Consider the following 57671-nt stretch of genomic DNA (forward strand, 5'->3'; position numbering starts at 1 on the left):
ATGCATGATGGTCTCCTTCGCCAATCCGATGACGGGGATTATCCGGTGGTGCTTGAGAGGGAGACCGCTGATGTATTCGTTGTGGAAGACAATGCGGGATTGAACTGGTTCTTCATTGGATTCGTCGGAGGCGTCCTTTCCTTATTCGTTATATTTGTAGCAGTAATCACGGTGAAAAACAGAAGAAGTAAAAAAAACGAACACTGATTTACAGTGTTCGTTGATTTTCATTCGATATTATATATCCATGAGGTCTGCTCTCATCTATATTCGCCATTCAGGAAAAATAGTGCAATCGTACCTGGTCCTGCATGAGCACCGACTACAGACCCCACCATGTCTACATGAATCGACTTCGGAGAGAATCTTTCTTTGATCAAAGAGGAGAGGTGTTCAGCGGTTTCGAGACTATCACCATGACTGATGGCGATACGCTGATTTTCGATATCCTTCCCCCGTTCTTCCATTAGTTCGACCATTCGCTTAAACACTTTTTTCTGCCCTCTGACCTTTTCCAGGGGAACGAGTTTGCCCTCTTCTACATGAAGAAGGGGTTTGATCTTGAGTAAGCTCCCTACAAAAGCCTGAGTTTTACTTACCCGGCCGCCACGGTGTAAATACTCGAGGTCATCGACGGTAAATAGATGTTCCATGTGGGTGGAGTGGTAGGAGGCGAGTTCCTTCAATTCCTCGAGAGTGGCTCCTTCCCGGCTTTTTTCCGCCGTTCTGAGTACAATCAGTCCATATCCGAGAGATGCTGCTTTGGTGTCGATGACATCGAACCGAGCATCGGGGTGCTCTTCTTTCAATTCCTGCTCCACGACTTTTGCAGCCTGGTATGTACCGGAGAGTTCGGAGGAGAAAGCGACATAGAGAAAAGGCTGTCCCGCTGCAATTTTTTCTTTGAAGAGATCGCGGAAAACCTGTCCTGTCACCTGAGAAGTTTTGGGTGCTTCTCCGTCACGCATGGCGTCATAGACTTCTTTCGGGGAAATATTTTTACCGTCTTCGTACTCTTTACCTTTTAAAAGTACCTTCAATGAAACGCACTCCACCCCATACTCTGTAAGTGTTGCTTCGGAGAGGTCGCTCGCTGAGTCACAAATGATTTGAACGGTCATGATTTCACCTTCATTCTATTAGTATTTGTTCTAGTTTTAAGTGTATGTCCAAGATGTTAGTTAGTCAAAGTATACCATATGGAAGTATATCCATTTCAGGAAAAAAGAATTATAATGAAAATACATAGGGGGGAACGTCATGTTTACTTTCGAAACGAAGCGGATCGTTGTTGTTATTATCGGTGCACTATTGAATGCTCTGAGTCTGAACTTGTTTCTCATCGAAGCGAACGTTTACGCCAGTGGTTTTACCGGGGTCGCTCAGCTTTTGACGAGCATCATACAGGATTTTCTTGATATTCATTTTATCACTACGGGTATTCTCCTGTTCGTGTTGAATATTCCGGTAGCTATATTGGGTTGGATTAAAGTCGGTAAGGGATTCACGATATACAGTGCTGTCTCCGTTGCTTTCATTACATTATTTCTTGAGATTATCCCACTCGTCCAATTGTCTGAGGATATCATTCTGAATGCTGTTTTTGGAGGAGTCCTGGGTGGTGTAGGTGTAGGTATAACTCTTAAATGGGGGGCCTCTACGGGTGGGCTTGATATCATAGCCATGATATTGTCCCGTATGAGGGACCGTCCGATTGGTACCTATTTCCTTATAATAAACAGTGCTATCATAGCGGTAGCCGGTCTTATTTATGCACCGGAGAACGCATTGTACACACTTTTGACCCTATATGTTACGACTCGTGTGATTGATGCGATCCATACACGTCATGAGAAATTGACGGCAATGATCATCACCTCGAAAGCCAAAGAAATGGAGGAAGCGATCCATTCTCAGGTGGTCCGGGGAATCACGACATTACCGGCGCGCGGAGCCTTCACAGGGGAAGATAAAAATATGCTGGTGATGGTCATTTCCCGGTATGAACTTTACGATCTGCAACACATCATCCATGACGTGGATGAACGTGCATTTACCAATATTGTCCAGACAACTGGTGTATTTGGCTTCTTCCGTAAAGAATGAATTTGTTGTACGCTAAAAGTGTATACTAATCCTAAAGGGGGATATTTATATGAGAAAATGGTTGAGTTTGATTTTAATGGTCGGCCTGGTTGTACTGACAGCCTGTGGAACAGATGAAGAGACAGAGACTCAGGCGAATGACAGTGAGCAGGAACAAACGACAGATGTTGCAAGTCTGGCTGATAATTTGACCGCTGAAAGTGAAGTGGAAACAGAGAACAAAAAAGCGAATATCAGTTTTTCCCTCACGAATGAAGGGGAGGAAGCAGTAGAGCTCGGCTTTGCTTCCGGACAGCAATTTGATATTCACATAACTGATGAAAACGGGGAGAATGTCTATACGTATTCGGCAGATCGTTCTTTTACCCAAGAGCAGACGACAAAGGAACTCGAAGCCGGAGGGATGATGGAAAATGCTGCTATGTGGGAAGAGAACGTAGAGCCTGGGGAATATGAAGCGATAGTTTCTTTTCCTGTAGACACCATCAATGGCGAAGATGTTAGTGATCGTGACTTCGAATCTACTACAAGTTTTACAATAGAAGCTTCAAAAGAGTCCGGAAATGAAACAAATGGGGAGAGCGACTCCGGGGAAGAGACCAATAACAACACAGAGAATGAGGACACCACTGGTAAAGAATCTTCAGATCAATCTGAGGAAACGACTTCGATCGAAGGAAATGACGCTTTCCGTAACCTTGAACTTTCCGGTGAAAACGGGGAATATACTGTTTCCGGAGAGGCGCGGGTATTTGAAGGGACATTCCTTTATCGTGTAGAAGATGGGCATAATGAACTGGTTCCGGAAACACCTGTTCAGGTGGACTCCGGTGCTCCGAGCTGGTCTTCATTTGAACTGGATATTTCAATTCCTGAATCTGACCTTCCTGACTTTGGAACATTGACCCTTATGCTGTATGAGAACAGTGCAAAAGACGGGGAACCGACAAATATCAATTATGTACCTCTCGAACAATTCGGAGGGGAATAAGAAAAGTTGCAATTGGATCAATATAAACGGAATCATCCATGCGGTGGAAGAACGAAAAAACCTTGAAGCAGTTAAACTGCCTCAAGGTTTTTTTAGTACCCGGCTTCTGAAATAGCAGCTTCCACTTTCGGTGTGAGCTGATCCCAGTCTGCTTCCGGTTTTTTATTGATAGTGATGAAATTCTGAAAACCGAATACGTTATCGACTCCTTCAAGTTCCATCAGTTCGTTCATGATCGGATATTCGCTTGTCTGTCCCGGCATGACAGATACGCTGCCATCCCCGGGGAAAATACGGGAATCCGTCGTGAATTTTCTTGCGTTCGGATTTGGTGTTTCTTCTACAACTATACCCATTTCAAAAACCTCCTCTTACCTTTCTACTCATTCATTTTAGCAGAAAATAAGCGGGAGAAAAACGAAAGAAACAAAACATTCTTTTCATAACAGAAGCTTATGGTACAATGAAACCACTTTTTGAGTGACAAGGGGGAAGAAGAATGCAGACACGTCTGAAAGAATCACTCGAAGATATCAAAGAAAATGATTATGAACTCCCTGAGCGAATAAATCAACAGGAGATCACTACGGTGATGCTTCAAAATATAGGAGCCATCGACCCATATCTGCGTGTCGATCTTATTCATGATATTTTATCGACGTTTATAAACCAAGGTAAATATTCAGAGCAGCAGCTAAGAAATATGCTTACATCATTGATGAACAAAAACTATCTTTTCTATAGAATAAATACATCGAAACAGGAAGAGGATGCTGTATTTCGACGCAGTTATTCTGTTTTACTGATGTCACCGATTCTGGCTAAACATTCACAATCTTCCTTTCTATCTGAAGAAAATATACACAGAGTCTGGGATAATTTGAAGAAATACATGAAACAGGAACAGGACCACAGAGGCCATGTCAAAGGGAAAGGCTGGGTCCATACGATGGCTCATGCGGGAGACGCGTTGAACAGCATTTCTTCATGTACCTGCATTACGGCTGAAGAAGTGAAAGGGATGCTGCCGATCATCCGGGAGCAGTTCCTCATAGACCGTCCTTACTTATTTGATGAAGAAGAACGCATGGTGACGGCTATCATGTCCATGTTCGATAAAATTGAAAAAGAAGAGAAAGTGGAATGGTTGTGGACTTTCCTTTATAAACGGAGAGGATGGAAAGACCCTGCCGAGGATTTGATCATTAATAACAGTAAACATTTACTCAGGGCTTTGTACTTCCGGATGCTCGAGAATGATGAAGGTGATATGTGTGAGGTTTTACTTCAAATATTAAGGGAACTTAGAAAACAGGAACTTTACTGAAAGAAGGGAGAGAAATGATGAAAAAGATCGGAATGTGGATCGGAACCATCGCAGGAGCGGCTCTTGGTGCATTTCTCTATGGAATCGAAAAGCTCACCGGTCTCTCTGTATACACCCTCCTTATAAACGTGGATTTCATTCCCGTAGTCCGTCATGCTATGGGGAACCCGTTCCTCGAATTGTTGTTACACTTTGTGGTGTCCTGGACAATCGGAGTTGTTTTTGTCTACCTTCTCGATAGATGGAACAAGCAAAAGTCGCCGTTCAGGTTCGCGCTGTCCGCTTTCCTTTCACTTGTGGCAGCCGCTACGTACGTACCCCTGACAATATTGGCTGTGCAGCCGACACCTGCTGTTACGGATATTCAAGCTGTATCCTACTGGCTGGCAGGTCATGCTATATATGGCCTTTTTCTGGTAGGAAGTTACGATTTTCTGAAAGGAACCGCATGGAGGAAAAGGGTAGAAGGGAAGAAAATGGCTTTGTCTTAATGGTAAGGCTCTGTTAAAGCCTGTTGTTGATTTTCGAACGAAGGGTGGAGACGCCCGCGAATGATAACAGAGCCAATAATAAAAAACCTGGTCGGCATAGCCGATCAGGTTCCGTGGTGATATTACTCCGGAACAAACTGAAAATCACCGGAGCGAAGGTTTGATGCGGAAGTATTCGTTCAAAAAGTCAGCGATTCCGTCTTCTTCGTTGGTGCCGGTCACTTCATTTGCGATAGACTGGATGCCGTTGATAGCATTTCCCATAGCGACACCTGTGCCGGCATAGTCTATCATCTCAAAATCATTGTCTTCATCTCCGAATGCAATGATTCTTTCGCGAGGTATATGATAGTAGTGGGCGATTTTGTGTACTCCTACTGCTTTGTTCAGACCGGACCTCACAATCTCAATGACATGCCACGGAGCTCCCCAACGACGATGATCGATTGCTTCGGCGTGCTTGTCGAGTTCGTAACGTATCTGTTTCACTTTCTCCATATCCCCTTCTTTCGGTTGAATGAGGAGGGAGGTAGGGTCTGTTTTCAAGTGGCTTGATAGCGGACCGATCGTGATAGGGTGTTCGTTCGTGTCGAATATCTTCATCATCTCTTCATCATGGTAATGGAGATGAACGTGGTCTTTCACTTCAGCCAATATATTTTTTACACCCATCTCTTTGGCCATATGGACAATTTCTTTCGCTTTTCTCAAAGGGAGAGGGGAGTGGATGGCATCCCATTTGTGGTTCAGCGGGTGATGGATGAGAGCACCGTTGAAATTCACCATAGGGGTGTTTAAACCCAGTTCGTGATAATAATTGATGCTTGCCCGGTGCGGACGACCGGTGGAAATGATTACAATATGCCCGTCCTGTATCGCTTGCTGAACAGCGGCTTTCGTTTTTGGACTGATCACTTTTTCATCCGTCAGAAGTGTTCCATCCAAATCCAGTGCTATTAAATGTTGTTCCATAGTGTCACCTCGACTGCTGGAAATATGAAAAACTTTCCAATGATTTTTTTGAGTGTTATCATTATATGAGAATATTCGTATTTTAACAGAATAAATTGAGGAAAGAAAGGATATCACTGATGATTACAGTACAGCGTGAATCGTGGAGAGGAATTCCGTTGCTGCATATTGTAGAAGCAGCAAACCAGGAAAAGCCTTTACCGGTATTTACATATTACCACGGCTTCACATCGGCCAAAGAGCATAATTTACCTCAAGCATATCTTCTTGCTGAAAAAGGGTACAGGGTTCTGCTTCCGGATAGTCTTTATCACGGAGAAAGGGAAGAAGATCTGCCTCACCAGCAGCTTAATCTGAAGTTTTGGGACATTGTTTACCAGAACCTGAAAGAACTGCAGGTGTTGTATGACGAATTGGAGATGCGAGATCTGATGAAAGATGGACGCTTCGGAATTGGAGGAACTTCCATGGGAGGGATTACCACTGCAGCAGCTTTGACGATGTATCCATGGATCAAAGTATCATGTGTTATGATGGGCTCTCCGAAACCGGTGGCATTCTCCAAGAAGCTGATCGAAGATGTGCGGGCGAGCGGTGCTGAGCTTCCTGTCAGTGACGAAGAGCTGGAAAGCCTCTATCATGCACTTTCGACTATCGATCTATCCCTGCACCCGGAAAAGCTGAAAGAAAGACCGTTGTTTTTCTGGCACGGAGATGCAGACCCGGTCGTTCCATTTACACACAGCTATGATTTTTATCATGACGTAGAAGGCCATTATAAAAATAAGCAGGCTATCCGTCATATAAAGGAACCTGGTCGCGATCATAAGGTGAGCCGGTATGCGATTCTTGAAATGACGAAATGGCTTGAAAAAATGCTGTAGCGAAAAATTTAACGTTTGATGTTTTTTTCGTTATAATACTTGTAAGAGGAAAAGAAGGAGGTTGAAGTATGACTACTGCAATTGAAGAAAATGCGATGGGTGCACTTGAAAATGTTATTGACCCGGAACTCGGTATTGATATCGTGAACCTTGGTCTCGTCTACGGGGTAGATGTAGATGAGGAAGGCAAAGCGGTTGTGACTATGACGCTTACAGCTATGGGCTGTCCCCTGGCAGGTCATATTGAGCAGGATGTAAAACGCGCAGTATCCGATCTTCCTGAAATTGAGGAAATTCAGGTGAATATCGTTTGGAACCCGCCGTGGAGTAAAGATCGTATGAGTCGTTACGCGAAAATCGCTCTGGGTATCCCGGATTGATTTTTCAATAAATGAGTAGATAGTAAAAGGCTTCCCCGTCGAGGGAAGCCTTTTTACTTGGAAAAGTTTTTTACCTAGGAAAGGAAGAGAAGGACGAGAATCCCTACAGTGAAGCAGTAATAAGCGAAATACTTCAGGTTCCCATTAGCCATGACGTTCATAAACCAGCGAAGAGAGTAGTAAGAAGCGAATATGGATCCTGCGAAAGCCAGGAAATAAGCCATCCACATTTGTCCGCTTTTGGCTCCGAGAATGTCCTCGAGTGATAAGAGCATAGAGCCGAGACTTACAGGAATGTAAAGAAGGAAAGAAAACCGAAGAGCGGTTTCCTGTTTCATTCCAAGCAACATAGCGGCTACAATCGTTGCTCCGGAACGACTGATTCCGGGAATCAGAGCTACACCCTGGGCTAGTCCGACTATAATCGCATCTTTCATAGAAAGGTTTCCATCGTTTTTTTCTCCGCGTATATTTCTTATGACCCATAAGGCGAAACCTGTGATGAGCAGCGTGCCACCGACAATCCATAGAGCATCCAGGTTATTGTCGATATAATCACCTAGAAGTACGCCGAGCACCCCTGCTGGTAACGTGGCGACGATCAGATAAATGATGAAATCGAAATCATTTTTATAAGTTGGTTCTTTTTTTGTTATATATCCGATTCCGTGTTGAATCAGGCGCAGGATATCTTCCCGGTAGATCATCAATACGGCGATAAGAGAACCGAAATTGACGAGAACAAGGAAATCGAGTCCTTCCTCTGTGAGGGATCCAAGTTCCTGAAGAATAACCAGGTGACCGCTTGATGATATCGGTATCGGTTCTGTGAACCCCTGGAATATACCGAGTATTAAATATTTAATCCATAACCATATCGCTTCCAATTCAAAGAAGCCTCCTTCGTATAAAAAACTCCTGCTTTATTATAGGTGTTTTATTTCTCTTTTACCATTAAAAAAAGAAGCGCGCTCTGCGCTCCTTAAGCTTCTTCCTCTTTAAGTCCTACATCCCCGAGAAGAACGACGAAGATAGTGAACACTGCAGTCATCAGGATAACCTGCAGAAAAGAGAAGTCGGCCTGATTCATATTACTTACAACATAGGCGGTCATGAAACTGAATACGAAGGACCATAGAATCGTGTAAAGAAAACGCATTATTACTCACCTCATTTATGTACATTCTTACTATCTATATTACCAAAAGCGGAAGAAGAAATAAATGAAAAAACAAACTTTGCACTTATTCGCGGGTATGTGTAAAATATAGATGATACGATACCGTGTATAGGAGTGTTCATGTGAGTAGAGCGTTGGCATTGATACTCGTTATTATAGTGATTAGTGGGTGCAGTTATAATGTTAGTGGGAACAAGACGGATAGAGTCGGGATGCTCGTGGAGACCTCTGTGGAGGATAATTCATGGGGACAGAAAGGTTACGAGGGCCTGAAGTCCATTGAACAGAAATATGATGTGGATATATATCACAAAGAGGGGATCGACACTTATCAGAAAACTTCCCTTGCTGTGCAGGAACTTGTGGAAAATGGAACGAAGGTCATTTTCGGTCATAGTAGTACGTATGGCGAATATTTCAAGGAACTTCACGACGATTATCCGGATGTGAATTTCATTTATTTCAATGGAGATTATGTAGCTGAAAATCTGACAAGCATCAATTTCGAATCTACAGCTATGGGTTTTTTCGGAGGAATGGTAGCCGCTGAAATGACGGAGACAGACCGGGTAGGTATGATTGCTTCCTTTAGCTGGCAACCGGAAGTAGAGGGTTTTTATGAAGGTGTGAAGCATGTAAAACCAGAAGCGAGTGTTCATGTGAATTTTACAAACAGCTGGGATAATACGAAACGTGCCTATGAAATTTACAGGGAAATGGAGTCGTTAAAGGTAGATGTTTTCTATCCGGCAGGAGATCAGTTCTCTGCGCAAATCATTCAACAGGCAGAAAAGGACGGCCACTATTCCATTGGATATGTGATGGACCAGTCAGAACTGGCTCCACGCTCGGTACTTACGAGTACTGTACAACATGTCGATCAGCTTTATGTTTCTACGATGGATCTCATCATGAAAGGGAAGCTGGAAGGGGAGAAGTATATGTATGATTTCGAGGATGGAGCTATTTCTCTCGGAGAATTCAGCTCGGATGTCCCCCCTTCCGTCCAAGAAAAGATTAAGAAAGAGATTTCCGAATATAAAGAAAGCGGAAAACTGCCGAACCGTCCCTGACCGATTTGGCAGTTTTTTTCTTGTGATTTATATAATAATTTCTAAAAGAGAAAGAAAAAAGCATCTTCCATCTGACCAGTCTGTGTGTGTCAGTATTTCTAAGCGGGGGCTTCCGCTTTTCATTGGTCCAGCTCCACCATTCAAAAGCCCATAATATAAATGGCCACTCCTGTTTCGGGAAAGTTCGCCCGAAGCCAGGCTTGTCCACTTATGTTAGAGCTTCTGAACGAATGGTTCCGCTTTTCATTCAAAGTGCTTGCAGATGGGTTGTTTTTACATTAGAATTAGCACCAAGTCATAAGATTAGATTAAACCTTAAGGGGATGAAAATATGAACGCTGGATTTCTAGGCATCGGTCACTATTCACCGGAAAAAGTGCTGACGAATAAGGACATGGAACAAATAGTGGACACGAATGATGAGTGGATTCGTACTCGGACAGGGATTGAAGAGCGAAGAATTGCTGCAGAGGGGGAAGATACTTCTCACCTGGCTTATAATGCAGCCGTATCCGCTCTGGATGATGCAGAGATGAAAGCTGAAGACCTGGATATGATTATTGTCGCAACTGTGACTCCTGATCAGCCATTTCCTTCTGTCGCAGCGATGCTTCAACATCAACTCGGAGCTGAAAATGTAGCTGCTATGGATGTAGGTGCAGCTTGTGCCGGTTTCATGTATGGGGTGATTACAGCTAAACAGTTCATCGATACCGGAGCTTATGAAAATATTCTCGTCGTCGGAGTGGAGAAACTCTCCAAGATTACCGATTGGGAAGACAGAAATACGTGTGTTCTATTCGGAGACGCAGCCGGAGCGGCTGTAATCGGTCCTGTTAATGAAGAGAGAGGGATTCTTTCCTTTGAACTCGGCTCAGATGGTTCCGGAGGTTCGCATTTGTATCAGGACCAGAAGGGTGCTCTTCAAATGAACGGCCGGGAAGTTTTCAAGTTTGCTGTACGTCAGATGCCTGAATCTTCCGTGAATGTAGTGAAGAAAATCGGTCTGAAAGAAGAAGACGTCGATTTTCTGGTTCCTCACCAGGCGAACATCAGAATTATGGAAGCTGCCCGGGAAAGGCTCGGAATACCTCCCGAGAAAATGGCGACTTCAATCAAACGGTACGGGAATACATCTTCCGCTTCGATTCCTGTCGCTTTGTCAGAAGAAGTGAAAGCAGGTAAAATCAAAGAAGGAGATCTGGTGGTTCTCGTCGGATTCGGTGGAGGATTGACGTGGGGAGCTGTAGCACTTCGTTGGGGTAAATAAAGTGAATTTCCCTGTTAACTAACGAATTTCAAGGAGGAAAAGAGGATGGATAATCAACGAGTCGTTATTACCGGGCTTGGAGCAGTGACTCCGCTTGGTAATAATGCAGAAGATACGTGGAACAATATTAAAAACGGTCAGTCCGGAGTCGGGCCAATGACAAAAATGGATCCGGAGCAGTACCCGGTCTCCGTAGCAGCTGAACTGAAAGATTTTGACCCTTCTCTATATGTAGACAGAAAAGAGGCGCGCCGTATGGATCCTTTCGTCCAATATGCGGTGGCAGCTTCTCATATGGCTGTTGAGGATGCCAATCTGGAAATAACGGAAGAAATCGCCCCCCGTACTGGAGTATGGATTGGTTCGGGTATCGGTGGAATGGGTACGTATGAATCTGAATTCGAAAAATTCCAGAAAAAAGGATATCGAAAAGTGAGTCCGTTTTTCATCCCTATGATGATTCCGGATATGGCGGCCGGTCAAGTGTCTATATCACTCGGAGCGAAAGGGATCAACTCCTGTACAGTGACTGCCTGTGCGTCAGGTGCTAATTCGATCGGCGATGCATTTAAAGTCATCCAACGCGGAGACGCTGACATCATGATTGCAGGTGGAACGGAAGCTCCGATGATTCAAATGGCGTTTGCAGGTTTCTCTTCAGCGAGAGCATTATCCTTGAATGAAGACCCTCAAAAAGCCAGTCGTCCGTTTGATAAAAACCGTGACGGATTCGTAATGGGAGAAGGGGCAGGCGTTCTGGTCCTTGAAACGCTCGAATCCGCTGAAAAACGGGACGCTAAAATTTACGGAGAGATAACCGGCTATGGTTCTACCGGAGATGCTCATCATGTCACTGCGCCAGCCCCGGAAGGTGAAGGCGCCGCTCGAGCCATGACTCAAGCGCTTGAAGACGCATCAATCGGTAAGGAAAAGGTCGATTACATCAATGCTCATGGGACGTCCACAGAGTTGAATGACAAATACGAAACGATAGCGACGAAAACGGTTTTCGGAGATCATGCATATAATTTGGCGATGTCTTCAACGAAATCGATGACCGGCCATCTATTAGGTGCAGCAGGAGCTATAGAGGCTATTATTTCGCTAAAAGCGATTAATGAAAGCATTCTTCCTCCTACCATCAATTATGAAGAAGCGGATCCGGAATGCGATCTGGATTATGTGCCGAATGAAGCCAGACAACAGGAAATAAATACTGTCATGAGTAATTCTTTAGGATTCGGCGGCCACAACGTAGCGCTGGTTTTCAAAAAGTTCGAAAAGTAATCATTCAGTAGATACTAAAAAACCTTTCCCTCAAAATCAGGGAAAGGTTTTTTTATAAATTATTATAGGGAGCTTACTTCAAAAACTCCTGAATGGTTTCCTTCGTTTTTTCTCCGTCATGGTTTAAAACGAGCCCGATCGGGTATTCTTTTCGCTCATTCCATACGTTTTCATCCGTCGGAATTCTTAATTTCTCGATGTTTTCTGGAGAATTAAGAAGAAAGTCTTTTGCGAGAGACAAGTTTTTGCCTGCGCCTATATTCGTGTCGATATATGGCTGAATAGTTCCGATCAGCCGTGGTGTCTTCAAGACGCCGTTCAGCGATATGAGTTCTTCTTTCAGCCTAGTGATCACCTGTTGTTGGCGGCGAACCCGACCATAGTCACCTTCTGAGTCTTTACGGAATCTCGCATAGCCGAGAACATCTTTTCCGGAGAGTTTCTGTTCCCCTTTCTCCAAATCGATGGTGCCTGTGTTGTCTTCGTAATACATATCCTTTTCTACATCGATCTTAAGCCCATTCGGTGCAATTGCGTCGACGATTTGAGTGAAACCGTCAAAATCCACCACAGCATAGTACTCTGTTTCGATACCGAAATTTTCCTTGATCGTCTTTCTCATAAGTTCCGGACCGCCAAGAGCAAACGCTGCATTGATCTTATTATAACCATGCCCCGGTATTTCCACATAAGTGTCTCTCATAAGCGACACGAGTTTCGCTGATTGTTTTCCTGGCTCATACTGAGCTATCATGATTGTATCTGTTCGAGCTTCTTCAGAGCCGCGTTGGTCGCTCCCTAAAAGAAGGACATTGGTTTTTCCGTCGCTTTTGTCCTTACCATCCCATTCTTTCGCATACTCGCTTCTATCTTCTTCAAGGGAAGAATTGGAGTCGGCAGAAGCTTTTCCTTCAGCATTTTGTTTTCCACTTAAATATTCAACTGATGAATACCCGACTACTGTCAGTGCAAACACCATAATAAGCGCGACGAGTAACTTCCGCTTGCGCTTCTGTTTTTTTCGCCTGCGCATCGCGCGACTTGGAGCCATAGTGATTCCCCTTTCTCATAACTCTCCATTTCAAATGTACCGTTAATTGATCGATAAGTAAAGTACAAGTTCGGCAGAAAATCATCAATACTATATAATACGTGGGACCGAGAGAAAAACTGTATGGTTTACTATAATTTTATCGTCTGATTTTTTTCAAATAAACAAGCCGGGGCGATATTGCACTCCCGGCTTGTCTTTTGGTGATGAATTATCTATTCCTATGGACACGACCAAGACCCATAGCTTTTTTTGCTTTCCTGAGTGTTTTTTGTGCAGAAAGGTTTGCCTTCTCAGCACCGTCATCAAGGATGTCATCCAGCTCATCGGATTCGAGAAGAGCGTAATATCTTTCCTGAATCGGCTCAAGAACCTGGACGACAGCTTCCCCTGCGTCCGTTTTGAAGTCACCATATCCTTTATTGTTATAAGCTTCGACTAACTGTTCCACAGAGCGACCGGAACAGACAGAATAAATGGTTAACAGGTTGGAAATACCCGGTTTGTTTTCAGGGTCGTACTCAACGATTCCTTCAGAGTCGGTAACAGCGCTTTTTATCTTTTTTCGTATCGTTTTCGGCTCGTCGAGCATCGAGATGAACGCTTTCTGATTGTCATCGGATTTACTCATTTTTTTCGTTGGCTGTTGCAATGACATGATACGTGATCCGGAAGTCGGTATGCTGACTTCTGGAACTGTAAAGATATCGTTGTACTTGTTGTTGAATCGTTCAGCCAGGTTTCGTGTAAGCTCCAGGTGCTGCTTTTGATCTTCACCTACCGGAACGATGTCCGTCTGGTATAAAAGGATATCCGAAGCCATGAGAGGGGGGTAAGTGAGAAGGCCGGACGATACTCCTTCTTTTCCCCCAAGAGACTTATCTTTGAACTGTGTCATACGCTCAAGCTCTCCGATGTAGCTGACGCACTGAAGCATCCATCCGAGCTGTGTATGTGCGGGGACTTCCGATTGGATGAAAAGAGTCGATTTTTTCGGATCGATCCCTACAGCCAAATATAAAGCGGCCAGGGACCGGATATTGTCCCTCAGTTTCAGCCTGTCCTGGGGCATCGTAATAGCATGTTCATCCACGATGCAAAAATAACAGTGGTTCTCCTCCTGTAAGTCTACAAAATGCTTGAGTGCTCCGAGGTAATTACCGAGAGTGAGTGTACCACTCGGTTGGATTCCGGAAAATATAACTGCCATGAATATCTCTCCCATTCTCTGAATAAATATCTGGAAACATAAAAAAACATCCATCTCTGCCAATGCAGGGACGAATGCTCGCGGTGCCACCCTAATTGCCGCACAAGTGCGTACGGCCTACTCGAAATCGTTAACGCCGATCTGCGAAAAAACTCCGAAAGCCCAGGTTCTGTGTAACGTCTCCGCTGTTCACACCGGCCACAGCGTCTCTGTTGTTTGAGAACGTTACGCATACTTAACTTTCTTCTTCGTTTTTTATGCTATATTTCGTAGTAAAAGTATAAGGAACTGGACTTCAATTTGCAACCGGGGAATAATAAATGACCAATAGGAGCAGCATGGCAAGAAGCATGATCACACCATGGAAGAAAAACATTCGAAGCCAAGTGTGGTTGACGATTTCCGAGGGAAGAGGTTTATTCTCCCATTCATCCAGATAATCGCGCTGTTTAGACATCTTATTATAAAATCTGCGGAAACTGTACGTGACTCCGTCGAAAAATCTGCCGCGGATCACCCACATGAGTAAAGCGATGAACAGATAGAAGAATACGATATAGAAAACAGCATTGATATAGTAAAATAGCGTATAGTCGGGGGCGTTTATGAGAAAAAGAAGACTTGCAAGCAAAAAGTTGAACAGGACTACAACCGATGGTTTCTTGATAGTATCCATGCCAAATAACACCTCTCAATAGTAAATCGCTATCATTATAGCATTGAATTGTTTCTGTTCATAGAAAATTCACTCCGTATATTCTGTAATCGTATTGTAATTTATAGTAGTACTTTAGACTTAAATGGAAAAGTGTATTCGCTTTCATGAAGGCATTTCTTTAAAAAAAGTTTAAAAAATTAATGCAAAATTTTAAGAAAACTTGTATAATTCATGTTGCGGGTTGTTCGAACCGCTGAATTTTCAGAATACATTTATTTTAAGGGGAGGTCTTTTCCACATGAAGAAGTCAAATTGGCTATTGCTAGTGCTTGCACTAGTACTAAGCATGTTCCTTGCTGCCTGTTCCGGCGGAGGCGACGAAGAAGGCGCTGACGAAGGTAGTGGCAACGAAGGATCAGAATCAGAACAGCAAGAAGGGGAACAAGGGGCAAGCGGTGAGCAGGTATTGAACCTTGCGGAATCTGCAGAAATCCCGACAATGGATTCATCCATGGCTACAGACACAATTGCATTCCAGTGGCTTGGATCTACAAAAGACGGGTTGTATCGTCTTGATGAAGAAGCTCAGGCCGAGCCTGGTATAGCAAAAGATCACGAAGTAAGTGAAGATGGTACGACATACACATTCAACCTTCGTGAAGACGCAACTTGGTCCAATGGTGACCCCGTAACAGCAAATGATTTCGTTTATGCATGGCAACGTGCTGTAGATCCTGACCAAGGTTCTGAGTACGGTCCTTATATGATGAGCGGTGTCATCCAGAACGCAGAAGCGATCGCTGCCGGTGAAATGGACGTCAGTGAACTGGGCGTCACTGCAGTAGATGACTACACGCTTGAAGTACAGCTTGAACAGGCTACTCCATATTTCGAATCTCTGACTGCCTTCGGGACTTTCCTTCCGTTGAACCAGGAATTCGTTGAAGAACAGGGAGATAGCTACGCTCAGGAAGCGGACACTCTTCTTTCCAACGGTCCATTCAAATTCGAATCTTGGGACCACGGTGAAGGCTGGACAGTAGTTAAGAACGAAGACTACTGGGATGCTGAAAACGTACAGCTTGAACAAATCAATGTTAACGTAGTAAAAGATATAGCAACAGGAGTTAACCTTTACAACTCCGGAGAAATCGATCGTACTGCTCTTTCTTCTGAATTCGTAGACGAGTATCGTTCTTCTGAGGAATTCCAGATCAAAGATGAGCCTACACTTTTCTATATCAAGATGAACCAGGAAGACGAAGTTCTATCTAACGTGAATGCACGTAAAGCGATTCAGCACGCAATTGATAAGCAGAGCATGACGGATGTAATCCTGAACAATGGTTCCAAACCATCTACTGGGCATATGCCAGAAGGTTTCGTAACGCATCCTGAAACAGGGGAAGGATTCCGTGAAATGAACGGAGACCTTATCACTTCTGACCTTGAAAAAGCAAAAGAACATTGGTCTACAGCTAAGGAAGAGCTCGGCATGGAAGAAGTGGAGCTTGAGTACCTTGGTGGAGACACAGAAACTGCTCAGAAAATTGACGCTTATATCAAGGACCAGCTCGAGCAGCTTGAAGGCCTGACAGTCAACGTGACATCTGTTCCTTTCGAAGTACGTCTGGAGCGAGACACGAACATGAACTATCAACTTCAGAACTCCGGTTGGGGACCTGACTATATCGACCCGAACACATTCTTGAACATGTGGCTTACTGACGGCGGGAACAACCATACCGGTTATTCCAGTGAAGAGTATGACAGCCTGATCAATGAAGCGAATACGGATCTTGCACAAGAGCCGGAAGCTCGTTGGGAAAACTTCCTCGAAGCAGAGAAGCTCCTAATGGACGACGCTGTTCTTGCACCACTCTACCAGCGTAGTGTAGCTCAGCTTCAGAAGCCTTATGTGAACGGTGTATACGTCAACCCTATGGGTGCAGACTACACGTACAAGTATGCTTATATTGAAAAAGAATAAGAAGGACATTCTTAACTTTATATAGGCTGTAATGAAGGAGAGAGTATATGTCGCAGGACGTATGCTCTCTTTTTCCCTGTGAGGGAATTTTTCCGATAATACGGAACATTCAGTCAATTACCGACAAGAGAAGATCTAACAACCAGGAGGTGTCGGCATATGGTGCGTTACATTTCAGAACGTCTCGTCTATATGTTAATAACGTTGCTTTTGATTGCTACTATGACCTTCTTCCTTATGAAGCTTCTTCCAGGTACGCCTTTGAGTGCCGCGGACAAGCTATCGGAAGAGCAACAGGCAATCGTTTTGGAAAAATACGGACTAAATGATCCGCTCCCGGTTCAGTATTTCAATTATATAGCTGGACTCTTTCAGGGAGATCTCGGTTTGTCTTTCCAGTTTGACAACCGTGAAGTAACAACGATTTTGCTCGAGAGAATGGGGCCATCCATGACACTTGGTGCTCAATCGCTTATTCTGGGAACGATTATCGGCATGCTGCTTGGCTTGATAGCGGCAATTTACCATAATGGAGTTGTAGACTATGGTTCGACATTGATCGCCGTAATAGGTAAGTCGATTCCATCATTCGTATTCGCCGGTATTCTTCAGTTCTATTTAGGGGTTCAATGGGGACTTTTTCCAGTTGCTCTTTGGGAAGGCTGGGAATACACCGTTTTACCAACCATTGCGTTGGCCATCTTCCCAATTGCAATTGCTGCGCGTTACATGCGTACAGAAATGCTTGAAGTCCTTGGATCGGACTTTATCACAACGGCGAGAGCAAAAGGTGTCAACCGTTTCGGAGTTGTGTTCAAACACGGACTTCGTAACGCTATGATCCCTCTTGTCACTATTATTGGTCCACTAGCAGTGAGTCTTATGACAGGTACGCTCGTAATCGAAAACATTTTCTCGGTGCCGGGAATCGGAGAGCAGTTCGTCAAGTCCATCAACACTAACGACTACCCGATTATTATGGGGACGACACTATTCTTCTCATTCCTGTTCATCCTTATCATCCTGATCATTGACCTCTTATATGGGCTCATTGATCCGAGAATCAGACTGACAGAAGGAGATTAATTGAGTATGGAAAATCACAAACCTTCAAAAGATCTATTTGTACCTGTCGATCGTGAAGCAGAAGAACAGCATGAGATAGGCAGACCGAGTCTTTCTTTCTGGAAAGATTCGATGCTACGTCTGCGTAAGAATAAAGCAGCCATGATCGGGCTTGTTCTATTGATCATCATTGCTTTTATGGCGATTTTCGGTCCGTACATGAACGAATATACGGCAAACGAACAGGACCTGTCCCAGGCGAAGGTTCCTGCGAAAGTGGAAGGGCTTGGCTGGTTAGGTCTTGACGGAACACTTTCCCAGATAGAAGAAGGGGAAACAGTGGAAGCCGCTCGAGAGGATGCTCTTGCCCGCTTCAGTAATGATGAAGAGAATACGGAAATAAACGTACTGAACGATGGTTCTGATGGATCTCAAGCCCGTGTAGAAGCTATCCATGACCCTTATGCCGCCAAAGACATTAATAACAACTTCTGGTTCGGAACGGACGGCCTTGGTCGTGATCAGTGGACAAGAGTGTGGGAAGGGACAAGAATCTCCCTCTACATCGCACTCCTGGCAGCAGCTATTGATATGGTTATAGGTGTAGCTTATGGCGGTATTTCCGCTTATTACGGCGGACGTGTCGACAACTATATGCAACGTTTTATCGAAATCATCACTGGTATTCCGAACCTGGTGGTCGTCGTACTGATGATTCTGATAATGGATCCGGGGATATTGTCGATAACCATTGCACTCGTCATAACCGGTTGGATACCGATGGCTCGTATTGTCCGGGGACAGGTATTGAAACTGAAAAACCAGGAATTCGTACTTGCTTCACAGACACTGGGTTCTTCGGATGGAAGAGTCATCCGTAAACACCTCGTACCGAACGTGACGGGTCTGATCATCATCAATACGATGTTCACGATTCCATCAGCGATTTTCTTTGAAGCTTTTCTTAGCTTTATCGGTCTCGGTCTGCCGACACCGACAGCGTCCCTCGGTACACTTATAGATGAAGGGTTCAAATCACTCCAGATTTATCCGTTCATTCTGTTCTGGCCGGCGCTTGTCCTGTCTGCATTGATGATTGCATTTAACGTATTAGCTGACGGTCTTCGCGATGCATTCGATCCGAAGATGCGCGAATAGGAGGTAGGTGTACAACAATGGAAAACTTACTCGAAGTCAATAACCTGCACGTATCCTTCGACACCTACGGAGGGGAAGTCAAAGCAGTTCGTGGTGTGGATTTCAGTGTTAAAAAAGGAGAAACTTTGGCGATTGTCGGGGAATCCGGATCCGGGAAATCGGTAACGACGAAGGCGCTCATGGGTTTGATTCCTCAGCCGCCCGGACGCATCAAAGAAGGTGAAATCCTTTTTGAAGGAAAAGATTTAGCAAAAATGAAAGATAAAGAATTGGCGAATATCCGCGGGAAAGATATTGCGATGATTTTCCAGGATCCTATGACTTCTCTGAACCCGACGATGAAAGTCGGGAATCAGATTATGGAAGGGCTCATCAAACACCAGAAAAAAAGCAAATCGGAAGCCAAAGAACGAGCGTTGGAACTACTGAAACTTGTCGGTATTCCGAATCCGGAGGAGCGGATCAAACAGTACCCGCACCAGTTTTCCGGTGGTATGAGACAACGTGTCGTTATCGCAATTGCTCTTGCATGTAACCCGAAGCTGCTTCTCGCAGATGAACCGACCACCGCTCTTGACGTTACTATCCAGGCACAGATTCTTGAAGTGATGAAGGATATCCAGAAGGAAATGGATTCCGGTATCGTCTTTATCACGCATGACCTAGGTGTGGTAGCTAACGTGGCAGATAGAGTTGCAGTCATGTACGCAGGTAAGATTGTAGAGATCGGGAAAGTCGACGATATTTTCTATAATCCTAAGCATCCTTATACGTGGGGACTGCTCGGTTCCATGCCTTCCCTTGAAAGCACGGAGGATGAGTTGTATGCAATACCCGGGTCTCCGCCCGATTTGTTGAACCCTCCGAAAGGGGACGCCTTTGCACCACGCAGTGATCACGCGATGAAGATTGATTTTGAACAGGAACCACCGATGTTCAAGGTGACGGAAGACCACTACGCAGCGACCTGGTTGCTTCATGAGCACGCACCCCATACGGAACCGCCGAAAAGTGTTCAGGCACGTATGAAAGGGATGGCCAGTGGTAGTTCGGAAGGAGATAGGAAATGAGTACTGAAAAACTGCTGGAGATAAAAAACTTGAAACAGCACTTCAAATCCGGAAGGAAAGGCGTCATCAAAGCGGTAGATGGCCTGAACTTCGATATTTATAAAGGTGAAACGTTCGGTCTTGTCGGTGAATCAGGGTGTGGGAAATCAACGACCGGCCGAACTATCATCAGACTGTATGACGCTACAGAAGGCGAAGTTCATTTCAATGGTGAAGATGTGCACAATGTGAAAAATAAAGAAGAATTGAAAAGGTTCAACCGGGAGATGCAGATGATTTTCCAGGACCCTTATGCCTCCTTGAATCCCCGTATGAAAGTCGAAGATATCATCGCGGAAGGTATAGATGTCCATGGACTTGCTTCGAATGATCAGGAGCGTAAAGAAATCGTCGTCAATCTTCTTGAAACGGTAGGATTGAATGAAGATCACGCCAATCGGTACCCTCACGAATTCAGTGGAGGGCAGCGTCAACGGCTGGGTATTGCCCGTGCTTTAGCTGTAGACCCGAGTTTCATTATTGCAGACGAACCGATTTCAGCTCTCGATGTATCGATTCAGGCGCAGGTCGTGAACCTGCTGAAAAAATTGCAGGATGAAAAGGGGCTTACTTACCTGTTCATCGCTCACGATTTATCAATGGTCAAATACATCAGTGATCGAATCGGTGTAATGTATTTCGGTAAAATGGTCGAACTGACCGATGCGGATGAATTGTACAAAAACCCGATTCACCCGTACACGAAATCATTGTTATCCGCAATACCTCTGCCTGATCCGAATTATGAACGTACCCGTAGACGTTTCAATTATGATCCGGCAGACCATGACCAGAGTGAAGAACCGGAATTCCGGGAAGTTCGCCCGGGCCACTGGGTGCTTTGCACAACGAAAGAAATGGAACAGTATCAAAAAGATTATCCGGTAACTTAAATAAAGGGACCGCTCTCTGGCACGGGAGTGGTCTTTTACATAATTGATGTATCGTAGTTCACTATAATATTCTTTTTTTGAAATTTTTTCTGAAATTGTTGAAAATACCTGTTCACATGTCATGTAAATCTTATATAATAAAGTGAGCAAAAAAAGTAGGGGACGGTTATAGATGAAATATTTCCATTTGAAGTTGTTACTGGCGTTGATTATAGTAATAAGTTTTGGCACGGTTGTACATGCAGATGAAGGAGAAACACTACCTGGAAAAGAAATATCCGGTAAGCAATTGGGGTTGGAGAAATTACCACTACCTGATAAAATCCAGCGTTTTCTTTATGATTCCGGCTTAGATTTTACATACCCTGATGCAGTAAGAGGTATTTACGTGACGGCAAACTCTGCTGCAGGGGATAGAATGTCTGAATTGAAAGAGCTGGTTGGCTCTACCGATTTGAATGCGATGGTCATCGATGTGAAGGAAGATCACGGAAATATTATGCTTGAGCCTCACAATGACAAGTATAAAGAAATGTTTGAAGGACGCTACAAGAGCGTGATGGATGATCCTCGCGCCATTCTGGAGGACCTCGAAGAGAGAGGGATTTATCCGATTGCCCGCGTAGTCGTCTTCAAAGATAACGTTTTGGCGGAAGAAAGGCCTGATTTATCATTCAAACGTAATGGAGAAGTATGGACGAATGGAAAAGGTGAAGCGTTCGTGAACCCTTTTGAAAAAGAAGTGTGGGAATATAATGCAGAAGTAGGGAAGATGGCTGCAGAATTAGGGTTCAAAGAAATTCAGTTCGACTATGTACGTTTTCCGGAAGGTTTCGCCTCACGTGACGATACCCTTGATTACGGGAAAGGGGAATACGATGTTGAAGGCGTCAATGATGTACAGGAAAGAGTCAATGCTGTAACCGACTTCGTCGAATATGCTCGTAAATCACTGCGTAATTACGACGTGGAAGTTTCCGTGGATATATTCGGGTACTCCGCGCTCGTTCCCGAGGAGCCGAATATCGGTCAGAACTTCTCGAAAATTTCATCGAATGTCGATGTCATTTCATCTATGATTTACCCGAGTCATTGGGGACCTTCCTTCGGTCTCAGTAAGCCTGATACACAACCTTACAAGCTTATAGATGAATATGCACAGGTTGAAAACGAACGACTTCAAACCTTGGAGGATCCTCCTACCTCTCGTCCATGGATTCAGGATTTTGAAGCTCCGTGGCTTTATTCCGGTGCTACAAAACAATACGGGAAACAGGAAGTGGAAGCGCAAATTCGTGCTTTGAATGAAAACGGTATTGAAGAGTTCCTTCTATGGAATGCTGGAAATAGCTATACGAAAGGCGTGGATTACACGCCATAAGCCAAAACCACCGGATAAGCCGGTGGTTTTTATTTAGAGTGACGAGAGATGATTTTTCAGGAATATGCTGATATCTGCGCCATTTAACAAAAGTGAGAATTTCCGTTATAATTGAAGAGACTACGAGAAAGGGAGTAGATTGATGAACTGGTTTGAAAAGCTTAATCAGTATTTTCCAATTGAAGAAATGAAATCTCAGGAACACATGGAAGCCCTCCTGGATGAAAAAGGGGATGTCTATCACAAAGACGAAGGGGAAAAACACGTGCTTATGTACGCGGAATTTCCTACTTTCGTATTCATCGACTATGTCTATGTTTCTGCTACTGCCCGGGGAGAAGGTTTAGGCCACAAGCTGATGCAAAAAATGAAGGAAAAGAACAAACCGATCATTCTGGAAGTGGAACCGGTTGATTACGAGGATTCCGATACGGAGAAACGTCTTCGTTTCTATCAACGGGAAGGTTTTACTCATGCACATTCGATCGGATATTCGAGACGCTCATTGGCAACGGATGAGTGGAGCCATTTGGAAATATTATACTGGTCTCCGGAAGATTCGAGTGAACAGGAAATATTTGATCAAATGAAACACATGTATGAAGAAATTCATACCTATAAAGATAAAACTTTTTACGGGAAATCCTACCAGCCGGTAGAAGAAGTCCTTAAAATCGATGAAAAAAAATCCTCCTCGAATATGATGGAAGAACTTAATAATAAAGAAAAAGCTTAAGCAGAACCTTCCGATACTTATTCGGAAGGTTTTTTCAATAAGAGTGAAATAATTGATAATGAATATTCTGTGAAACTTTTCATTTATAATGTTTGAGAGAACACGTCATGTGGTATATTAGAAGAGTAGCTGTTGATATTACTATCGTTCTTTCCTTTTTACTTATGTTTTTTTGTGAGTGGTATAGATTCTAGAACTGTTTTGTGTTATAGTGAACATAGAAAGTTATTTAAACTGATTTTAAACTGAAAACAATTTCACACGCTGATATTGTTACATTATAAAAATGAGGAGTGAAGTTCACATGGTTACACTTTATACCTCACCGAGCTGTACATCATGCCGTAAAGCCAAAGCCTGGTTAGAAGAGCATAATATCGACTATACAGAGAGAAATATTTTTTCAGAGCCTTTAACTATTGATGAAATAAAAGAAATCCTTCGCATGACCGAAGATGGGACCGAAGAGATCATTTCGAAACGTTCCAAAGTGTTTCAAAAGATGGACACCGATTTCGATCAGTTGCCTATGCAAGAACTGTTCGATTTGATCCAGGAAAATCCCGGCTTGTTACGACGTCCGATTATCATCGACGATAAACGTCTTCAAGTAGGATACAACGAAGATGAAATACGTCGTTTCCTTCCAAGAAGTGTTCGTACTTTTCAATTGAAGGAAGCCCAGCGTTTAGTTAATTAATTTTGAAGGCTATGCCCACCGAGTGGCATAGCCCTTTTTGTTAACAAAAACTATTGTAAACTTTGAAACGTTTATTGCAAGGAGATTTTCAGGTAATTAAAAAAGTGCCAGATTCAATCTGCACCGCTTAATGTATTGAAACCCTTGGCAAAGCAAGCTAATCCTATCACAAAGGGTTGGAAAGAGTGACGTAAGTACCAAAGAAGAAAAAATAATCTTATTTAGTGACAAATGACTGAAAATAGTCTAAAATATGAAATCAACTCATCTTTGAAATGAAAATGCAATTCATTTTGAAGTCGAGGAAATATGTCTTACAATAGAGATAGTTAACACAACGAATGAAGCACACTCAGATTGAGTTGCTACAGATTCGGGTATTGTGTTAGTAATTAGAGCAGTCTCTTCAGCCTGTTACACTACCCTCGAAGGGAGAGAGACGAAATGGAAATAGAACGTATCAATGAAAATACCGTGAAATTTTATATAACTTATCAGGATGTAGAAAAACGTGGTTTTAACCGTGAAGAAATCTGGTATGATCGGGAACGGAGCGAGCAGTTGTTCTGGGAAATGATGGATGAAGTGAGCGATCAGGAAGACTTTTCACCGGAAGGTCCGCTTTGGATTCAGGTTCAGGCAATGGACAAAGGGATGGAAATCATAGTAACGAAAGCTCAGCTGTCCCAGGATGGTCAAAAGCTCGAATTGCCAGATAATGAAGACAAAAATATCGACATTCCTATGGATGAAAAACTTGAGTCACTACTTGATAGTGAAGCGTCAGAATCCGAGGGAACAGACGGCACGAAAGAAGGGGATGAAGAGGTAGATCATTCCGGAGAACCTCTTGCATTTGCGCTTCACTTCCCTGAGATTGAAGACGTCATTCAACTGAGTCATTATATCACGCTTCCAGAGAGCGTTCATGACTCCCTATATCACTATAAAGATGCCTACTATGTGTATATTCAATTCACAGATGAAAACATGAGTGATCAAGTACAAGAAAATTATCTCAGTCGTCTGATGGAATTTGGTTCCGAAACGAAAAACACTATTCACCTCATCAGTGAATATGGTACACCGATTATTGAAGAAGACGCTCTACATTCGATGGCACAGCACTTTTCTGCTTAAGAAAAGTGCTTTTTTTTGTTCAGATTCTACCATATTTTTCTATAGGAGAGTAGGTCGAATCAGGAAGGGTTTTCAGCAGTTATGTCGAATATAATAATTTATAGAAATAATGAGTAAATGAATAAGGCGGTGGCATATGTTTTCAGCTCTTGATGAACAAGGCTCACTTCGTATATTGTATCGGATTCCGAGAAGTGAAGTGGAACATCTGAAAAAATCGGGTCCTTTTTATTGTCCGTCGTGTAAAGAAGTTGTCCGGATCAGAAGCGGTAACAGATACGCTACACATTTCGCCCATTGGCCCAGTAGTTCCTGTTCATATAAAGGGGAGACATACCAACATCAAAGGGGGAAGCTGTTGATTTATGAATGGCTCATTCAACAAGGGTTATCTCCAGAACTCGAGTATTATCTCCCTGATATCCAACAAAGACCTGATGTGTTAGTGAAATGGAAAAAGTACGTATTCGCTATCGAATTCCAATGCTCTGTCATCTCCGCATCAGAAGTAAAACGACGCTCCAGACAGTACCGAACGGCTGGTATTATACCGCTTTGGTTCATATCAGAGGACAAAGTGAAAGGAACATACCCCAAAATTTCTTTCTCTGCTTTCTTAAGAAGCTTCCTCTATCGTTTCGGCGATCAATTGCACTTCTATTCTTTTTCCCCTCATTCAAACTCCCTCTCTATTTTCACTATCCGTCAGTCTCTATCTTCCAGAAAACTTTTAACGAAGAAGTGTTCGCGATCATTGTTCCAGTTCAAGTTACCTGAGCTTTTTGAAACGCGTCGAATAGGTATTTCTATGGATTCGTGGGTGCAATCTGTATACTATTATCGTACAACTCCGCACCGAATGGGAAGTGCGAAACACCGTCAGTTTTACCAATTCCTTTATTTGAATCATATTGCTCCCTTCCTTCTCCCTTCCATCTGTTTTCTGCCACTCCGCTATCAGCCTCTTTATGATACACCGGCTGTCATTTGGCAATCCAGAGTGTTAGTGACTTATGTTACCGGCGTTGAGATCGGCGGTGAAATTTCCTGTCCTCCCATTCACGTATCGGATGTTCTCGGAAATGAAGAGATGGATTTGATAGAATATTATTTTAAAGAGTTGGTGTACTTAGGATTTATCGAAGAAAGGGAAGGGAGCTGGTACAAAAGAAAGGAGATCCCCTTTCCCAAAAACATAGAGCAGGCGTTACGGCAGGATAAGGAATTAATGATACAATTGAAACGTAGGGATAAATCATCCTGAGAATTTCAAGTAAAGGGGAGGCTTTTTCATTGGCTCAAACGAAAGAACTACCGAAACGGGAAGAAATTCCGACAGAACGCACGTGGAAACTTGATGATATTTTTGAAACAGACGAAGCATGGTACGAAGAGTTTGAACAGTTGAAGAAAGAAAAGGAGCATTTTCCACCTTTCGAAAATACGCTCGGGGACTCTGGAAAACGTCTGTACGAATTATTCGATTTACAGGATCGCTTCATGGAACGACTCGGAAAACTATTCACTTACGCTCATATGCGGAGTGACCAGGATACAACGAATGCCTATTATCAGGAAATGAATACAAAAGCAGAGACATTGTTGACTGAAGCATCTCAGGCGATGAGTTTCATCGTTCCGGAGATTCTTTCACTTCCTGAGGGGACGATCGAGAAGTTTTTGAAGGAATATGATCCTTTGAAACATTATGAGCATACTTTGAATGAACTTATAAGACAAAAAGATCATATCCTCTCTGAAAAAGAAGAGAAGCTGTTGGCAGGCTTTTCAGAGATTGCCGGTGCTCCGGCGCAAACATTCGGAGCGTTGAATAATGCTGATTTGACTTTTTCATCAATAAGAGATGAAGACGGAAATGAAGTGGACGTGACCCACGGGAGATATATGAATTTCCTTAAGTCCGATAATCGGAGAGTGCGCAAAGAGGCGTTCCAAGCTATGTATGATACGTTCGGAGCTTTTAAAAATACTTTCGCTTCAACATTAAGCGCGAATGTGAAAAAGAATAATTTCAAAGCTACTGTACGTAATTATGATAATGCGAGACAGGCGGCACTGGATTCCAATAAAATCCCGGAAACGGTGTATGATAATCTGATTGAAGCGGTGAACGAACGTTTGGATCTCATGCATCGATATGTGCGGTTAAGAAAACGTGTTCTGGAACTTGATGACGTTCATATGTATGATCTCTACACGCCGCTTGTCAAAGAAGTCGAAATGAACGTGACCTTCGAAGAAGCGCAACAAAAAGTGATCGAAGGCCTGAAGCCCTTGGGCGAGGATTATGTGGATAAGTTGAAGGAAGGATTCAATAATCGTTGGATAGATGTGGAGGAGAATAAAGGAAAACGGAGCGGTGCTTATTCTTCCGGTCACTATGGCACGAACCCCTACATTCTTATGAACTGGCAGAATAATGTGGATAATCTTTTCACTTTGGCACATGAGCTGGGCCATTCTCTCCATAGCTATTATACTCATGAGAACCAGCCATATCGGTACGGTAACTATTCGATTTTCGTGGCAGAAGTAGCTTCTACCACCAATGAAGCGTTGCTGAATGATTATATGGTGGAACAGACGACAGATGAGAAGGAAAAACTTTATCTGCTGAATAACTTTTTGGAAGGATTCCGTGGCACCGTTTTTCGTCAGACGATGTTCGCTGAATTTGAACATGATATTCATACAAGGGAACAAAACGGGGAAGCACTTACTGCGGAGAAACTTACAGAACTATATTATGAGCTCAATAAAAAGTACTTCGGAGATGACACTTTCATCGATGAAGAGATTGGACTCGAGTGGGCAAGAATACCTCATTTCTACATGGGCTATTACGTCTATCAGTATGCTACCGGGTATTCTGCCGCAACAGCACTGGCCAACCAGATTCAGGAAGAAGGAGCCCCGGCTGTCGAACGTTACAAAGATTTTCTGAAAGCGGGGAGCAGTGACTATCCGATTGAAGTATTGAAAAAAGCTGGGGTGGACATGACTTCCAAGGCCCCGGTGCTTGAAGCACTTGATGTATTCGAGCAGAAGCTTGACGAGATGGAACGTCTGCTTGATAAATAAATAAGTTTGCACTAAGTACTTGGGACCAAACTAAATAGCATAAAACAAAAACCGAACGACTGTGTTCGGTTTTTGTTTTGTATGCTATTTATAAAAGGATAAAAAATGAAAAAGCAGACGCTGCATAGCGCCTGCTTCATGTGTTACACATATTCCCAGAAAACACCGTGTTTTACAGGGACCTCACGTACTTTCTGTTTCAATACGAGTTTTCGCATTTCGCGTTTCGCTTCTTTTTCCGTCCAGTCATACACGACGGCGATTTCTTTATTAGCCACGAAGCGATATTGTTTCATGAATTCTTCGACGTTCGGTTTCAGGGAAGGGGCGGGATTTTGCTGAAGCATATCTTTCAATACTTTTACATAAATATGATAGTCATAAAGGCCAGTAATCTTCAGTCCCGCATCTTCCTCTGATTCATTGAAAATGACCAGAGTCGGTGTTTCATTCACTTCCATTTCCTGCATCAGTTTCATATCGCCTCTTAGCGCACGCTTAGCTGTTTCGGAGTGAAGGTCACGTTTGAATTCTCCGACATCAATTTGACTTTTCTCAGCACATTCTATCAATACTTCTTCCTGAGAAACGTTTCGCTTCTCCAAAAACACATACTCCTGCACTTTTCTTAAAAATCTCATGCCGGCTTTTTTGCCTTGAAATTCAGCAGCTTTGACTGCAAGGGCTGTCGATAACGGTGAGGAAACCGGGTTTTCAAGCCAAACATCTCCGTCACAGCACATGCCGGTAAGGGACGTGGTATGATCCCATTGTTTCTTCAGCTTCTCCGGCTTGTCTGGGCAATTTTTTTGTAAATTTGCTACAGAGCCGCTCAGTATAGGACGGATTTTAAAATATCTGCCATATTCAAGCGTGAGTTTCTTAAGAAAAGGTTCAAGCGACCAGCATTCAGGACAGAGTGGATCCACGAATACATAAATTTCGATAGGTCGCTTCTGTAAATTGAAAAAACCTTCCTGGAAGCCCTGGAACGTATTGTCCGTCTGGCTTAAGCTTCTCCAACTCACATAGATTCCCCTTTCTCGTCTTCCGGTGTATTCATCATATTATTTGCCGTCATTGTAAGTCTTTCCAATATGAGCCGTTCATATGGTTGTTCAATGCCGACTTCAAAAACAGCTTCTCTCATGCAGGAAAGCCAAGCATCACGCCTCGAAGGTGTAATCGTAAAGGGCATGTGTCTGGCTCTCAGCATCGGGTGTCCGTGCTCCTGTATATAGAGAGGAGGGCCACCAAAAAATTGAGTGAGAAATTGCTTTTGTTTTCTTTTCGTTTCTGAAAGATCATCCGGGAAGATCGGTGTAAGTTCCGGATGGGTAGCTACACGTTTATAGAAAGCGTCGACAAGAGCATGTAATCGCTCTTCTCCGATCGCTTCGTAAATGGATCGGTGTTCCTGTGTCATATGTTGATCCCTTCCTATCTGTATTTTCCATTGTAGCAAGGGGAAGGGGTGGCGACAACTAATCCGATTCGACCCTGGCTTCATAAAATCGTTGAATTTTATTTTTCGTCTCTCTTCGAGGAATCGAAAATTCATGTAAAAGTTCATCAAAAACAGCTTGGCCCTGGTGTTTGGAAGTACATTCTATTTCCAATTCGTAATCTTCTTTCTGGAAATATCTGCTGAAATCAAGAGTTACCGTCGTATCATGATAATCGATTTCACGTCTCCGGGTGGCTAGGGACCCAAGAAAACGGAGATTGCTGCGCTCGATACCCATAGCATCGAGTTGTTTTGTGATATTAGGTTGAGCGTTTCCTTTGTTCTGAATCCATAAATCAGCCTCGTGCTCATCAATCGTATCGTGCGTTTCGAGCAGCCCCTCCGGATGAGGTTCTTTCAGTGTCATCGTCCACTTACCCCCTTTATGACGAATGCGGAGAGCTGCTCCGTACTGTTTCAGCCTCAGGTCTTTTGTTTCGAAATAATAATTGGTCTGTTCAGCGAATTGTGTTTTATCGAAAGGCAATTCTTCAAGCATTCTCTTATATTCGTTTTCAGTAAGCAAATTTTTGAACTCGATTTCGATTTCCTGACTCATATCTTCGTGCTCCTCTCGGAAAAATTCGTTTATGACGCGATGTGTACAGACTGTTTTCTATGGTATTATGATACAATGGTTTTGAACATAAAATCACTTAAAAACCATTATAGATGTACGAATAAGGTGGTGCGCGGTATGAATTGGGAAGCTTTTTTTGCACCGTATGCCCAAGTTGTCGAAGAGTTGAAAGTGAAACTCAAAGGAATGCGGCAGCAATATGATTTCGAAGGGGAGGAATCCCCGATTGAATTTGTAACAGGCAGGGTAAAACCAAAGAGCAGCATTATTGAAAAAGCGAAAAAGAAAGCGATCAATCCTGAATGTATTGAAGAAGAAATGCAGGATATCGCAGGGGTCCGTGTCGTTTGCCAATTTGTGAGCGATATTTACGTCATTGCAGAAATGCTGCGTCACCGCAGTGATTTCACCATTGTAGAAGAAAAGGATTACGTATCCGAGAAAAAAGACAGTGGCTATCGATCTTATCATGTCGTCATCCGCTACCCTGTGGAAACGATACACGGTCAGAAAAATGTATTGGCAGAAATCCAGATCCGCACCCTTGCAATGAACTTCTGGGCGACGAACGAACATACCCTGAATTACAAATACTCCGGTCAGATTCCTCCGGAAATCAAATCCCGTTTGAAACGTGCGGGTGAAGCCGCTTTTCGTCTGGATGAAGAAATGTCGAAAATAAAAGATGAAGTGTATGAAGCCCGCAAAGAATTTCGCAAAAAGGAAGACTACAAACAGAACGACAGTAGGGACTGAGAAAGGTGGGAGAACGATGAAATTCGCAATTTTATCCAAAGGAGACCGGAAGTCCAATGATCTCCGTTCGAAGATTAAGAATTACTTAGAAGAATTCACACTTGAGTATGATGAAGAACAACCGGAACTGGTCATCTCGGTGGGGGGAGATGGAACGCTTCTTGAGGCATTCCACACATATGTATACCGTCTGGATGAGACAGCCTTCATCGGTATCCATACTGGTCACCTTGGGTTTTATGCGGACTGGATGCCGGAAGAGGTGGAAAAGTTGATTATTGAGATAGCGAGAACACCTTTCCAGGTAGTGGAATATCCGCTTCTTGAAGTCATGATCAAGCAGAAGGACTATGAAGAAGAAGAGCGTCACCTGGCACTTAATGAATGTGCTATCAAAACCTCCGAAGGCTCGGTCGTCGTTGATATCGATATCAAAGGGGACCATTTCGAAACGTTCCGGGGAGATGGACTTTGTATTTCGACTCCGTCCGGGAGTACAGCTTATAATAAAGCGCTCGGCGGGGCTATTCTTCACCCGTCTCTTGAAGCGATCCAGGTGACGGAGATGGCCTCCATCAACAACCGGGTGTTCCGTACCATCGGCTCTCCTCTTGTTCTTCCCGGGCATCATACGTGTATGTTCCGTCCATTGAATGAAAAAAGTTTTCTGTTTACAATCGACCATCTGACCAGAACCTATAGCAACGTCGAATCCATCCAATGCCGGGTAGCGAAGGAAAAGGTACGTTTCGCCAGATTTCGCCCCTTCCCGTTCTGGCGTCGAGTTCATGAATCTTTTATATCAGATCAGTATACACAGGGAGACTGAAAGTGAAGAAAGAGTTTATTGTAAAGAAAGAAGGCAGGGTCCAGGATGTTTTGCGCCGGGAAGCGTCTATCTCCCGTCGAATGGTCAGAGAATTGAAAAAGCATGGACGGTTCGAGCGGGATGGATGGCCTCTTGAGCATTACGATATGCTTTCCGAAGAGGACAGGCTTTCCGTTTTCTTCCCGGAAATCGAGGTTTACCCCTATGAACCGGGACACGAGCCTCTTGATGTTGTGTATGAAGATGAAGACCTTCTGCTCATTAATAAACCTGCAGGCATAGCTGTAACTCCGTCCGCTATTCATCCCCACAATACGGTGGTACAGAACGTTCTGGGTCATTATGAAAGGCAGAATTTGAAGCGGACGGTTCATTTGGTCACTCGTCTGGACAAAGATACGAGCGGCTTACTGCTTATTGCTAAACACCCTTACATCCATTCTCTTTTTTACAATAGAGAACAAAAGCTGAGCCGTACGTATGTAGCGCTAGCAGAAGGTATTTTGAAAGAAAAAAGCGGGTCGGTGAAATCTCCGATTGGGAGAGCAAAGGATTCTATCATTCAAAGGGAAGTTTTGAGCGAAGGAAAGCCTGCTGTAACTCATTACGAAGTATTGAAAGAGGAAGAAGCTCGAAGTGTTCTGCGCTTAAAGCTCGAAACGGGCAGAACTCACCAGATACGAGTACATCTATCTTCTATCGGCCATCCGCTCGTTGGTGATACGCTTTATGGGGAAGGGGACGACTTTCGACTGACTTCCGGTCAAGCTTTGCACAGTGCCGAACTTGCCTTTACACACCCATGGACGGGTGAGGAGATGCACTTTCATTCTTCTCCTTCTTTCTGCTCGAAGGAAGCGAACTTTTCCGGTTGGAAAGAAAGAGAAGAAGGTACTTGAACGATCGACTCCTCTGGAAGACGTATGGCTGTAAGTTTGTTCCCGTAGACACACCCGGTGTCGATGTTGACAGTACCATTTTTGAATCTCGGCTCCAGCACAGGGGTGTGTCCGTAGACGATCCTCTTAGAGCCGCGGTAGCTCCGGGCCCAGTCAAGACGCTCCGGACGCCCGTCTTTGAATGTCTTTCCGGTGGTGGCGCCATATAGCACGAAAGAACGAATGCGTTTATTCATGGCACCGATATCCTGTTCAAGGATACCGGCGTGTGCGACTACAGTATTGATTTCTGGAAGTTCCAGGTACAAGGGGGACGCTTCGATGAGTGTCATGAATTCGTTCCGTATTTTTATCTGCTCTTGTTCGGATAGACTCCGATAGGCATATGTCGTCGTTTCCAGACCGAATTTTTCCTGGACCGGATTTCCACGAAAGAAACGGTATAGTTTGTCACAGTGATTGCCGGGGACGTAGAGGCCTTTTTTCTGCTCGATTACCAGCTTGTATACAAATGAAATGGTTGCGAGGGAATCCGGGCCTCTGTCGGTTATATCTCCGACGAATACCGGCGTCCGCCCTTCAGGATGGACAGGGATCCCCTTATCGAAATGATAGCCGAGTTCTGAAAATAACTGTTTCAGTTCATCGAGGCATCCGTGGACGTCTCCGATTATATCGTAAGTCATGGAATAGACCCCTTTCTTAATCTTACTTGCGATTTCTATGGTTACATTCTTAGCTCTGTTAAAGCCTGTTGGTGATTTTAGAACGGAGGGTGGAGACGCCTGCGGGAGGAACATGAACAAAAAATCACCGGAAGTGACCAGCGGCAAGCTTCCAACCCAGAGATAAAAATCAACAAAGAATGATAACAGAGCCGAATTCTTAAGAAGCCTGTACTGGTGCGGGAGAGTTCGACATAGGGTCAGGTTCGCTTATGCTATCGCTTCTAGGCAGGAAGCTTTCACTTTTATTATCCAGTTACAGCTTCCAGAAGCTCGAGACATAAACACTCCGTCCCTTTTCGGGGAAGAACACCCGAAGCCGGTCCGTTGTGCTTATGCTATCGCTTCTAGGCAGGAAGCTTTCACTTTTATTATTATAACAGAGGGAGGCGAGTTCACATGGAACATTTGGATGAACAGGAACGCGAACAAGTTTGGAACGAAGTGGAGGAATCCCTGAAAGAGGGGAAAATCGATCAGTTCCGGGCAGAGTTCCTCGAACTACATCCGTATGATCAGGCAAAAATCTTCGAGGAATTGGATGAGCCTCTCCGTAAAGAGGTTTACATGTACGTCTCTCCTGAAGAGATAGCGGATGTTATGGAACACGTGGATGATGTAGATGTTGAACCGTATTTTTCCGAAATGGACCCACGGTTTGCCTCTGATGTATTTTCCGAAATGTCCTCTGATGATGCCGTCGATATTATGAATCGTCTGGATAAAGACAAAGTTGCCAGTTTTCTTACTATTATGGGCAAAGAGGACGCCCAGGAAATAAAAGATCTTTTGCATTATGAAGAAAAGACTGCCGGTTCGATTATGACGACGGAATACGTCTCGTTAAGAGCATCGATGAAGGTGAAGGAAGCGATGGAACACCTTCGTGTAGAAGCACCAGATGCAGAAACGATTTACTACACCTATGTCGTTGATGAAGAAAAGAAACTTGCAGGTGTCATTTCTCTCAGGGACCTGATCATTTCAGAACCTGAATGGACGATTGAAGAAGCGATGAGTGACAGAGTGGTAAGCGTTTCTGTCGCTAAAGACCAGGAAGAAATCGCGCAAATGATGCGAGATTATGATTTCCTTGCTCTACCTGTCGTAGATTTTCAGAATCATCTTCTCGGTATCATTACTGTCGATGATATTATGGACGTCATGGATGAAGAAGCGAGTGATGACTATTCCAAACTCGCGGCGATATCAGATGTGGACGGACCGAATGATAATGCCTTCATCTCTGCGAAAAAACGGTTACCTTGGCTGATTGCACTGCTGTTTCTCGGCAGTCTGACAGCCAGCCTTATCAATCAATTCGAAGATCAGCTGAATCAGGTGGCGATTCTCGCTATTTTCATTCCGCTCATTGCCGGTATGGCTGGTAACACAGGGACTCAGGCACTGGCAGTAGCTGTCCGGGGAATCGCTACGGGAGAGATCAGAAAACAGGGAAAAGGCAGGATGTTGCTGAGAGAAGCTTCTACAGGCTTGATCACCGGAGTGGTGTGCGGTGTGATCATTACTCTCGTTGTCTACGTTTGGCAGGGGAATTTCTTCCTCGGAGCTCTCGTGGGAATTTCGATTATGTCAGCTTTGATCGTAGCTACTATCGCTGGTTCATTCGTCCCGCTCCTCATGGATCGTATGAACATTGACCCGGCTGTTGCGTCTGGTCCGTTCATCACGACAATCAACGATCTGATTTCCATTTTGATATATTTCGGTATGGCATCCGCCTTTATGAATTTTCTCGTGTAATTGTTTTTTCAGGAAAGGTATAATAAAATGAGAGCAGGTACTAATAACAAATATTAACCTCTAGGAGGGTTTTGATGAATTTATCATTAGAAGGTCGTACATACGTCATTATGGGCGTAGCGAATAAACGAAGCATTGCATGGGGAATTGCCCGCGCTTTGCATGAAGCGGGAGCTAGACTCGTGTTTACGTATGTCGGTGAACGTTTCGGGAATTCCGTGCGTGAACTTGCAGAAACACTCGAGGGACAGGAACCTCTTTTCTATGAGTGTGATGTGACGGATGATGAATCGATCATCCAGACGTTCGAGTCTATCGGAAAAGATGTAGGAACTATTCATGGTCTTGCTCACTGCATTGCTTTCGCCAACCGTGAAGAACTGAAAGGTGAATTCCTGAATACAAGTCGCGATGGGTTCCTTACAGCGCAGAATATCAGCTCCTATTCACTGACAGCGGTAGCGCGTGCGGCAAAACCGTTGATGACTGAAGGCGGAAGCATTCTGACGATGACATATCTCGGTGGAGAGAAAGTCGTGCAGAACTATAATGTGATGGGTGTAGCAAAAGCGAGCCTTGATGCGAATATGCGTTACCTGGCGAGCAACCTCGGAAAAGATAATATCCGCGTTAATGCTATCTCAGCAGGACCTATCCGCACACTCAGTGCCAAAGGTGTTGGAGATTTCAACTCGATTCTGACTGAAATAGAGGAGCGTGCACCGCTTCGTCGTGCGGTGACACAGGAAGAAGTAGGAGATACCGCTTATTATCTCATGAGCGATCTTTCCCGTGGGGTGACCGGAGAAATCATCCACGTCGATTCCGGTTTCAACATTATCGGTTATTAAACAGGAGAAACGGTACCTTTTCGAATAAGGTGCCGTTTTTTTGTCCTCTGGGGATAGAGGAGAAGACGTGTTACATAAAGATCAGGAGACTGAATCAGATAAGCGGACGTTTTGCGTGAAGAAAACTCCTCTCCCATATAAGTTTTCGCAATTACAAGTGGCATTCGTTATAATTGAACCAGGAAGGAGGGAGCATATGCGTCAGTCTCCCGCACATCACATCGAAAGATCAGCCATCTCTGCATGGCGATGGACCGCCATTATTTTCCTTTTTATTCCATTGATTCTTATCGCCGGGTCCATAGCCTCCTACATATACTGGTCTTGGCCTGGATGGGTCATAGCTTTAGCGGTAGTATTGTTTTTGATCGATCTGTTGCTTTCTGTGTATCTGATACCGGTACTTCGTTGGCGTCGTTGGAGGTATGAAGTATTCGAGCAGGAAATATATATCCAGCGCGGCATCCTTATAAGACGAAGAACGATCATCCCCATGCTCCGTGTCCAGCACGTAGATACCAAGCAGGGACCAATTTTGAAAAGGTTCTCTCTCGCCACGGTAACCGTATCAACAGCAGCAACGACTCATGAAATCCCTGCGCTCTCTGACAGTGAAGCCTCTGCTTTACGTGACAGAATTTCGCAGCTTGCAAGGGTGGATGAAGACGATGTATGAAAAACGACTTCATCCGGCAGCAATCTTTTTCCAGCTTTTACGTACGATGAAGGATATGGCTCTCGGTATTCTGCCGGTGATTGTAGTTTCCTTCAGCAGAGGCATGACATGGTATATATTTTTAGGTATCGGTGTATTCTTTCTGCTTCTGCTCGTGTACTCTTCCATGAAATGGCTCAGATTCTCTTACCTCGTCACAGAAGAGGAATTACGGATCAAGCAGGGTGTATTCATTCGCCAGGAACGTCGTATATCGAAAAACAGAATCCAGTCCATAGATTTGACCCAAGCGCTTATCCACCGTATTTTCGGGTTGACGAAAGTACAGATCGAAACGGCCGGGAGTGATGAAAACGTAGATGCTTCGCTGTCAGCAGTGACATTTTCAGAGGGGGAAAGCGTCCAGAACGAGCTGAAGCGAAAAGGGAAAGAAACAGAAACTGAATCAGAGTCGGATTCGGAGAAGGAGAAAGTATATCCTTCGAAAGTCGTTTCTTATCCAAGACTCGCTCTTACAGGAGCAACGTCTGACAATGCAATCTTGATTATCGGTCTGCTTTGGCTCCTATTTTCACAGGCGAACCAGATCATCCCGGAAGAAATTTATCAGGAAGTGACGGTATGGGTGCTTTCCCTCGCTCTGCAATTGCTCATCTCTCTTATAATCGGATCTGTTTTCGTCGTATGGGGAGCTGGTATCGTTTGGACAATCATCAAGTATGCGAACTTCACGATTACAAGGTATGATACAGAGCTGTACATGACTTATGGACTTATTGAAAAGCGTCAGCGTACGATTCCGGTCAACCGCGTCCAGGCGGTCATTGTGAAGGAGAATCTGATCCGACAGATATTCGGTCTCTGCTACATCTATGTGGAAGTCGCTGGAGGTGTCAGTGGAGGGCGTATGGAAGAAAGTACGGTGTATCTGATTCCTATACTCCGAAAAAACCAGGTTCCTGCCTTTCTGGATAAGTACCTTCCAGAATATTATAGAGAAGAACCCGAGCTGAAAAGACCTCCTTTCAAGAGTATTCCTTACTATGTATGGCAAGGTCTTCTGGTTTCAGTGGTGGCAATCGTGGCTGTTTCTATTTTTGCACCTGCCTGGGTCCTCGTCCCTGTCGCAGCAATAGTGTTGTTTACAGGATGGGGAGTGTTTTGTTGGCAGACTTCAGGTATTTCCTACGATGATACGTATCTGAACCTCCGTTTTCGGAAAGTGAGCAGGGAAACGGTAACTTTGAAGAAAAAGAGGCTTCAGGCTTTTGAGAAGAAAGACAACTGGCTCTATAGAAAGCAACAACTGGCAACTATCGATGTAGCTGTACTTAACAATACGGCGGGTAGGCACTTTATTGTTCCTGCTTTAGAAGAGTCTGATATTACAGAAGCCTCTTCCCGCTTTTCAAGTGTCTCCCGCATTCACGTGGGTGACGCTGACTAAGACTATTCAAGTGTTTGGAAAAGGAGGGGATACTATCGATATCCCGATATTATTTGAAGATAACCATCTGCTTGTGGTGGAAAAACCGGTGAATGTTCCGGTGCAGGAAGATGAAAGTGGAGACGATGATTTATTGACGATTCTGAAGAGGGATATTAAGATCCGTTACGAGAAACCGGGGAATGTTTATCTCGGTCTTGTGCATCGTCTGGATCGCCCCGTCGGAGGTGTGATGGTTTTTGCGAAAACGTCGAAAGCCGCCTCCCGTCTTTCTGATCAGATTCGGAGAAACGCTATGGAAAAATACTATTTGACGATTATCCGCGGGGAAATGGATGCCCCGAGAGCAAAACTCGAAAATTATCTCGTCAAAGATCGAAGGAAGAATGAAGTATACGTAGTAGGAAAAGATAACAAGCACGGAAAAGAAGCGGAACTTGAGTATGAAGTGAAAGAAGAGGAGGCGGGAATGAGTCTTCTTGAGATCGATCTACACACAGGCAGGCCGCACCAGATACGCGTCCAGCTGGCGCATCTCGGTACTCCGATTTATGGAGATCAGAAATACGGCCAGAATGTTAATCATCCTGGTCAGCAGATCGCTCTCTGGTCACATAGGCTTGTATTGACTCATCCTGTCAAAAAAGAAGATATGACCTTCACGTCTTACCCACCGGACACCTATCCCTGGAATATTTGGCCTGCGTATATATCTGAATAAGAAATGATGGCCCGTAGCCTGAGGTGAGCTGCTCCTTCACGGGTAGTCAGAGTTATTGTTGTCATTTTGACTTCCATCAGCGAAGCATCTCATCACACCTCTGGATTTTTATATTCTTTCATAACTTCTCCTTGAAGAATATTTACTGTTCACATGAGTAAATACAGAAGAAAGGGGGTATGTAAGTAAGAGAAGGGGGGAGAAAACGATGGGCTATATTCTGCCGATAAATAATTATCAATACCAGGATTATCAAAATCGTGTTGTTCAGCGTGAACATTCTCCGACAGGCCTTGAAAACGTATGGAAGGTTATGCTGGATCAAAAAGTGAAAGAACGCAGGCAGATGAGGGAAGAAGATCGCCTGGAGTACCAGCAGCTTACTGATTTGATGTATACACCATCTACTGTCCATAAAGTGAACAAACAGAGTAAATCGGTGCCGTCGCACGTTCAGGAAAAAGTATATTCTGATGTAACAGGAAAAGGTGCCTTTTTCAGCGAATCTATATAATAGAGAAGCTGAAAGGGGAGAGAAATAGTGAGTTTTAAAAACATTGCTGAGGGTATTTATTATTTCGATGGTGCCGTGAATATCGGTTACGTTCATAAGGGTACTACCGGATTGTTGATTGACGCGGGCATTGATCGTTCTGCAGTGAAGAAAGTGATCAGGTATATAGAAGATAACGGTATGCCGCTCACCCATCTATTTATTTCGCATGCGCATGCGGATCATTATGGAGGAGCGGCTTTTGTCCGTGAAAAATACGAAGTGGAAACGTGGGCGCCTGCACTCGAATCTGCAATTATAGAGAATCCTGTACTCGAGCCCCTCTACCTGTTTGGAGGGAATGATCCTTTCCCTGATGTGCGTAACAAGTTTTTAGAGGGACCTCCGGTTACCATCGACATAGTCGTGGAGGAAGGGACTGTACATATCGGAGACATCGAAGCTGAAGTAACCATTCTGCCCGGGCATAGCTATCGTCAGGCCACCCTTACGATTGACGGGGTTCTTTTCGCTGCCGATGCGTATTTCGGAACCGAATATCTTCATAAACATAGAATCCCCTATATTACTGATGCTTCGATTCAAATCGACACGCTCCGTAAGCTGTTGAATGTTGACGCAAAGGGTGCAATTCCGGGTCACGGGACATATGAGGAAGACTACAGTTCTACAGTGGAGAAGAATATCGAGTATCATGAGAAGCTGCTTACTTGGGTCAAATCTTTTATCCAGGAGAATGGGGAAGTGTCACATGAAGAACTCGTTTCAGCCATGTGTACTGCATATGAAGTGGAAGTTACAAAAATCCCTGCCTGGCTCCTGTACAGAACTGCTGTAACGGCTTATGTCAACGGATTGATAAGAGAAGGCATCGTGAGAAGTTTTCTGAAAGACTACAAACTTACTTTTGCTTTATCAACAGACTAAAAAGAACGTTCAAATTTAAAATATCCAGTACACATCCTTCTGATTCCGATTTAGACTAGTCCCGGATCAGGAGGATTTTTGATTTGGTACGCACCGGCATTACAGAGATAAGGTGCTGAGTACTGAAGCAGAGGGAGGGCAACTTGAATCATCGGTACTTTTCGGTAAACTTCCAACGTATCTCCGGGGAATCATGTATAAAAGATGACAGAAGAAGTCGATAGTGACTAAATTTCCCGGGAAATATTTATGAAAGCGCCACCAAAAATGTTTGACAAATTTGTGAACAGGGGTAATAATAGTAGTAAGAGGTGATGGAAATGGATAAGAAAACGTTGAATATAGTGCAATATACGGGTGCTACGCTACTTATTTTGGGGATTTTAACTTTCCTTGTAAGTGTATTAGGCGTAGGAGATCGTACACTAACAATGGTAGGTGTCGGTCTTGTAATGGGATCGGTGTTCATTTTCATGATGGGATTATTCTTGGTTCTTTCCGAGGAATTGACATTGAAATTCAAAAAGGACGATAAACGACTCAATCATTAAAATGAATGCTTAAACCCTAATTCCTAAGTGGATTAGGGTTTTGTTAATAGGAATTCATTACAAAACGGAACCGGCTTGCCCTGAGAATAGAAATTACGAAGGAACCAGGGTGGAGCTGAGTATATGAAATGCGCCCGTATAAAGAAGGGGGGAGGGCTAATGGAGTATAGAGCCCTTGATATTGATGATGCCAAACAATTTTTAAAGTTCAATAAAGAGCTTGATGAATCCGGGTTTATGTTGTATGCCCCTGGAGAACGTGTGATGAGTGAAAATGAACAAAGACAGCTGATTAAAAAAATTACTGAAGACAGTTCCACGGCTTTGATCATAGGGGAAAACGAGGGAGAAATCACAGGGTTCATTATGTTGAAAGGAAATGAGCTGGAAAGGATTAGACACTCCGCTTATCTGGCTCTTGGGGTAAAAGAGGAATGGAGAGGACATGGAGTTGGGAAAGATCTTCTTCGACAGGGGTTCAAATGGGCAAGGGAACGGGGTGTGTCGCGTCTTGAACTGACTGTTCTGAAAAATAATCGTGCTGCTCTTCATCTGTACAAACAGATGGGGTTCAAGATAGAAGGAGAAAAGGTGAACTCACTGAAAATCGATGGGGAGTACCGGAATGAATATTACATGTATAAGTTGTTGAAGTAAGTGTATACACTTACTTGACTGTCTTTCACATTCACATTCACATTTACATAATCAAAAAACCCGGTTACCATTCAAAGCGAACGGTGACCGGGTTTCCTTTATATAAGCTACTCTGAAAATTATACCCTGGAAAAATTATTCTTCAGGTAGCTTTTATATATATCATGCAGTCGTCTCTTTGTCTTCAGTAGCCCCATACCATTGCAAGTAGGGAGCCGAATACGATGGCCAGTGCGATGAAAACTCCATAGAAAGTGTTCAAATAGATGGAATCGGAATCACTGGACTCACCGGCGTGCATGAACACGACAAGTTGCAGTCCTGCCTGTGTAAAAGCAGTTATCAGCAGAATGATCATCCCGACCTGGAAACTCATATCAATGAAGTATACCAGAAGGGCAATGACTGTCAGAACGAGAGAGGTGGCGAATCCAATGACCTGTTTCGCTGGAAATAATTCTCTCATATCACATCATTCCTTTCAGATAGACGAAGCTGAATATGAAAATCCAGACTACGTCCAGGAAGTGCCAGTAAAGGGAAAAGATAAACGTCTTATTCGCAGTTGCCGGGGTGAAGCCGCGCTTCACAAGCTGAATGATGATCGCAACCCCCCAGAACAGTCCGAAGGAAACGTGCGCGCCGTGAGTGCCGAGAAGCGTGAATAGTGCTGCAGAAAAGGCGCTAGTCTGTAAGTTCAGCCCTTCGTGGACATATTCATAAAACTCATAAATCTCGACCCCTACGAATCCAAGACCTAATATAAGGGTGATAAGGAAGAGTCCTATAGTGGCCCCTTTACGTCCCAGTCTCATCGCGTTCACCGCCAGGCCGATGGTGAAACTGCTCGTCAAAAGCACGAAAGTTTGAATCATCAGTGTGGAAATGACGAACAGATGACCGGCGGACGGCCCACCACCTGTACGACCTTCAAGGATGAAATAAGCACCGAAGAGGGTAGCGAACAAAGCGATTTCTGCGCCGATGAATACCCAGAACCCGACTATATTCATGTCATTGGTTTCCGTGCTGTACTCGAGCGGTTTCGAATGATCGATATTCATCGGTCGTCACCTCCCATCTTTCTCTCTGTTTCCTGTACGTCTTCAGCGTGTATATGACGTCCGTCATCCTGTTCGAATGAACGGAGGAACAGACACACAGCTATACCTACAGAAGAAACGATAACAAGGCTCCAAAGGCTGAATACAAGACCGAACCCAAAGATGAAGAAGAACACACACATGATGAACGGCATCCCGCTATTGTTCGGCATGTGAATATCACTGATTTTATCCTTGAACAGTGTTTTCCCTTCATGCTTGGCGTCCCAGTAAGGTTCACGGGAATCTACGACCGGCTGTACTGCGAAGTTATACTCAGGTACCGGTGTGCGTGTCGCCCATTCAAGGGTACGCGCATCCCATGGATCGTCTCCGATATCGCGTGTGGCGTAACGTGCACTGTAATATACGTTGAACACAATAAGGATGAAACCCATGGCGAGGCCTAATCCTCCGAAGAAGGAAAGAAGGTTCCAAATACCGAACCCGGCTTCTTCCGAGTACGTATACATACGGCGTGCCTGGCCATCCAGTCCTGCGATGAACATCGGGAAGAATGCGAGACAGGTACCGATAGCGATATTCCAGAAGGCCCATTTTCCGATTTTTTCATTCAGCATAAAACCGAACATCTTCGGCCACCAGTAAGTCATACCGGCAAGCATCGCAAAGACGACTCCTGGGATGATGACGAGGTGGAAGTGAGCCACAAGGAACATCGTATTGTGGTACTGATAGTCGGCACTAGCAATACCAAGCATGACTCCGGTTACACCACCGATAGTGAAAATCGGGATGAACCCTACAGAGTATAGCATAGGTACTGTCAGGCGGATTTTTCCTCGCCACATCGTAAAGAGCCAGTTGAATATCTTGACCCCTGTAGGTATGGCAATGGCCATAGTAGTAATCGAGAATATACTGTTTACAAACGCCCCTTGCCCCATCGTAAAGAAGTGATGGACCCATACAAGGAAAGCGAGTGTCGAAATGACGACAATCGAGACGACCATGGAAGTGTATCCGTATAAGTTACGACCGGAGAATGTGGATATCACTTCACTGTAGATGCCGAATGCCGGCAAGACGAGAATATACACTTCCGGGTGTCCCCATACCCAGAAGAAGTTTGCCCAGAGCATCGCCATTCCTCCGTTATCCATCGTAAAGAAATGGGTGCCGAAAAGACGGTCCATTGTCCCCATCGCAAGGGCTACCGTCAGCACAGGGAAGGCGAATGTGATCAGCAGGTTCGTAATCAGAGCTGTCCATGTAAACAACGGCATTTTCATAAGCTTCATGCCTGGAGCTCTCATTTTGAAAATCGTAACGATGAAGTTGATTCCGGTAATCAGCGTCCCCAGTCCTGCAATTTGAAGGGCGATCATGTAATAGTTCGTTCCGATGTGAGGACTGAGTTCATTCCCGGCAAGCGGGAAGTAGGAAGTCCAGCCGGAACTTGGTGATCCTCCGATTACGAAGGAAAGGTTGAAAAGCATTGCTCCCATAAAGTATAGCCAGAAACTCAGAGCGTTCAGTCGTGGATAAGCCACGTCACGTGCCCCGATCTGAAGTGGTACGACAAAGTTCATGAGAGCTGTAATGAAGGCCATCGCCATGAAGAATATCATGACGACTCCGTGTGTCGTGAATATCTCATTATATTCAGCAGAGCTGAGCAGTTCGTTTCCCGCTCTGGAGGTCTGAGCCCTCATCATCAGGGCGTCCACTCCTCCGCGGAAAAGCATCAATAGGGCAGAAATCAAATACATGATTCCTATCCGTTTATGGTCAACCGTCGTCAGCCATTCCCGCCATAAGTAGCCCCATTTCTTGAAATAGGAGATACCTGCCAATACTGCAATAAGTGTCAGGCCGATTGCGACCATGGACAGATAAATGGTGGGGGTAGGATTCGGAACGGCGAATTGTTCAAAAAATTCCATCCGTAAGACTCCTCTCTTTAATGATCCATTTCTTCTTCATTCATGTCTTCATGTTCTTCCCCTTGGTGCTCTGTATGTTCCTCGGGAGCAGGGTTGAAGGAAAGGTGAGTCCCGGTAAATGTCTTCTGGCCGAGATGACCAGGTTCCAATAATTCGTTGAAGGTTTCCTCATCGAGAGGTTCAGCCGTATTATGGACTTCCGTCACCCATTCATCGAATTCTTGTTGGGACACCACGTTGACATTGAACGTCTGTTCCGCGAAACCTTCTCCGCTGAAATTCGAGTTACGACCCCATATTTCTCCTTCCTCCGAAGCGGCGACGTTAAGTTTCGTAAGCATTCCTGTCATTGCATACTTCTGTCCTCCGAGTTGAGGGATCCAGAAACTTGAGATAGCATCAAAAGAATACAGGCGGAACTCGATTGGCCGGTCTTTAGGAAGGTACAAGTAGTTCAACGTTTCTATATCCTGCTCTGGATAACTGAAATGCCACTTCCAATTTGAAGAGGAGGCATAGATGACCATCGGCTCCTGATCTTTGTATCCTTCAGGTACGCTTTCCGCTTCGTACGTACTCTGCACAGATACGATGGAAAGAAAAACGATGATCAAAACTGGAATTCCTACACAAAGACCCTCTACCCATTTGTTTCCTTCGATGATGGGTGGCTTGTAGTCAGCAGGTGTTTTCGAAGAGCGATACTTTACGAGCATGTATATAAGCATGGCGAATACGACAACGACAACGCCGAGCATCGTCCAAATAGAAATCATTATGACATCTTTCAACAATGCTGCCTGTGGACCCTTAGGATCGAAGACAGCCAACGGTTCGCATCCGCCAAGGAAAAGAAGAAATGACATTAGCAAACCGGAAAACAGCCATTGTTTTTTCATGACCAGACTCCTTTCTGATATCAGTACTGTAAGCGCGTATTCCCATCATAGGGGTTGACCACATCCATTCGCAATGAATATGTAAACAGTTCACAAATTGTTCATGAACAGTGAAAACTTTGTCACAGAGGTGTGACAAAGTTGTGAATGAGAGGGGGGGTCGAGGCTGTTTAGATTTTTAATAAGGCTCTCTTAAAGCTGTTGTTGATTTTAGAACGAAGGGGGAGACGCCTGCGGGAAAGCATGACTTAAAATTACCGGAATTGAACGTAGGGAGATTCCGGTAATTTTAAGTCATGCCCGCGGCAAGCTTCCACCTGTAGAGATGAAAAATCAACTAGGAACGATAACTAAGCCTTTAATTTAAATTTCACTAGTTATGATTTTACAGAATTTTCGTCCAGAATAATATACCGTTTCCGAAAAAAACCATGAAGGTTGGAAACCTTCATGGTTTAAGAACTTCGTTTATAAACAATTCGACAAGTTGAGGATCGAATTGGGTGCCCGAGTTATCTTTCAGTTCCTGGATTGCTTCTTCTCTCGATAGAGGGTCCTGGTAAGGACGTTCGCTTACCATGGCGTCATATGCGTCACAAATATGGATGATACGCGCCTCAAGCTTGATATCCTCTCCTGAAAGACCGAGAGGATAGCCGTAGCCATCAAAATGTTCGTGGTGAGAGAGCACGATCATGGAAAGGTCGGCGAACTCTTCGGAGGAGTTCAGGATACGGTGCCCGATTTCTGAATGACGCTGGACCTCTTCATATTCTTCTCCGGAGAGAGGTCCTTCTTTATTGAGAATAGAGTGGTCGATAGTTATTTTGCCGATATCGTGAAGCATGCCCGCTGTTTTCAAATTCAACAGCCGGGTGTCATCAAGTTGCAAAGCTTGCCCCAGGCGTTCGGAGAGCTGACTGACCCTTTTCGAGTGCGCCTCTTCACGTGGGACTTTTTCAAAAAGACTTGCCATCATACTGTTGATATAGCTGGTACGGTGGCTATTTTTTTGAAACAGTTTGTTGCGATACATACGGTTCTCTGCAAGTTGCAGTACTTCTTCTGTCGATTGAAAGGCCATCTTCTTCACTGAAGAACCGAAGGAAGTGGTGATATGGAGGTTGTTATCGTCTTTGATGATGCAGGATTTCTCCAAGCGGGACCGAATCTCCTTCAATTCTTTTTCCGTGGTATTCGGTAGAAGTATAGCAAATTCATCTCCGCCGAGACGGGCGATGAGATCGGAAGGCCGTGCATGATAAAGCATTTCTTCAGATACCTTTCGAATGCCTTCGTCTCCTTTATCATGGCCGAAGGCATCGTTGATGAGTTTGAGTCCGTTAATGTCTGCCATGATGAATCCTAAAGGAAAGTGCGTGGTAGAATCGAACTCCTTTACTTTCTGTTCAAAGTGTCGACGATTGAATAAATTAGTCATCTGATCATGAATAGAAAGATATTCGACGTGTTTTTGATGATTGACAGAATCTGTCTGATCGATACACGCGATGCGATATTGACCTTTATCGATATAGTTGCTCTCTACATGGACGTGTTTCTCCTGACTATCGATTAAGAGAGTGACATCGGCTGGCTGAGGGTTTTGATGATGTTCCAGCTGTTTCGTATGAAAATAGAAAGCGTCCTGACTTTCCTCATTAATCCATTGAAACAGTTTCGTTCCCTTCAAGTCCTTAGTTTCGAACAGTTCGGAAGCCTTATTGTTATGAGCCGTGATCAGGAAGGCGTCATCAACTATCAGGTAGGGGATCGGTGCATCATAGAAAAGTGACTCGTATTTTTCTTTCATAAGAGTGAGCTGATGGTTCGTTCGTTTCAATTCTTCGTTCTGGTATTGAAGTTCTTCATGATAGACGGAAAGAGTAGATAGGATTTCCTCTTTCGTGTCATTTTTGTAATCCTCTACATTATGCCCCTGTAATATTTGTTCAATTACTTCTTCCATTCGTTCCATAAGTCTATTCTCCTTGCTGTGTGTAATGGGAAATGTCTATGATAGTTCCTCCGATGCGAAGCGGGTCTTCATCATTATCTTTTTCCAGGATTCTTCCCAGGAAATGGACTGGTATAAAGCTGCCATCCATACATCTGTAGGAAGCGAATAAGTCGATAGTATCCTTATACCCTGTAAGCATCTTTTCAAAAGCTTTCTTTATATCATTTGTCTGAAAATAATCACTGACTTCTTTCAGACTGGTCGGAAACATATCTTTATCGTACCCGCAATTTTGTAAAAAGGAGGAGGATAAATTGAAGTGATCGGTACGACCGTTGTATTCCCACCAGCCCATATTACTGATTTCTAGCACCTGTTCAAATTTTTCATGGGTTTCGACAACTTTCGAGCGTTCCTCTTTCAGACTTGTAATTTCCATGAGCGTTATGATTACGCCATTTACGGAATTATATTCTGTGCGATAGGGACGGATCCGCACGAACCAGTGATGCCCATTTTTGTCTTCGATTTCTGTTTCTTTTTTATCGAGAGAATCAAGAACCTGATGGATATCGTCCACGATTCTGGGATACCCCGGCATTACAGATATATGAGTGATCGGTCTTCCTATATCCTCTTCACGGAGATTAGAGACTTCCTTCATGACCGCGGTGATACGACGGATAGAAAGGTTTTCATCGAGATATAAGGCCCCCATCTCCGTATTGTTGAGAAGGTTATTCAAATCGTTGTTAGCCTTTGTAAGCTGTTCTATTTTTTCCTGGTATTCATTATTTACCGTGTATAGTTCTTCGTTTACAGATTGTAATTCTTCGTTTGTACTCTGCAATTCTTCGTTTGAAGCGGTGAGTTGTTCGTTCGAAGATTGCAGTTCTTCGTTCGAGGTTTCAAGCTCTTCCACAGTTGCCTGCAGGCCTTCACGAGCCAGTTGAAGTTCAGATTCCAGGTAGCGGACCCGTTCTTTCATTTCATCGGGCATATCATCATCGCTCTCATTATCTTCTTCGGATTGAGTTGTCTCGATAAAACTGATGAAATAGAAAACCTGATCCTTTATTTCAATAGGGTAACCGCTTAAGGAGAGAGAGGTGTCTTCTCTGCTCCCGTTCATGATGTTGTTCAGCCTGACATGTTGGCGTTCTGTCTTCAAGCGACGCAACATATTATTCACAAAGAGTGTGAGTTCCCGGGACATATTGGTATTGAAATTGTTCGAGAATTTTCCTGGCTGGGGCTGAAGATATTCGGACATATCGTTGATTACGTGAACAAGTTGATCATTACTGTCGAGAATGAGCGACGGGGAAGAAATACTCGAAACCGCCTGTCGCAGCACATTTTCGAGGTTCACATTTTCCGAGGAGGCAGCAGCGACCTGGTTCGTCTTTTCGATTTCCGGGTTCTGTTTGTCGTAAAAAGAGATACCGGAGGGAAGAGACGGCTGAAAGTCTTCGTTTGGCGCGAATATCTTCCATTTACTATCGATGGAAGAGAAAGCATTCGTCATCTCCCCTAACGTTTCACTGGTACCGAGGAACAAATAACCATTTTTCAGGATAGAATAATAGAATTTGTTCAGTATATGCTGTTGAGTTTCACTTTTCAGGTATATGAAAAGATTACGGCAGACGAGAAGATCGAGTCTGGAGAATGGAGGATCTTTGATCAAATTATGTTTAGCGAAAACGACCATTTGTCTGAGAGAATTTGATACTTGGTATCCCTCTTCGCCCTTGACGAAATATTTAGCTATCAAGTCGGGGCTTACATCCGATACGAGACTCTGTGGATAAGAGCCGTTCCCGGCTATATCAAGGGCAGTATCATCCACGTCGGTTGCGAATATTTTCACATCGGTATCCAACCCTTTTTTTTCCATGTACTCTTTGATAAGGATAGCAAGAGAATAAACCTCTTCCCCGGTGGAACATCCTGCCGACCATATACGTAACGAATTTTTAGTGAAGTCCAGATTCGGCAGTACGTTTTCTTCCAGGCTTTCGAAAGCTTCCGGGTCACGGAAAAAACCGGTCACACCTATAAACAGTTCTTTTTGAAGAATATTCCTTTCTTTTTCCGATTCTTCCAGAAAATCGATATACTCTTCCAATTTAACAAGGTGGCTGATTTTTAAACGTCGGTTGATTCTACGCATTACCGTAGATTCCTTATAGTTATCGAAGTCTATTTTTGAATGGGTGCGCATGATCATATTGATGCGTGAAAGCATATCATTATCAGGGGTTTCTTTGAAAGATTGTATATCCGGGTTGACCGGATGTTTAATGAAAGTAACCATTTCTTCAGACATATCATCAGGAGGGAGAGTATAATCAGCAAGCCCAGTAGAGATGGCGCTTCGCGGCATACCATCGAACTTGGCTGTCGCTTTGTCTTCTACGATCACCATTCCACCTTCTTCTTTGATAGCGCGAACCCCGAGGGTACCGTCGCTGCCGGTTCCAGATAGTATGACACCTATCGCATGTTTGCCCTGGTCTTTCGCCAGGGATCTGAAGAAAATATCAATCGGCAATTTCAGATGTTTCTGCCCGGTCTGCTCCTTCAGGTAAAGCGTTCCGTGATAGATTGATAAATTCTTTCGCGGTGGAATGAGATATACAGCATTCGGCTCTGTGGCCATTCCATCTTCCGCAACATATATATCCATACCTGTATAGCGTCTTAAAAGTTCATCCATATGGCTTTCGAAATCGGGAGAAAGATGTTGGATGATGATGAATGTGAGTCCTGTATCATTCGGCATCGTTTTGAAGAAACGTTCAAGGGATTCAAGCCCTCCAGCGGAAGCACCAATGCCCACAAAATACCGTTCTTCTTTCTGCGCCATAATTTCACCTCTGGTTTTCTGTAAAAGTGGGTATTCTTAAATTTTACATGAGATATGTGTAAATGATACAAAAAAGTATCGAGCGAAAAGCGGAAGTGGCATCAAAAAAAGTCCTTTCCCTCAAAGTGAGGAAAAGAACTTTTCTTTAAGTGGGCCGTGCTGGGATCGAACCAGCGACCTCTTGGTTGTCGACCAAGCGTTCTCCCGCTGAACTAACGGCCCGTATGTAATTTGTATTTGAGACATCTAATAATATACTATGAGCACTCCGTTTATGTCAAATGTTTTTATAGATAACTTTCCTTATGTATGTATGATAAAATAGAAACGGAATGTTTGGAATTCATCAAATCAGGGAAACATTTATCAGTTAATTCAATGAACCAGGGGTGTTGATGTGAAAAGAAAAGGAACATTCGAAGAACATACCATTTCCAGTGAGTATCTTAAAGAAGATATGAAACTGAAAATATATTTGCCGGAGAATTTTTCTGAGCTGTATAAATATCAGTTCTGTATCATGCAGGATGGAGACGACTATTTTCAGATGGGTCGGGCTGCAACATTGAGTGATGAACTCCATGAGAACGGGCAGATTTCCCCTACGATTTTCGTCGGCATCCATTATGATGACAAATTCGACCGGCAGGATAAATATCATCCCGAAGGTGTGCGTCAACAGAACTATATAGATTTTATCGTGAATGAAGTCGTAACTTTTCTTGATGAGAAGTACCCGAGTCACTGTATGTCCAGTTGCCGTACGTTGATCGGGGATTCCTTGGCAGGCTCTCTCGCTTTCATGATAGCTTGCCGGTACCCATATACGTTTTCAAACGTCATTATGCAGAGTCCGTTCGTTAACAGCACAGTGCTGGAAGAAGCGGAGAAAGCAAGTGATTTCACGCCGCTTTCCATTTATCATACGATCGGCGATCAGGAGACAGAAGTGATAACTACAGAAGGGGTGAGTAAGGATTTTCTTACCCCTAACCGTGAATTGAACACTTATCTGGAGAGAAAACCGTTTGATTACACGTTCCATGAAATCGAAGGTGGCGTCCATACATGGGGCTCCTGGCAAAAAGATTTCAAACGGGGACTTGTTACAATAATAGGAAAATAAATAGGAGGGACCTAAGATGAAATACGGAGTAGCAATTTTTCCATCGAAAAAAGTCCAGGATGAAGCGAATTCCTACAGAAAACGATATGACACGCACTATGCTTTGGTACCACCGCATATTACGCTGAAATATCCATTCGAATCGAACGATGAAGAGATTGAAAAAACAATCATACCTGCGTTGGATGAAATTGCGAAAAATACAAAGCCTATTGACATCGCAGTGAAAAAAGTAGGGTCATTCAAACCTGTAGAAAACGTCATATACTTGAAAGTCGAACCTAATAATGATCTGCAGAACCTGAGTGATGAGATGCATAAGGGTGCTCTCGAGGGTGAAAGAGAGCATGCCTTCGTACCACATATCACAATTGCTCAAAATCTTTCGGATGACGAATTCTCCGATGTTTATGAAAGTCTCAGGATGTCGAAGTTCGATCTTTCCGACCGGATAGACCGTTTCCAACTTCTGTATCAGCTTGATAATGATTCTTGGAGCGTGTATGAAACGTTCCGATTGAAAGGGGAATAATAGCTTGGAAGTACGTATTGTAAAAACGGATCAGGAAAAACAGGATGCTTATTCAGTACGCCGGAAAGTTTTTATGGAGGAGCAAGGGGTCACCGAAGAAGAAGAACATGATGGACTTGATGAAGTAGCTGTCCATTTTGTCGGTTATGAAGAAGACAAACCTGTAGCGGCTGCCCGTCTCCGAGTTATGGATGATTACGGGAAACTCGAACGTATATGTGTGCTGGAAGAGTATAGAGGGTCCTCTTTTGGAAAACAGATCATTCTTGAAATGGAAGAGCATGTTCAAAAAGAAGGGCGCGATCAATCGAAGTTGAATGCTCAGACAAGAGCGGAAGGGTTTTATCAAAGCCTTGGCTACGAAACGATTTCCGGGGAATTTATGGATGCCAATATCCCGCATGTCACGATGGAGAAAAATTTCAGATAAACGATAAAGCAGCGAACGGGATTATCCGTTCGCTGCTTTATCGTTTATCTTTTTCCACTTTTCTTTCCTGGGCTTCTCTTTCCCATTCATCCCATTGTTCATCACTCGGAGGACTCGTCCGCTTAATGAAAAGGGCCATAATCGTTGATACGGCGGAAAGAGCCGCTATCACGAAAAATGCGAAGTTAACGCCGAAAATATCTGGACGATCGATGGATGCGATCGATTCTGTCGTTTCCCTGGCTGTAGTCATCAGGGTTACAAGAATAGCGGTACCGACAGAAGCGGCGATTTGTCTCATCGTATTGCTCACAGCAGCCCCGTGAGGGATCAGCTTGTTCGGCAATTCATTCAGGCCGGAGGTAGTCACTGGCATCATCACCATGGAAAAACCGAACATACGGATGGCATATACAATCATAAGGTAAGTAATGGTTGTATCTGTATCCAACACGCCGAGCAGAATAGTTCCTATGGTCATGATGGTAAGACCCACCACCCCGAGAATACGTCCTCCGATGCGGTCGAAGATCCTACCGGTGATTGGAGACATCAACCCTGAAATCAGAGCCCCCGGCAGGAGAACGAGCCCGGATTCAAAAGCGGTGAAATCACGCATATTTTGCATGAATAACGGAATCAGGGTCTCAGACCCGATCAGGCCCATAAAAGTGAAGGCAGCTATAATCGTTGTAAGCGAAAATGTTTTGAGTTTGAAGACACGGAATTCAAGCATCGGGTGAGCCATGCTGAGCTGTCTTTTGATAAATGCATAAAGAATCAGCGCTCCGAGCGTGAGAGCGATGAGTGTCACCGGGCTGCCCCAGCCGTTGTTTCCGGCGCTTGTGAACCCATAGAGTAAGCCTCCGAACCCGAATGTCGAAAGAAGAACAGAAGGAATATCCAATTTAGGGTCCTTCAATTCCGTTACGTTCCTTAAAATGAAGTAAGCTACGGTCATCATAATAATGACGAGTGGGAAGATGAACCAGAAAAGGTATCTCCACGTAAATTCTTCCGTAACCCAACCGGACAGGCTAGGTCCGATGGCAGGCGCAAAGGAAATGACGAGGCCGATATATCCCATCGCTGCTCCGCGTTTTTCAACCGGGAAGATAAGCAGGAAGACCGTCTGCATAAGCGGTAGCATTATACCGGCCCCAGCCGACTGGATGACGCGTGCTGCAATCAGGCTCTGGAAGTTGAAGGCCACACCGCCGAGTACCGTTCCCACCAGGAACGTACCCATCGCAGCCATGAACAACTGTCTCGTCGTAAATTTTTCTATTAAAAAAGCGGTGATCGGAATCATGATCCCGTTTACGAGCATGAATACGGTTGTCAGCCATTGGGCGGAGTTGGCTGATACATTCATCTCTTCCATTATAGGAGGGATGGCCGTAATCATAAGCGTCTGATTCAGAATCGTAATAAAAGAACCTGAAATCAGCAACGCCGCAACCAAGACTTTGCTATAGTTTTGTTCTGCCATATGTATTCCCCTTTGCCGTTCTTAGACTAGTGAAACATTATACGCTTGTCGCTCAAAAGTGACAATGAATTTGCAAATCCTGAGAAAACGGGAAATCCCGACCTAGGAATAAAGAAGGGGTGTTTGTTTTCTCTATTCTGAAGCTCGGGCAATGAATATATCCCGGTAGATATACAAAAAAATGCTTTCCTGAAGCATAGGGTGATTTTTTTGCTCGGAAATTATAGACATAAAAGTACTGAAAATTTACTATGAATTTAAGATATATCAATTAGTTATATTTTACGGGCCGTGGGGGTGAGCAATTGGAGTTGAATAACAACACCAGACTGTTAATATTACAACGCATTCTGTTTGAAGAAACGGACGAAAACAATGAACTGAGTATCGCTGAACTGAGCCGGAAGTTACGGAAGTATTTCAATGTAGAAAAAGAATTCGATGCCAGAACCTTGAAGAACGACATGAACGTATTAGAGGACCTCGGCTACGAAATTATGAAAAACCGTGGTAAGTTCGGTAAAGTGTACTATAGTTTTCAGGATCGACTTTTTGAAACGTATCAGCTTCGACTATTGAACGATGCTATTCTTTCCGCGCGTTTCATCAACGAAGAAGAAAAGAAGTCCCTCATTAAGAAATTAGGGAAAATGACCAGTGTTCATATCGCCAGAACTCTCCCTGACCCGCTTATCTTCTCACAGATGACTGCCAACGATTATGATCAGATCAAAATCAACATCGATCACGTACACCGTGCCATTTCCGATGAACGGGTCATTTATTTCAAGTACGGGAAATATAACATGGATAAAACGTTCGAGTATCATAGGAATGGGGACGAATATGAAGTGGAACCGTATGCTCTCATTTGGCAGAATGATTTCTACTACCTGATAGGATGGTTTAAGAAAACGAAAGAGATGCGTCATTACCGTCTCGACCGTATCCGGGATATACGGATCTCCGAGCAAACGTTTGAAAAAGGGGACTTTAATGTCCAGGAGTATGTAAATCAGAGCTTTCACATGTTTTCCGGGGAAAATATCCGGGTGGAAATCGAGTTCCATCAGTCGCTGTTGAATGTCGTACTCGATAGATTCGGCCTTGAAGCATCGGTTAAAAAAATCGATGATGAACACTTTCTCCTTTCGACAGAAGGGAAAATGAGCACCGGGCTGGTGACATGGGTTCTTCAATGGGGGCATAAAGCGCGTGTCGTATCTCCACGTGCTCTCAAACAGGAAGTCGAAGAAGAAATTATCAGGATGAAAAGTTTATACGAAGAATTGGAGAACCGCTCTTAATATAGAGGAGAGTGGTTCTTGTGAACGTTTTAGTTCAACTCCCTGGCCTCCCTCCTCGGAAAAAAGACTGTACTTTAGTTTGGCATAGGGGCAAACCTGATAATACATATACCCTTTACATGGACCATACAGCTTCACTTCTCGGAGTGGGAGATTTGCACTTACCTGAATTCATAACATGATATTTAAAAAAAGCGCGACATGGAGAGGTTCCGTTGATTTCAGCGGGTGGGGAGACTGGTGATATAAAAAGGTCATGCCGTGCTCTGCATAAAGAAGGTCCCATTTTTTCTTTTGAAAATTTTTCGGAAAAGATTGTATTTATTCTTATCGTTTGGTATGTTAGAGGTAATTCAATACTTTATCTTATTTCAACTAATGTTTGAAGTAGGGGTAGAGGTGCAATAACCATTAGTAGGTGCATAGAGAAGTATGAGCTTCCTCGAAATGCATTGAAAGGGGAAATTGCCGAAGTGGCAGAAACCTCATAATTCTGATCACTGGTTCTGGTATTTAAAAGATACAGAACTGTCATATAGGTAACTATATGGAGGGCTATCTTACGGAGAAACGATCATACATGTTTCTACGGCAACAGCGGCTCTCGGGGCTCGTTGTTGCCTTTTGTTTTGGTCCTCCACACCTCAAATTTAAAAATCTGTAAAAAGGGTGTGTAGCAAAATGAACTTTGGACAAGTACTTACGGCGATGGTGACACCGTTTGACGATCAGGAGGACATCGATTATAACCGGACGAGAAATCTCGTGGAACATTTGATCACTCATGGATCGGATGGCCTTGTAATAGCAGGCACGACCGGGGAGTCCCCGACCTTGACTGCGGAAGAGAAAGTCGAGCTTTCCCGCTTCGTAGTGGAAGTGGTAGACGGCCGGGTCCCTGTCATTGCAGGAACCGGTTCGAACAACACAAAAGCTTCCGTGGAATTGACAAAAAGAATAGAAAGTGTCGGTGTAGATGGTATTATGCTCGTGGCTCCATACTACAGCAAACCTTCACAGGAGGGATTGTATCTTCATTTTTCAAAAATCGCAGAAGCGACCTCCCTTCCTGTCATGCTGTATAATATACCCGGCCGAAGCGTTGTGAATATCGAGCCGTCTACCATCATAAGATTATCGGAAATCGACAATATTGTATCTGTCAAAGAAGCAAGCGGTGATTTTGATGCAGCGACTCATATCATTACACAGACTCCGCAGGACTTCTCTGTCTACACTGGGGAAGACAGTCTTACGTTGCCGATGCTCTCGATCGGCGCAGCAGGAGTGGTTTCTGTATCATCGCATGTTATCGGGGACGAAATGAAAGACATGGTGGCTAGTTACAAACGAGGTGACGTCACCACAGCTGCCAATCTTCACGGATATATCGTTCCGATGATGAACCGTATGTTTGCTCAACCGAGCCCTACTCCGGTAAAAGAAGCACTGAATTATATAGGTGTACATTGCGGAAGTGTCCGTCTACCGATGATTCCGCTTGATGAGTCGGAACGGACTTCTCTCTATAACATGGTCGCCATTTATCAACAGAAAAAAGTGGCAAGTATGTAAGTCATAAGTCTTAACCTCCCTGAGCTCAGGGAGGTTTTTTGTATGGCAACACCTAATACCAGGTACCAACTTAGTCCATAAGCTTGATGTTCGTTTTACAGAAAAATGGTACAATAGCTGTACCAGGGCCTACCCTGGAGATAAGGAGGGAGATCGATCGGTAAACAGGTAGCTGCACTATTATTTGCATTTTTATTTATTTTCACCGTTGCAGGTACAGCGTCCGCTAACGAGCAGGTAGAGAAAGAAGTGGATGCGACATCGCTACTGATGCGGGAAGCACCTGCTGATGGAGCTGCTGTGCTCGGAGCGATTCCTGGAGGTCAGACGGTTACGGTCCAGGAAGAGAAATACGGTTGGGCAAACGTTGATTATAATGGACAAAATGGCTGGGTCGCCGGCTATTATCTTGTCTCCAACGGATCTGATCATTCATCTTCCGGGAATGTTTCTGGAACAGTGACTGTAAAAGCTGATTCTGTCCGCTTGCGGAGTGGACCGGGGACAGAGAATCGTATACTCGGTGTGACCAGTGACGGTGATAGTTACCGGAAGCTGGCGAAAGAAAACGGCTGGGTGAAAGTTCGGCTCGGTGATGGTTCCGCCGCATGGATCGCAGGTTTTCTGACGAGTGAAGGGAATTCTTCCGGAGCAACAGCTTCATCGACACCTTCAGCATCTTCTTCACCGGCTGTCTCTTCTATTGGGAAGGCTACGATTGTAGTCGATGCCGGACATGGGGGATACGAACCCGGAGCGATAGGCAGAGATGGGACGCTTGAAAAGGACCTGACATTGGCAACGGCTCAGACTGTGGCAAGTGCGCTACGTTACGCAGGGGCTGAAGTTATCATGACGAGAACATCAAATCGTTATGTCTCTTTGCCTGGAAGAGCAGGACTTGCGGCAA

58 protein-coding genes, 1 tRNA gene, 1 riboswitch and 1 other annotated feature (2 of these 61 running past the window's edge) are annotated in these 57671 nt (G+C 44.1%); of the genes, 39 read left to right on the forward strand and 20 right to left on the reverse strand.

Annotated features, from left to right (window positions below):
* Positions 1–207, forward strand: the 3' end of a protein-coding gene (locus BW944_RS08720; protein ID WP_076558782.1) for an alpha-amylase family glycosyl hydrolase. The gene continues 1206 nt to the left of window position 1, outside the view; the window shows 207 of its 1413 coding nt (coding positions 1207–1413); the start codon falls outside the window, past its left edge; the stop codon is at positions 205–207.
* 53 nt (positions 208–260) lie between these two features.
* Here the strand turns inward: BW944_RS08720 and BW944_RS08725 are convergent, their stop codons facing one another.
* The gene (locus tag BW944_RS08725) at positions 261–1121 is read right to left on the reverse strand and encodes a DegV family protein (protein WP_076558784.1); all 861 of its coding nucleotides are present in this window, start codon (positions 1119–1121) and stop codon (positions 261–263) included.
* 139 nt (positions 1122–1260) lie between these two features.
* On the opposite strand from BW944_RS08725, the gene BW944_RS08730 reads away from it, so the two are divergent.
* Together BW944_RS08730 and BW944_RS08735 are read left to right on the forward strand one after the other, a co-directional pair.
* Positions 1261–2106 (forward strand): YitT family protein, encoded by an 846-nt coding sequence (locus tag BW944_RS08730; protein ID WP_076558786.1) that lies wholly within the window; start codon positions 1261–1263, stop codon positions 2104–2106.
* Positions 2107–2155: 49 nt separating this feature from the next.
* Positions 2156–3097: a BsuPI-related putative proteinase inhibitor gene (locus tag BW944_RS08735; protein ID WP_076558788.1), complete on the forward strand. Its 942-nt coding sequence runs from the start codon at positions 2156–2158 to the stop codon at positions 3095–3097.
* Positions 3098–3189: 92 nt separating this feature from the next.
* Here the strand turns inward: BW944_RS08735 and BW944_RS08740 are convergent, their stop codons facing one another.
* Positions 3190–3453 carry a NifU N-terminal domain-containing protein gene (locus BW944_RS08740; RefSeq protein WP_076558790.1) on the reverse strand — a complete coding sequence of 88 codons (264 nt, stop codon included), beginning with the start codon at positions 3451–3453 and terminating at the stop codon, positions 3190–3192.
* 143 nt (positions 3454–3596) lie between these two features.
* Between BW944_RS08740 and BW944_RS08745 the strand changes: the two genes are divergently transcribed.
* Positions 3597–4424 (forward strand): DUF2785 domain-containing protein, encoded by an 828-nt coding sequence (locus tag BW944_RS08745; RefSeq protein WP_076558792.1) that lies wholly within the window; start codon positions 3597–3599, stop codon positions 4422–4424.
* A 14-nt stretch (positions 4425–4438) separates the two neighbouring features.
* Positions 4439–4915, forward strand: a complete 477-nt coding sequence (locus tag BW944_RS08750; protein WP_084193684.1) for a hypothetical protein — start codon at positions 4439–4441, stop codon at positions 4913–4915.
* Between the two features lie 144 nt (positions 4916–5059).
* Here BW944_RS08750 and BW944_RS08755 read toward each other — a convergent pair whose 3' ends face one another.
* Complete coding sequence (locus tag BW944_RS08755; protein ID WP_076558794.1) at positions 5060–5887, reverse strand: Cof-type HAD-IIB family hydrolase; 828 nt, start codon at positions 5885–5887, stop codon at positions 5060–5062.
* 119 nt (positions 5888–6006) lie between these two features.
* Here BW944_RS08755 and BW944_RS08760 point away from each other — a divergent pair, with 119 nt between their 5' ends.
* Together BW944_RS08760 and BW944_RS08765 are read left to right on the forward strand one after the other, a co-directional pair.
* Complete coding sequence (locus BW944_RS08760) at positions 6007–6771, forward strand: alpha/beta fold hydrolase (protein ID WP_076558796.1); 765 nt, start codon at positions 6007–6009, stop codon at positions 6769–6771.
* 68 nt (positions 6772–6839) lie between these two features.
* Positions 6840–7151 (forward strand): metal-sulfur cluster assembly factor, encoded by a 312-nt coding sequence (locus BW944_RS08765; RefSeq protein ID WP_076558798.1) that lies wholly within the window; start codon positions 6840–6842, stop codon positions 7149–7151.
* A gap of 74 nt (positions 7152–7225) precedes the next feature.
* Here BW944_RS08765 and BW944_RS08770 read toward each other — a convergent pair whose 3' ends face one another.
* Both BW944_RS08770 and BW944_RS08775 read right to left on the reverse strand, forming a co-directional pair.
* On the reverse strand, positions 7226–8038 hold the full coding sequence (locus BW944_RS08770) for an undecaprenyl-diphosphate phosphatase (protein ID WP_076558800.1): 813 nt from the start codon (positions 8036–8038) through the stop codon (positions 7226–7228).
* Between the two features lie 95 nt (positions 8039–8133).
* The gene (locus BW944_RS08775; protein WP_076558802.1) at positions 8134–8310 is read right to left on the reverse strand and encodes a YjzD family protein; all 177 of its coding nucleotides are present in this window, start codon (positions 8308–8310) and stop codon (positions 8134–8136) included.
* Positions 8311–8453: 143 nt separating this feature from the next.
* On the opposite strand from BW944_RS08775, the gene BW944_RS08780 reads away from it, so the two are divergent.
* The 3 genes from BW944_RS08780 (at position 8454) to fabF (ending at position 11961) form a co-directional block, all read left to right on the forward strand.
* Entirely contained in the window at positions 8454–9404 is a 951-nt protein-coding gene (locus BW944_RS08780) for a BMP family ABC transporter substrate-binding protein (RefSeq protein ID WP_076558804.1), read from the forward strand.
* Between the two features lie 331 nt (positions 9405–9735).
* On the forward strand, positions 9736–10674 hold the full coding sequence (locus tag BW944_RS08785) for a beta-ketoacyl-ACP synthase III (RefSeq protein WP_076558805.1): 939 nt from the start codon (positions 9736–9738) through the stop codon (positions 10672–10674).
* A gap of 45 nt (positions 10675–10719) precedes the next feature.
* Positions 10720–11961: a beta-ketoacyl-ACP synthase II gene (fabF, locus tag BW944_RS08790; RefSeq protein WP_076558807.1), complete on the forward strand. Its 1242-nt coding sequence runs from the start codon at positions 10720–10722 to the stop codon at positions 11959–11961.
* 73 nt (positions 11962–12034) lie between these two features.
* Here fabF and BW944_RS08795 read toward each other — a convergent pair whose 3' ends face one another.
* From BW944_RS08795 to BW944_RS08805, 3 genes are all read right to left on the reverse strand, one after another.
* Positions 12035–13012: an LCP family protein gene (locus tag BW944_RS08795; RefSeq protein ID WP_076558809.1), complete on the reverse strand. Its 978-nt coding sequence runs from the start codon at positions 13010–13012 to the stop codon at positions 12035–12037.
* Between the two features lie 211 nt (positions 13013–13223).
* Complete coding sequence (trpS, locus tag BW944_RS08800) at positions 13224–14222, reverse strand: tryptophan--tRNA ligase (protein WP_076558811.1); 999 nt, start codon at positions 14220–14222, stop codon at positions 13224–13226.
* Positions 14223–14285: 63 nt separating this feature from the next.
* Positions 14286–14480 (reverse strand) — a binding site (T-box leader).
* Positions 14481–14517: 37 nt separating this feature from the next.
* On the reverse strand, positions 14518–14898 hold the full coding sequence (locus tag BW944_RS08805; RefSeq protein WP_076558813.1) for a DUF3899 domain-containing protein: 381 nt from the start codon (positions 14896–14898) through the stop codon (positions 14518–14520).
* A 280-nt stretch (positions 14899–15178) separates the two neighbouring features.
* Here BW944_RS08805 and BW944_RS08810 point away from each other — a divergent pair, with 280 nt between their 5' ends.
* The 11 genes from BW944_RS08810 to pepF all read left to right on the forward strand — a co-directional run bounded on the left by BW944_RS08810 (position 15179) and on the right by pepF (position 28154).
* A complete protein-coding gene (locus BW944_RS08810; RefSeq protein WP_076558815.1) occupies positions 15179–16870 on the forward strand; it encodes a peptide ABC transporter substrate-binding protein in 1692 nt (563 codons plus the stop codon).
* Between the two features lie 159 nt (positions 16871–17029).
* Entirely contained in the window at positions 17030–17956 is a 927-nt protein-coding gene (gene opp3b / locus BW944_RS08815; RefSeq protein ID WP_076558817.1) for an oligopeptide ABC transporter permease, read from the forward strand.
* A complete protein-coding gene (gene opp3C / locus BW944_RS08820; RefSeq protein WP_407690083.1) occupies positions 17957–19093 on the forward strand; it encodes an oligopeptide ABC transporter permease in 1137 nt (378 codons plus the stop codon). It abuts the gene before it with no gap.
* Between the two features lie 17 nt (positions 19094–19110).
* Positions 19111–20163 carry an ABC transporter ATP-binding protein gene (locus BW944_RS08825; protein ID WP_076558821.1) on the forward strand — a complete coding sequence of 351 codons (1053 nt, stop codon included), beginning with the start codon at positions 19111–19113 and terminating at the stop codon, positions 20161–20163.
* Positions 20160–21095, forward strand: a complete 936-nt coding sequence (locus BW944_RS08830) for an ABC transporter ATP-binding protein (protein WP_076558823.1) — start codon at positions 20160–20162, stop codon at positions 21093–21095. The genes BW944_RS08825 and BW944_RS08830 overlap by 4 nt, the downstream gene beginning before the upstream one ends.
* 172 nt (positions 21096–21267) lie before the next feature.
* A complete protein-coding gene (locus tag BW944_RS08835; protein ID WP_076558824.1) occupies positions 21268–22476 on the forward strand; it encodes a putative glycoside hydrolase in 1209 nt (402 codons plus the stop codon).
* 142 nt (positions 22477–22618) lie between these two features.
* Complete coding sequence (locus BW944_RS08840) at positions 22619–23212, forward strand: GNAT family N-acetyltransferase (protein ID WP_076558826.1); 594 nt, start codon at positions 22619–22621, stop codon at positions 23210–23212.
* A 304-nt stretch (positions 23213–23516) separates the two neighbouring features.
* Complete coding sequence (gene spxA / locus BW944_RS08845) at positions 23517–23912, forward strand: transcriptional regulator SpxA (RefSeq protein WP_076558827.1); 396 nt, start codon at positions 23517–23519, stop codon at positions 23910–23912.
* Positions 23913–24356: 444 nt separating this feature from the next.
* Positions 24357–25052, forward strand: a complete 696-nt coding sequence (gene mecA, locus BW944_RS08850) for an adaptor protein MecA (RefSeq protein WP_076558829.1) — start codon at positions 24357–24359, stop codon at positions 25050–25052.
* A 136-nt stretch (positions 25053–25188) separates the two neighbouring features.
* Positions 25189–26316, forward strand: coding sequence for a competence protein CoiA (locus tag BW944_RS08855; RefSeq protein ID WP_076558831.1), 1128 nt, complete (start codon positions 25189–25191; stop codon positions 26314–26316).
* A gap of 29 nt (positions 26317–26345) precedes the next feature.
* Complete coding sequence (pepF, locus tag BW944_RS08860) at positions 26346–28154, forward strand: oligoendopeptidase F (RefSeq protein ID WP_076558833.1); 1809 nt, start codon at positions 26346–26348, stop codon at positions 28152–28154.
* A 143-nt stretch (positions 28155–28297) separates the two neighbouring features.
* Here the strand turns inward: pepF and BW944_RS08865 are convergent, their stop codons facing one another.
* From BW944_RS08865 to BW944_RS08875, 3 genes are read right to left on the reverse strand one after another with little or no spacing between them, the layout of a single operon-like run.
* Entirely contained in the window at positions 28298–29182 is an 885-nt protein-coding gene (locus BW944_RS08865) for a ClpXP adapter SpxH family protein (protein ID WP_084193686.1), read from the reverse strand.
* Complete coding sequence (locus BW944_RS08870) at positions 29179–29580, reverse strand: globin domain-containing protein (RefSeq protein WP_076558835.1); 402 nt, start codon at positions 29578–29580, stop codon at positions 29179–29181. Before BW944_RS08870 ends, BW944_RS08865 begins: the two co-directional genes overlap by 4 nt.
* A gap of 58 nt (positions 29581–29638) precedes the next feature.
* A complete protein-coding gene (locus BW944_RS08875) occupies positions 29639–30220 on the reverse strand; it encodes a CYTH domain-containing protein (RefSeq protein WP_076558836.1) in 582 nt (193 codons plus the stop codon).
* A gap of 138 nt (positions 30221–30358) precedes the next feature.
* Between BW944_RS08875 and BW944_RS08880 the strand changes: the two genes are divergently transcribed.
* The 3 genes from BW944_RS08880 to BW944_RS08890 are packed head-to-tail and all read left to right on the forward strand — an operon-like array spanning position 30359 to position 32725.
* Positions 30359–30997, forward strand: a complete 639-nt coding sequence (locus BW944_RS08880; protein ID WP_076558838.1) for a GTP diphosphokinase — start codon at positions 30359–30361, stop codon at positions 30995–30997.
* 16 nt (positions 30998–31013) lie between these two features.
* Positions 31014–31826 (forward strand): NAD kinase, encoded by an 813-nt coding sequence (locus tag BW944_RS08885; RefSeq protein WP_076558839.1) that lies wholly within the window; start codon positions 31014–31016, stop codon positions 31824–31826.
* A gap of 2 nt (positions 31827–31828) precedes the next feature.
* Entirely contained in the window at positions 31829–32725 is an 897-nt protein-coding gene (locus BW944_RS08890; RefSeq protein WP_234983155.1) for an RluA family pseudouridine synthase, read from the forward strand.
* Here BW944_RS08890 and prpE read toward each other — a convergent pair.
* Positions 32653–33411 (reverse strand): bis(5'-nucleosyl)-tetraphosphatase PrpE, encoded by a 759-nt coding sequence (gene prpE / locus BW944_RS08895; RefSeq protein ID WP_076558843.1) that lies wholly within the window; start codon positions 33409–33411, stop codon positions 32653–32655. The two genes, BW944_RS08890 and prpE, sit on opposite strands and share 73 nt — an antisense overlap.
* A 438-nt stretch (positions 33412–33849) precedes the next feature.
* Here prpE and mgtE point away from each other — a divergent pair, with 438 nt between their 5' ends.
* From mgtE to BW944_RS08940, 9 genes are all read left to right on the forward strand, one after another.
* On the forward strand, positions 33850–35214 hold the full coding sequence (gene mgtE / locus BW944_RS08900) for a magnesium transporter (RefSeq protein WP_076558845.1): 1365 nt from the start codon (positions 33850–33852) through the stop codon (positions 35212–35214).
* A gap of 74 nt (positions 35215–35288) precedes the next feature.
* Positions 35289–36065: an enoyl-ACP reductase FabI gene (fabI, locus tag BW944_RS08905; protein ID WP_076558846.1), complete on the forward strand. Its 777-nt coding sequence runs from the start codon at positions 35289–35291 to the stop codon at positions 36063–36065.
* A 196-nt stretch (positions 36066–36261) separates the two neighbouring features.
* Positions 36262–36741, forward strand: coding sequence for a PH domain-containing protein (locus tag BW944_RS08910; protein WP_076558847.1), 480 nt, complete (start codon positions 36262–36264; stop codon positions 36739–36741).
* A complete protein-coding gene (locus BW944_RS08915; RefSeq protein WP_076558848.1) occupies positions 36734–38188 on the forward strand; it encodes a PH domain-containing protein in 1455 nt (484 codons plus the stop codon). The genes BW944_RS08910 and BW944_RS08915 overlap by 8 nt, the downstream gene beginning before the upstream one ends.
* Positions 38189–38222: 34 nt before the next feature.
* Positions 38223–38909, forward strand: a complete 687-nt coding sequence (locus BW944_RS08920; protein WP_084193698.1) for an RluA family pseudouridine synthase — start codon at positions 38223–38225, stop codon at positions 38907–38909.
* A 208-nt stretch (positions 38910–39117) separates the two neighbouring features.
* Positions 39118–39423 (forward strand): hypothetical protein, encoded by a 306-nt coding sequence (locus BW944_RS08925; RefSeq protein ID WP_076558849.1) that lies wholly within the window; start codon positions 39118–39120, stop codon positions 39421–39423.
* 27 nt (positions 39424–39450) lie between these two features.
* A complete protein-coding gene (locus BW944_RS08930; RefSeq protein ID WP_076558851.1) occupies positions 39451–40350 on the forward strand; it encodes an MBL fold metallo-hydrolase in 900 nt (299 codons plus the stop codon).
* Positions 40351–40670: 320 nt separating this feature from the next.
* Positions 40671–40901, forward strand: a complete 231-nt coding sequence (locus BW944_RS08935; protein WP_084193688.1) for a hypothetical protein — start codon at positions 40671–40673, stop codon at positions 40899–40901.
* 159 nt (positions 40902–41060) lie between these two features.
* A complete protein-coding gene (locus BW944_RS08940; protein WP_076558855.1) occupies positions 41061–41558 on the forward strand; it encodes a GNAT family N-acetyltransferase in 498 nt (165 codons plus the stop codon).
* A 184-nt stretch (positions 41559–41742) separates the two neighbouring features.
* On the opposite strand, the gene qoxD is transcribed toward BW944_RS08940, so the two are convergent.
* From qoxD to BW944_RS08975, 7 genes are all read right to left on the reverse strand, one after another.
* Positions 41743–42024, reverse strand: coding sequence for a cytochrome aa3 quinol oxidase subunit IV (qoxD, locus tag BW944_RS08945; RefSeq protein WP_076558858.1), 282 nt, complete (start codon positions 42022–42024; stop codon positions 41743–41745).
* Position 42025: 1 nt separating this feature from the next.
* On the reverse strand, positions 42026–42622 hold the full coding sequence (locus BW944_RS08950) for a cytochrome (ubi)quinol oxidase subunit III (protein ID WP_076558861.1): 597 nt from the start codon (positions 42620–42622) through the stop codon (positions 42026–42028).
* Entirely contained in the window at positions 42619–44568 is a 1950-nt protein-coding gene (gene qoxB, locus BW944_RS08955) for a cytochrome aa3 quinol oxidase subunit I (protein ID WP_076558864.1), read from the reverse strand. The genes BW944_RS08950 and qoxB overlap by 4 nt, the downstream gene beginning before the upstream one ends.
* Positions 44569–44585: 17 nt before the next feature.
* Complete coding sequence (gene qoxA, locus BW944_RS08960) at positions 44586–45467, reverse strand: cytochrome aa3 quinol oxidase subunit II (RefSeq protein ID WP_076558866.1); 882 nt, start codon at positions 45465–45467, stop codon at positions 44586–44588.
* Positions 45468–45915: 448 nt separating this feature from the next.
* Entirely contained in the window at positions 45916–47445 is a 1530-nt protein-coding gene (locus BW944_RS08965) for an HD-GYP domain-containing protein (RefSeq protein WP_076558868.1), read from the reverse strand.
* Positions 47446–47449: 4 nt separating this feature from the next.
* Positions 47450–50299 carry a CheR family methyltransferase gene (locus tag BW944_RS08970; RefSeq protein WP_076558871.1) on the reverse strand — a complete coding sequence of 950 codons (2850 nt, stop codon included), beginning with the start codon at positions 50297–50299 and terminating at the stop codon, positions 47450–47452.
* Between the two features lie 150 nt (positions 50300–50449).
* Positions 50450–50521: transfer RNA gene (locus BW944_RS08975), tRNA-Val, on the reverse strand.
* A gap of 175 nt (positions 50522–50696) precedes the next feature.
* Between BW944_RS08975 and BW944_RS08980 the strand changes: the two genes are divergently transcribed.
* The 3 genes from BW944_RS08980 to BW944_RS08990 are packed head-to-tail and all read left to right on the forward strand — an operon-like array spanning position 50697 to position 52387.
* Complete coding sequence (locus tag BW944_RS08980) at positions 50697–51425, forward strand: alpha/beta hydrolase (protein WP_076558873.1); 729 nt, start codon at positions 50697–50699, stop codon at positions 51423–51425.
* Between the two features lie 16 nt (positions 51426–51441).
* Positions 51442–51957: a YjcG family protein gene (locus tag BW944_RS08985; protein ID WP_076558876.1), complete on the forward strand. Its 516-nt coding sequence runs from the start codon at positions 51442–51444 to the stop codon at positions 51955–51957.
* A gap of 4 nt (positions 51958–51961) precedes the next feature.
* Positions 51962–52387 carry a GNAT family N-acetyltransferase gene (locus BW944_RS08990; protein WP_076558879.1) on the forward strand — a complete coding sequence of 142 codons (426 nt, stop codon included), beginning with the start codon at positions 51962–51964 and terminating at the stop codon, positions 52385–52387.
* Between the two features lie 37 nt (positions 52388–52424).
* Here the strand turns inward: BW944_RS08990 and BW944_RS08995 are convergent, their stop codons facing one another.
* Positions 52425–53879, reverse strand: a complete 1455-nt coding sequence (locus BW944_RS08995) for an MDR family MFS transporter (RefSeq protein ID WP_076558881.1) — start codon at positions 53877–53879, stop codon at positions 52425–52427.
* A 305-nt stretch (positions 53880–54184) separates the two neighbouring features.
* Between BW944_RS08995 and BW944_RS09000 the strand changes: the two genes are divergently transcribed.
* From BW944_RS09000 to BW944_RS09010, 3 genes are all read left to right on the forward strand, one after another.
* The gene (locus tag BW944_RS09000) at positions 54185–55186 is read left to right on the forward strand and encodes a helix-turn-helix transcriptional regulator (protein ID WP_076558883.1); all 1002 of its coding nucleotides are present in this window, start codon (positions 54185–54187) and stop codon (positions 55184–55186) included.
* A 386-nt stretch (positions 55187–55572) separates the two neighbouring features.
* Positions 55573–55752: riboswitch (Lysine riboswitch) on the forward strand.
* Positions 55753–55867: 115 nt separating this feature from the next.
* Positions 55868–56761: a 4-hydroxy-tetrahydrodipicolinate synthase gene (gene dapA, locus BW944_RS09005; protein WP_076558885.1), complete on the forward strand. Its 894-nt coding sequence runs from the start codon at positions 55868–55870 to the stop codon at positions 56759–56761.
* 249 nt (positions 56762–57010) lie between these two features.
* Positions 57011–57671 carry the 5' portion of an N-acetylmuramoyl-L-alanine amidase family protein gene (locus BW944_RS09010; RefSeq protein WP_076558887.1) on the forward strand. The gene runs 323 nt beyond the window's last position, so the window shows 661 of its 984 coding nt (coding positions 1–661); the start codon lies at positions 57011–57013; its stop codon lies beyond the right edge, outside the window.

The organism is Salimicrobium flavidum, from assembly GCF_900156645.1.
GTDB lineage: Bacteria > Bacillota > Bacilli > Bacillales > Halobacillaceae > Salimicrobium > Salimicrobium flavidum.

Coding starts and splice junctions, on each gene's coding strand:
- BW944_RS08725 (WP_076558784.1), bottom strand. CDS start 1,121: ATGACCGTTCAAATCATTTGTGACTCAGCGAGCGACCTCTCCGAAGCA.
- BW944_RS08730 (WP_076558786.1), top strand. CDS start 1,261: ATGTTTACTTTCGAAACGAAGCGGATCGTTGTTGTTATTATCGGTGCA.
- BW944_RS08735 (WP_076558788.1), top strand. CDS start 2,156: ATGAGAAAATGGTTGAGTTTGATTTTAATGGTCGGCCTGGTTGTACTG.
- BW944_RS08740 (WP_076558790.1), bottom strand. CDS start 3,453: ATGGGTATAGTTGTAGAAGAAACACCAAATCCGAACGCAAGAAAATTC.
- BW944_RS08745 (WP_076558792.1), top strand. CDS start 3,597: ATGCAGACACGTCTGAAAGAATCACTCGAAGATATCAAAGAAAATGAT.
- BW944_RS08750 (WP_084193684.1), top strand. CDS start 4,439: ATGATGAAAAAGATCGGAATGTGGATCGGAACCATCGCAGGAGCGGCT.
- BW944_RS08755 (WP_076558794.1), bottom strand. CDS start 5,887: ATGGAACAACATTTAATAGCACTGGATTTGGATGGAACACTTCTGACG.
- BW944_RS08760 (WP_076558796.1), top strand. CDS start 6,007: ATGATTACAGTACAGCGTGAATCGTGGAGAGGAATTCCGTTGCTGCAT.
- BW944_RS08765 (WP_076558798.1), top strand. CDS start 6,840: ATGACTACTGCAATTGAAGAAAATGCGATGGGTGCACTTGAAAATGTT.
- BW944_RS08775 (WP_076558802.1), bottom strand. CDS start 8,310: ATGCGTTTTCTTTACACGATTCTATGGTCCTTCGTATTCAGTTTCATG.
- BW944_RS08785 (WP_076558805.1), top strand. CDS start 9,736: ATGAACGCTGGATTTCTAGGCATCGGTCACTATTCACCGGAAAAAGTG.
- fabF (WP_076558807.1), top strand. CDS start 10,720: ATGGATAATCAACGAGTCGTTATTACCGGGCTTGGAGCAGTGACTCCG.
- BW944_RS08795 (WP_076558809.1), bottom strand. CDS start 13,012: ATGGCTCCAAGTCGCGCGATGCGCAGGCGAAAAAAACAGAAGCGCAAG.
- trpS (WP_076558811.1), bottom strand. CDS start 14,222: ATGGCAGTTATATTTTCCGGAATCCAACCGAGTGGTACACTCACTCTC.
- BW944_RS08805 (WP_076558813.1), bottom strand. CDS start 14,898: ATGGATACTATCAAGAAACCATCGGTTGTAGTCCTGTTCAACTTTTTG.
- BW944_RS08810 (WP_076558815.1), top strand. CDS start 15,179: ATGAAGAAGTCAAATTGGCTATTGCTAGTGCTTGCACTAGTACTAAGC.
- opp3b (WP_076558817.1), top strand. CDS start 17,030: ATGGTGCGTTACATTTCAGAACGTCTCGTCTATATGTTAATAACGTTG.
- BW944_RS08825 (WP_076558821.1), top strand. CDS start 19,111: ATGGAAAACTTACTCGAAGTCAATAACCTGCACGTATCCTTCGACACC.
- BW944_RS08830 (WP_076558823.1), top strand. CDS start 20,160: ATGAGTACTGAAAAACTGCTGGAGATAAAAAACTTGAAACAGCACTTC.
- BW944_RS08835 (WP_076558824.1), top strand. CDS start 21,268: ATGAAATATTTCCATTTGAAGTTGTTACTGGCGTTGATTATAGTAATA.
- BW944_RS08840 (WP_076558826.1), top strand. CDS start 22,619: ATGAACTGGTTTGAAAAGCTTAATCAGTATTTTCCAATTGAAGAAATG.
- spxA (WP_076558827.1), top strand. CDS start 23,517: ATGGTTACACTTTATACCTCACCGAGCTGTACATCATGCCGTAAAGCC.
- mecA (WP_076558829.1), top strand. CDS start 24,357: ATGGAAATAGAACGTATCAATGAAAATACCGTGAAATTTTATATAACT.
- BW944_RS08855 (WP_076558831.1), top strand. CDS start 25,189: ATGTTTTCAGCTCTTGATGAACAAGGCTCACTTCGTATATTGTATCGG.
- BW944_RS08870 (WP_076558835.1), bottom strand. CDS start 29,580: ATGACACAGGAACACCGATCCATTTACGAAGCGATCGGAGAAGAGCGA.
- BW944_RS08875 (WP_076558836.1), bottom strand. CDS start 30,220: ATGAGTCAGGAAATCGAAATCGAGTTCAAAAATTTGCTTACTGAAAAC.
- BW944_RS08880 (WP_076558838.1), top strand. CDS start 30,359: ATGAATTGGGAAGCTTTTTTTGCACCGTATGCCCAAGTTGTCGAAGAG.
- BW944_RS08885 (WP_076558839.1), top strand. CDS start 31,014: ATGAAATTCGCAATTTTATCCAAAGGAGACCGGAAGTCCAATGATCTC.
- prpE (WP_076558843.1), bottom strand. CDS start 33,411: ATGACTTACGATATAATCGGAGACGTCCACGGATGCCTCGATGAACTG.
- mgtE (WP_076558845.1), top strand. CDS start 33,850: ATGGAACATTTGGATGAACAGGAACGCGAACAAGTTTGGAACGAAGTG.
- fabI (WP_076558846.1), top strand. CDS start 35,289: ATGAATTTATCATTAGAAGGTCGTACATACGTCATTATGGGCGTAGCG.
- BW944_RS08910 (WP_076558847.1), top strand. CDS start 36,262: ATGCGTCAGTCTCCCGCACATCACATCGAAAGATCAGCCATCTCTGCA.
- BW944_RS08915 (WP_076558848.1), top strand. CDS start 36,734: ATGTATGAAAAACGACTTCATCCGGCAGCAATCTTTTTCCAGCTTTTA.
- BW944_RS08925 (WP_076558849.1), top strand. CDS start 39,118: ATGGGCTATATTCTGCCGATAAATAATTATCAATACCAGGATTATCAA.
- BW944_RS08935 (WP_084193688.1), top strand. CDS start 40,671: ATGGATAAGAAAACGTTGAATATAGTGCAATATACGGGTGCTACGCTA.
- BW944_RS08940 (WP_076558855.1), top strand. CDS start 41,061: ATGGAGTATAGAGCCCTTGATATTGATGATGCCAAACAATTTTTAAAG.
- qoxD (WP_076558858.1), bottom strand. CDS start 42,024: ATGAGAGAATTATTTCCAGCGAAACAGGTCATTGGATTCGCCACCTCT.
- BW944_RS08950 (WP_076558861.1), bottom strand. CDS start 42,622: ATGAATATCGATCATTCGAAACCGCTCGAGTACAGCACGGAAACCAAT.
- qoxB (WP_076558864.1), bottom strand. CDS start 44,568: ATGGAATTTTTTGAACAATTCGCCGTTCCGAATCCTACCCCCACCATT.
- qoxA (WP_076558866.1), bottom strand. CDS start 45,467: ATGAAAAAACAATGGCTGTTTTCCGGTTTGCTAATGTCATTTCTTCTT.
- BW944_RS08965 (WP_076558868.1), bottom strand. CDS start 47,445: ATGGAACGAATGGAAGAAGTAATTGAACAAATATTACAGGGGCATAAT.
- BW944_RS08970 (WP_076558871.1), bottom strand. CDS start 50,299: ATGGCGCAGAAAGAAGAACGGTATTTTGTGGGCATTGGTGCTTCCGCT.
- BW944_RS08985 (WP_076558876.1), top strand. CDS start 51,442: ATGAAATACGGAGTAGCAATTTTTCCATCGAAAAAAGTCCAGGATGAA.
- BW944_RS08995 (WP_076558881.1), bottom strand. CDS start 53,879: ATGGCAGAACAAAACTATAGCAAAGTCTTGGTTGCGGCGTTGCTGATT.
- dapA (WP_076558885.1), top strand. CDS start 55,868: ATGAACTTTGGACAAGTACTTACGGCGATGGTGACACCGTTTGACGAT.